Origin of the sequence: Burkholderia sp. 28_3 (assembly GCF_003253915.1) — a bacterium.
In the GTDB taxonomy this organism is placed as follows: domain Bacteria; phylum Pseudomonadota; class Gammaproteobacteria; order Burkholderiales; family Burkholderiaceae; genus Burkholderia; species Burkholderia cenocepacia.
The window spans coordinates 168,889-225,495 of the sequence record NZ_QKZF01000007.1 but is presented as its reverse complement, the minus strand read 5'-3'; the positions used below and the strand labels follow the sequence as shown (position 1 = coordinate 225,495).

The 56,607-nt window shown below is 67.5% G+C and carries 52 protein-coding genes (2 of these 52 cut by a window edge); 29 read left to right on the top strand and 23 right to left on the bottom strand.

From position 1 onward, the window contains the following. Nucleotides 1-174 carry the final stretch of a LysR family transcriptional regulator gene (locus DFS13_RS17850; RefSeq protein ID WP_058903558.1) on the top strand. Its footprint begins 699 nt before the window's first position, so only the last 174 of its 873 coding nucleotides appear in the window; its start codon lies off the left edge, out of view; the stop codon is at nucleotides 172-174. Nucleotides 175-199: 25 nt separating this feature from the next. Here DFS13_RS17850 and DFS13_RS17845 read toward each other — a convergent pair whose 3' ends face one another. Further along, nucleotides 200-2,965, bottom strand: a complete 2,766-nt coding sequence (locus DFS13_RS17845; protein ID WP_111441937.1) for a LuxR C-terminal-related transcriptional regulator — start codon at nucleotides 2,963-2,965, stop codon at nucleotides 200-202. Nucleotides 2,966-3,256: 291 nt separating this feature from the next. Further along, nucleotides 3,257-4,924, bottom strand: a complete 1,668-nt coding sequence (locus DFS13_RS17835; RefSeq protein ID WP_181461616.1) for a fatty acid--CoA ligase — start codon at nucleotides 4,922-4,924, stop codon at nucleotides 3,257-3,259. A 355-nt stretch (nucleotides 4,925-5,279) separates the two neighbouring features. Between DFS13_RS17835 and hchA the strand changes: the two genes are divergently transcribed. The 3 genes from hchA (at nucleotide 5,280) to DFS13_RS17820 (ending at nucleotide 8,103) form a co-directional block, all read left to right on the top strand. Beyond that, nucleotides 5,280-6,161, top strand: a complete 882-nt coding sequence (gene hchA, locus DFS13_RS17830) for a glyoxalase III HchA (RefSeq protein ID WP_006494548.1) — start codon at nucleotides 5,280-5,282, stop codon at nucleotides 6,159-6,161. Nucleotides 6,162-6,283: 122 nt separating this feature from the next. Further along, nucleotides 6,284-7,021 (top strand): response regulator, encoded by a 738-nt coding sequence (locus DFS13_RS17825; RefSeq protein ID WP_006482275.1) that lies wholly within the window; start codon nucleotides 6,284-6,286, stop codon nucleotides 7,019-7,021. After that, the gene (locus DFS13_RS17820; protein ID WP_111441936.1) at nucleotides 7,018-8,103 is read left to right on the top strand and encodes an ATP-binding protein; all 1,086 of its coding nucleotides are present in this window, start codon (nucleotides 7,018-7,020) and stop codon (nucleotides 8,101-8,103) included. Before DFS13_RS17825 ends, DFS13_RS17820 begins: the two co-directional genes overlap by 4 nt. 19 nt (nucleotides 8,104-8,122) lie before the next feature. On the opposite strand, the gene DFS13_RS17815 is transcribed toward DFS13_RS17820, so the two are convergent. Further along, nucleotides 8,123-8,806 (bottom strand): hypothetical protein, encoded by a 684-nt coding sequence (locus tag DFS13_RS17815; protein WP_111441935.1) that lies wholly within the window; start codon nucleotides 8,804-8,806, stop codon nucleotides 8,123-8,125. Nucleotides 8,807-8,987: 181 nt separating this feature from the next. Here DFS13_RS17815 and DFS13_RS17810 point away from each other — a divergent pair, with 181 nt between their 5' ends. Beyond that, a complete protein-coding gene (locus DFS13_RS17810) occupies nucleotides 8,988-10,259 on the top strand; it encodes an MFS transporter (RefSeq protein WP_077189820.1) in 1,272 nt (423 codons plus the stop codon). Between the two features lie 216 nt (nucleotides 10,260-10,475). Here DFS13_RS17810 and DFS13_RS17800 read toward each other — a convergent pair whose 3' ends face one another. Beyond that, nucleotides 10,476-11,423, bottom strand: coding sequence for a LysR family transcriptional regulator (locus DFS13_RS17800; protein ID WP_058902501.1), 948 nt, complete (start codon nucleotides 11,421-11,423; stop codon nucleotides 10,476-10,478). 115 nt (nucleotides 11,424-11,538) lie between these two features. Here DFS13_RS17800 and DFS13_RS17795 point away from each other — a divergent pair, with 115 nt between their 5' ends. The 15 genes from DFS13_RS17795 (at nucleotide 11,539) to DFS13_RS17725 (ending at nucleotide 27,443) form a co-directional block, all read left to right on the top strand. Beyond that, a complete protein-coding gene (locus DFS13_RS17795; protein ID WP_111441934.1) occupies nucleotides 11,539-12,594 on the top strand; it encodes a 4-hydroxythreonine-4-phosphate dehydrogenase PdxA in 1,056 nt (351 codons plus the stop codon). Nucleotides 12,595-12,643: 49 nt separating this feature from the next. Then, nucleotides 12,644-13,816, top strand: coding sequence for an L-rhamnonate dehydratase (locus DFS13_RS17790; protein ID WP_060264175.1), 1,173 nt, complete (start codon nucleotides 12,644-12,646; stop codon nucleotides 13,814-13,816). A gap of 8 nt (nucleotides 13,817-13,824) precedes the next feature. Further along, nucleotides 13,825-14,742: a dihydrodipicolinate synthase family protein gene (locus DFS13_RS17785; RefSeq protein ID WP_060264173.1), complete on the top strand. Its 918-nt coding sequence runs from the start codon at nucleotides 13,825-13,827 to the stop codon at nucleotides 14,740-14,742. 97 nt (nucleotides 14,743-14,839) lie between these two features. Continuing rightward, nucleotides 14,840-16,132: an MFS transporter gene (locus DFS13_RS17780; protein ID WP_111441933.1), complete on the top strand. Its 1,293-nt coding sequence runs from the start codon at nucleotides 14,840-14,842 to the stop codon at nucleotides 16,130-16,132. A 40-nt stretch (nucleotides 16,133-16,172) separates the two neighbouring features. Continuing rightward, the gene (locus DFS13_RS17775) at nucleotides 16,173-17,120 is read left to right on the top strand and encodes a YncE family protein (protein ID WP_111441932.1); all 948 of its coding nucleotides are present in this window, start codon (nucleotides 16,173-16,175) and stop codon (nucleotides 17,118-17,120) included. Between the two features lies 1 nt (nucleotide 17,121). Next, nucleotides 17,122-18,081, top strand: a complete 960-nt coding sequence (locus DFS13_RS17770; protein WP_111441931.1) for an amidohydrolase — start codon at nucleotides 17,122-17,124, stop codon at nucleotides 18,079-18,081. A 211-nt stretch (nucleotides 18,082-18,292) separates the two neighbouring features. Beyond that, nucleotides 18,293-19,558: a sugar ABC transporter substrate-binding protein gene (locus tag DFS13_RS17765; RefSeq protein WP_012493008.1), complete on the top strand. Its 1,266-nt coding sequence runs from the start codon at nucleotides 18,293-18,295 to the stop codon at nucleotides 19,556-19,558. Then, entirely contained in the window at nucleotides 19,542-20,501 is a 960-nt protein-coding gene (locus tag DFS13_RS17760) for a carbohydrate ABC transporter permease (RefSeq protein WP_006494551.1), read from the top strand. The genes DFS13_RS17765 and DFS13_RS17760 overlap by 17 nt, the downstream gene beginning before the upstream one ends. Further along, a complete protein-coding gene (locus DFS13_RS17755) occupies nucleotides 20,489-21,316 on the top strand; it encodes a carbohydrate ABC transporter permease (protein WP_006482351.1) in 828 nt (275 codons plus the stop codon). The genes DFS13_RS17760 and DFS13_RS17755 overlap by 13 nt, the downstream gene beginning before the upstream one ends. A gap of 10 nt (nucleotides 21,317-21,326) precedes the next feature. After that, complete coding sequence (locus DFS13_RS17750; protein WP_060212181.1) at nucleotides 21,327-22,361, top strand: NAD(P)-dependent alcohol dehydrogenase; 1,035 nt, start codon at nucleotides 21,327-21,329, stop codon at nucleotides 22,359-22,361. A 3-nt stretch (nucleotides 22,362-22,364) separates the two neighbouring features. Continuing rightward, on the top strand, nucleotides 22,365-23,558 hold the full coding sequence (locus tag DFS13_RS17745; protein ID WP_069352698.1) for an ABC transporter ATP-binding protein: 1,194 nt from the start codon (nucleotides 22,365-22,367) through the stop codon (nucleotides 23,556-23,558). Nucleotides 23,559-23,587: 29 nt separating this feature from the next. After that, nucleotides 23,588-24,523: an AraC family transcriptional regulator gene (locus tag DFS13_RS17740; RefSeq protein WP_006482319.1), complete on the top strand. Its 936-nt coding sequence runs from the start codon at nucleotides 23,588-23,590 to the stop codon at nucleotides 24,521-24,523. After that, entirely contained in the window at nucleotides 24,520-25,986 is a 1,467-nt protein-coding gene (xylB, locus tag DFS13_RS17735; RefSeq protein WP_111441930.1) for a xylulokinase, read from the top strand. Before DFS13_RS17740 ends, xylB begins: the two co-directional genes overlap by 4 nt. A gap of 82 nt (nucleotides 25,987-26,068) precedes the next feature. Continuing rightward, a complete protein-coding gene (locus tag DFS13_RS17730) occupies nucleotides 26,069-27,124 on the top strand; it encodes a MerR family transcriptional regulator (protein ID WP_111441929.1) in 1,056 nt (351 codons plus the stop codon). 31 nt (nucleotides 27,125-27,155) lie between these two features. Further along, on the top strand, nucleotides 27,156-27,443 hold the full coding sequence (locus DFS13_RS17725) for a barstar family protein (protein WP_027813915.1): 288 nt from the start codon (nucleotides 27,156-27,158) through the stop codon (nucleotides 27,441-27,443). Nucleotides 27,444-27,555: 112 nt separating this feature from the next. Here the strand turns inward: DFS13_RS17725 and DFS13_RS17720 are convergent, their stop codons facing one another. Both DFS13_RS17720 and DFS13_RS17715 read right to left on the bottom strand, forming a co-directional pair. Next, nucleotides 27,556-28,371 (bottom strand): carboxylesterase, encoded by an 816-nt coding sequence (locus DFS13_RS17720; protein WP_111441928.1) that lies wholly within the window; start codon nucleotides 28,369-28,371, stop codon nucleotides 27,556-27,558. Between the two features lie 13 nt (nucleotides 28,372-28,384). Beyond that, a complete protein-coding gene (locus DFS13_RS17715; protein WP_006482331.1) occupies nucleotides 28,385-29,677 on the bottom strand; it encodes an MASE1 domain-containing protein in 1,293 nt (430 codons plus the stop codon). A 306-nt stretch (nucleotides 29,678-29,983) separates the two neighbouring features. Between DFS13_RS17715 and DFS13_RS17710 the strand changes: the two genes are divergently transcribed. Both DFS13_RS17710 and DFS13_RS17705 read left to right on the top strand, forming a co-directional pair. Then, nucleotides 29,984-30,940 carry a hypothetical protein gene (locus DFS13_RS17710; protein ID WP_006494556.1) on the top strand — a complete coding sequence of 319 codons (957 nt, stop codon included), beginning with the start codon at nucleotides 29,984-29,986 and terminating at the stop codon, nucleotides 30,938-30,940. A gap of 42 nt (nucleotides 30,941-30,982) precedes the next feature. Further along, complete coding sequence (locus tag DFS13_RS17705; protein WP_060264152.1) at nucleotides 30,983-31,420, top strand: N-acetyltransferase; 438 nt, start codon at nucleotides 30,983-30,985, stop codon at nucleotides 31,418-31,420. A gap of 31 nt (nucleotides 31,421-31,451) precedes the next feature. Here the strand turns inward: DFS13_RS17705 and DFS13_RS17700 are convergent, their stop codons facing one another. The 5 genes from DFS13_RS17700 to DFS13_RS17685 form a co-directional block, all read right to left on the bottom strand. Further along, on the bottom strand, nucleotides 31,452-32,282 hold the full coding sequence (locus tag DFS13_RS17700) for a peptidyl-prolyl cis-trans isomerase (protein ID WP_080331038.1): 831 nt from the start codon (nucleotides 32,280-32,282) through the stop codon (nucleotides 31,452-31,454). Between the two features lie 286 nt (nucleotides 32,283-32,568). Continuing rightward, nucleotides 32,569-34,503 (bottom strand): SMP-30/gluconolactonase/LRE family protein, encoded by a 1,935-nt coding sequence (locus tag DFS13_RS17695; protein WP_077020593.1) that lies wholly within the window; start codon nucleotides 34,501-34,503, stop codon nucleotides 32,569-32,571. A gap of 257 nt (nucleotides 34,504-34,760) precedes the next feature. Further along, nucleotides 34,761-34,961, bottom strand: a complete 201-nt coding sequence (locus DFS13_RS39925; protein ID WP_006494560.1) for a hypothetical protein — start codon at nucleotides 34,959-34,961, stop codon at nucleotides 34,761-34,763. After that, a complete protein-coding gene (locus DFS13_RS17690; protein WP_006494561.1) occupies nucleotides 34,958-36,253 on the bottom strand; it encodes a dicarboxylate/amino acid:cation symporter in 1,296 nt (431 codons plus the stop codon). The genes DFS13_RS39925 and DFS13_RS17690 overlap by 4 nt, the downstream gene beginning before the upstream one ends. Nucleotides 36,254-36,599: 346 nt before the next feature. Beyond that, nucleotides 36,600-37,268: a TetR/AcrR family transcriptional regulator gene (locus DFS13_RS17685; RefSeq protein WP_227743172.1), complete on the bottom strand. Its 669-nt coding sequence runs from the start codon at nucleotides 37,266-37,268 to the stop codon at nucleotides 36,600-36,602. A 284-nt stretch (nucleotides 37,269-37,552) separates the two neighbouring features. Between DFS13_RS17685 and DFS13_RS17680 the strand changes: the two genes are divergently transcribed. Genes DFS13_RS17680 through DFS13_RS17670 form a run of 3 tightly spaced genes read left to right on the top strand, consistent with a single transcriptional unit; the run spans nucleotide 37,553 to nucleotide 40,022 of the window. Beyond that, the gene (locus tag DFS13_RS17680; RefSeq protein ID WP_080323122.1) at nucleotides 37,553-38,707 is read left to right on the top strand and encodes a glycosyltransferase; all 1,155 of its coding nucleotides are present in this window, start codon (nucleotides 37,553-37,555) and stop codon (nucleotides 38,705-38,707) included. Then, a complete protein-coding gene (locus DFS13_RS17675; protein WP_077189832.1) occupies nucleotides 38,704-39,264 on the top strand; it encodes a hypothetical protein in 561 nt (186 codons plus the stop codon). The genes DFS13_RS17680 and DFS13_RS17675 overlap by 4 nt, the downstream gene beginning before the upstream one ends. 23 nt (nucleotides 39,265-39,287) lie before the next feature. Further along, nucleotides 39,288-40,022 (top strand): polysaccharide deacetylase family protein, encoded by a 735-nt coding sequence (locus DFS13_RS17670; RefSeq protein ID WP_060212195.1) that lies wholly within the window; start codon nucleotides 39,288-39,290, stop codon nucleotides 40,020-40,022. A 275-nt stretch (nucleotides 40,023-40,297) separates the two neighbouring features. On the opposite strand, the gene DFS13_RS17665 is transcribed toward DFS13_RS17670, so the two are convergent. From DFS13_RS17665 to DFS13_RS17645, 5 genes are all read right to left on the bottom strand, one after another. Next, nucleotides 40,298-41,023, bottom strand: a complete 726-nt coding sequence (locus DFS13_RS17665) for an OmpW family protein (RefSeq protein WP_109342056.1) — start codon at nucleotides 41,021-41,023, stop codon at nucleotides 40,298-40,300. 213 nt (nucleotides 41,024-41,236) lie between these two features. Then, complete coding sequence (locus tag DFS13_RS17660) at nucleotides 41,237-43,198, bottom strand: acyl-CoA synthetase (RefSeq protein ID WP_111441927.1); 1,962 nt, start codon at nucleotides 43,196-43,198, stop codon at nucleotides 41,237-41,239. Continuing rightward, entirely contained in the window at nucleotides 43,195-44,151 is a 957-nt protein-coding gene (locus DFS13_RS17655; RefSeq protein ID WP_034203074.1) for a fumarylacetoacetate hydrolase family protein, read from the bottom strand. Before DFS13_RS17655 ends, DFS13_RS17660 begins: the two co-directional genes overlap by 4 nt. A gap of 36 nt (nucleotides 44,152-44,187) precedes the next feature. Next, entirely contained in the window at nucleotides 44,188-45,258 is a 1,071-nt protein-coding gene (locus tag DFS13_RS17650; protein WP_012493005.1) for a VOC family protein, read from the bottom strand. Nucleotides 45,259-45,265: 7 nt separating this feature from the next. Next, nucleotides 45,266-46,978: a bifunctional 3-(3-hydroxy-phenyl)propionate/3-hydroxycinnamic acid hydroxylase gene (locus DFS13_RS17645; RefSeq protein WP_111441926.1), complete on the bottom strand. Its 1,713-nt coding sequence runs from the start codon at nucleotides 46,976-46,978 to the stop codon at nucleotides 45,266-45,268. 100 nt (nucleotides 46,979-47,078) lie between these two features. On the opposite strand from DFS13_RS17645, the gene DFS13_RS17640 reads away from it, so the two are divergent. The 3 genes from DFS13_RS17640 to DFS13_RS17630 all read left to right on the top strand — a co-directional run bounded on the left by DFS13_RS17640 (nucleotide 47,079) and on the right by DFS13_RS17630 (nucleotide 49,015). Then, nucleotides 47,079-47,858, top strand: coding sequence for a TetR/AcrR family transcriptional regulator (locus tag DFS13_RS17640; protein ID WP_058902483.1), 780 nt, complete (start codon nucleotides 47,079-47,081; stop codon nucleotides 47,856-47,858). Nucleotides 47,859-48,040: 182 nt separating this feature from the next. Next, on the top strand, nucleotides 48,041-48,658 hold the full coding sequence (locus tag DFS13_RS17635) for a LysE family translocator (RefSeq protein ID WP_006482276.1): 618 nt from the start codon (nucleotides 48,041-48,043) through the stop codon (nucleotides 48,656-48,658). Between the two features lie 108 nt (nucleotides 48,659-48,766). Next, a complete protein-coding gene (locus DFS13_RS17630; protein ID WP_012492997.1) occupies nucleotides 48,767-49,015 on the top strand; it encodes a hypothetical protein in 249 nt (82 codons plus the stop codon). Between the two features lie 132 nt (nucleotides 49,016-49,147). Here the strand turns inward: DFS13_RS17630 and DFS13_RS17625 are convergent, their stop codons facing one another. The 7 genes from DFS13_RS17625 to pobA form a co-directional block, all read right to left on the bottom strand. Then, complete coding sequence (locus DFS13_RS17625; protein ID WP_006482278.1) at nucleotides 49,148-50,506, bottom strand: MFS transporter; 1,359 nt, start codon at nucleotides 50,504-50,506, stop codon at nucleotides 49,148-49,150. Nucleotides 50,507-50,700: 194 nt separating this feature from the next. Continuing rightward, nucleotides 50,701-51,087, bottom strand: coding sequence for a 4-carboxymuconolactone decarboxylase (gene pcaC, locus DFS13_RS17620; protein WP_006480129.1), 387 nt, complete (start codon nucleotides 51,085-51,087; stop codon nucleotides 50,701-50,703). A 10-nt stretch (nucleotides 51,088-51,097) separates the two neighbouring features. Then, the gene (pcaD, locus tag DFS13_RS17615) at nucleotides 51,098-51,883 is read right to left on the bottom strand and encodes a 3-oxoadipate enol-lactonase (protein ID WP_006482306.1); all 786 of its coding nucleotides are present in this window, start codon (nucleotides 51,881-51,883) and stop codon (nucleotides 51,098-51,100) included. A gap of 16 nt (nucleotides 51,884-51,899) precedes the next feature. Then, a complete protein-coding gene (locus tag DFS13_RS17610; protein ID WP_111441925.1) occupies nucleotides 51,900-53,258 on the bottom strand; it encodes a 3-carboxy-cis,cis-muconate cycloisomerase in 1,359 nt (452 codons plus the stop codon). Between the two features lie 88 nt (nucleotides 53,259-53,346). After that, nucleotides 53,347-54,003 (bottom strand): CoA transferase subunit B, encoded by a 657-nt coding sequence (locus DFS13_RS17605; protein WP_006482308.1) that lies wholly within the window; start codon nucleotides 54,001-54,003, stop codon nucleotides 53,347-53,349. Nucleotides 54,004-54,022: 19 nt separating this feature from the next. Then, nucleotides 54,023-54,739 carry a 3-oxoacid CoA-transferase subunit A gene (locus DFS13_RS17600; protein WP_006482282.1) on the bottom strand — a complete coding sequence of 239 codons (717 nt, stop codon included), beginning with the start codon at nucleotides 54,737-54,739 and terminating at the stop codon, nucleotides 54,023-54,025. 144 nt (nucleotides 54,740-54,883) lie between these two features. Next, on the bottom strand, nucleotides 54,884-56,116 hold the full coding sequence (pobA, locus tag DFS13_RS17590; protein WP_111441924.1) for a 4-hydroxybenzoate 3-monooxygenase: 1,233 nt from the start codon (nucleotides 56,114-56,116) through the stop codon (nucleotides 54,884-54,886). Between the two features lie 116 nt (nucleotides 56,117-56,232). Here pobA and DFS13_RS17585 point away from each other — a divergent pair, with 116 nt between their 5' ends. Next, nucleotides 56,233-56,607 carry the start of a LysR family transcriptional regulator gene (locus tag DFS13_RS17585; protein ID WP_006482291.1) on the top strand. 552 nt of this gene lie beyond the right edge of the window, so 375 of the gene's 927 nt are visible here — the first part of the coding sequence; it begins with the start codon at nucleotides 56,233-56,235; its stop codon lies off the right edge, out of view.

The following is a 56,607-nucleotide window of genomic DNA, read 5'->3' as shown; positions in this document are numbered from 1 at the left end:
GGCGAGATTCCCGTCCACATGGGCGAGCGCGACGGGCTCACGCGCATCTGGCCGGACCGCATGCGGCAGTCGCCGTACGAGGTCTGGCTCGTCACGCACCGCGACCTGCGCCACACCGCGCGCATTCGCGCGGCGATCGACGAGATCGTGGCCGCGTTCGCCGCGCACCGCTGACGCGCGCCGGCACCGTATCGGCCGGTCATTCGTCGTCGCGCCGCACCCGCGACGGATCGAGCGCCAGCCCGCTGCGCACCGCCTGGATGCGCGACGTCACGTTGAGCTTCTCGAAGACGTTCTTCAGGTGCCACTTGATCGTCTCCGGCGCGACCCGCAGCGCACGGGCGATTTCCTTGTTCGACAGGCCACGCGCGACGTAGTCGAGGATCTCGACTTCCCGTGCGCTGAGGTTGCCGGGCCCACCCTGCCGCGTGGCGGGCGTGGCGTTCGATTGCCGCTGCCCGTCGAACGCACGGGCCAGATCGCGCAGATACCATGCGCCGACCGCCGGAAAGCGGTCGGCACGCCTGTGTACGCGCGCCAGCAGGCGCTCGGCCGCGGCCCCTTCGTCGACGAAGGTTCGGACGAGTCCGTTGCCCTGGCCGTATTCGAGCGCGCGCGCCAACGCCGCGAGCGCCGCGCTTTCGTCGCCCGCCTGGTCGAGCGCGATCGCAAGCAGCACGGCCGCCTGCGCCGCGAACCAGTCGAACCCACGTGCGGCCAGCACCGCGTGCACGGTCGCCATGCGCTGGGCCGCCTCGCTCGCGCGCGCATCGGCGAGCAGCAGCCTGGCCTGCGCGGATTGCGCCATCTGCCACGTCTCGACGTGGCTCGACGCTTCGTCCGGCGGCACGGGCGACACCAGCGACGCCAGCGCCCGCCCCACGCGATGGGCTTGCGTCGGCTTGCCGGCGGCCAGATGCAGCCGGATACCGGTCGCCATGCACGCGACGCGCAGCCGCAGCCATTGCCGGCTGCACGCGACGCGATCGGCTTCGTCCAGCATGTCGTGCGCGCGCGCATCGTTTCCCGACTGGAATTGCAGCAGCGCGGCCGTCTGCATGAACCTCAGCAACGGCCCGAGCGAGCACGCCTGCATCGCGATGTCGAAGCGGTCGGCCTGCGCGTCGCGCACCTTCGCCCAGTCGTTCCATTCGTAATAGATCGCCGACAGATAGCCGGCCGACAGCGCCGTCGCGGCCGACAGGCGACCCGCCGATCGTTCGGCGGCATGCAGCGCCGTCTCGAACGTCTTCGACGCGTCGTGCAGCCGGCCCGCGACGAACTCGGCCAGGCCCGACATGTTCTGGCGGTACACGTTCGCGTAAAGCGGCTCGTGTCCGGACGCAGCGTGTTCCGCGCGCGCGCCGAGATCCCGCACGTCGCCGAGGCGGCCCGCGTAGCCGAGCCCGAAGATCAGCGTCGTCTGCCCGATCTGCTCGACCCACGAACCGGCCGGCGGCGCGGCCGCGAGTACGCGCTCGCCGAGCTGCAGCGATTCGATGCTGTGATCCGACAGCCCGGCGATCAGCGAGCGCACGGCCAACAGTTCGGTCGCCGTGACGGCATCGGTATCGAGTCGCCCGGTCGCGATGTCGGCTTCCAGCGCTTCCAGCGCGCGGCGCGCCTCGACCATCTGCATCGACAGCGCGAGCGCCCACGTATGCGCGATCCGCAACCGCAGGCGGCCCGCCAGCGCCTGCCCGGGCAGGCGCGACACCCAGTCGAGCACCGTGCGCACGTCGCTCGACGCGATGAGCTTCATCGCGCACGCCTCGACCCAGCCGGCGGCCGCATCGAAGTCGCCCGCCGCGAGCGCGTGCCTGACGGCGTCCGGCCATTGCCGCTCGTCCGCGTACCAGGCGCTCGCGCGACGATGCAGCGTGGCCACCGCGCCGGGCTCGCGCAGCGCCAGTTCCTCCCGCAGGTATTGCAGGAACAGCGCGTGATAGCGGTAGCGCCGCCGGTCACCGTCGATCGACCGGATGAACAGGTTGTGCGCATTCAGCCATTCGAGGCAATCGAGCGCATCGTCGCGGCCGGTCAGCGCATCGCACAGCGCCGGCGTCATCCGGTCGAGCACCGCCGTATGCAGCAGGAAGTGGCGGATCGCGTCCGGCACCTGCGTCATCACGTTGTCGTTCAGGTACGCGGCAATGCCGGCACGCGCGTGGCTGACCTGCTCGGCCACGCGCGCCGCGTCGCTGTCGTCGTGCAGCGCCAGGGCCGCCAGTTGCAGGCCCGACACCCAGCCTTCGGTCGCCGCGCGCAGACGCGCGACGTTGTCCGCATTGAGCGGCTTGCCGGCCACCCGCTCGAAGAACGCACGCGTCTCCGTGTCGTCGAAACGCAGGTCGTGCTCGTCCACCCGCACGAGTTCGTCGCGCGATTCGAAATAGCTGAGCGGCAGCGCGGGTACCGAGCGGCACGCCAGCACGACGTGCAGGTTCGACGGCGCGTAGCGCAGCAGGTCGAACATCGCGTCGTGAATGACCGGCGACGCGAGGCGATCGAAGTCGTCGAGCATCAGGAACAGGTCGACGCCCGCGCTGTCCAGTTCGTTGAGCAGTTCGTCGAAGACGGTCTTCAGCGGAATCAGCGCGCGATCGCGCAACAACTGCTGCGCGCGGGCGCCGACACCGCCGGTTGCGTCGACGATCGCGGCGACCACGTAGGACGCGAAGATCGACGCGTTGTCGTCGTCCTGGTCGAGACTCACCCACGCGACTTTGACGTCCGACGCCACCAGCGCGTGGCGCCATTCCGCCAGCAGCGTGGTCTTGCCATATCCGGCCGGCGCGCACACGAGCGTCAGCCGGCGGTCGAGGCCGCGCCTGAGCCGGCCGAGCCGCGCGATGCGCGCCACGATACCGCGGGCCGACGCCGGCGCCAGCTTGGTGCGCACCAGCACTTCGATCGCATCGGGGTCCGGCGGGCGGGCCGGTTGTCTGCTGTCCATCGGCGCCATGCTGTTCGTGTTCTCCTCGCGCTGATCGCGTGTCCGTCGGCCCGGCCGGCGAAGCCGCCGGCCGGGCCCGGTCTCGCCGTGCGCCGAAAACAGCATAACGATTCGACGCCGGCCGTCAAAAGTAGGTGATGTCCGTACCGGCGTGGGCGCGCGCAGCGCGTATCGGTCCGCGACACGGGACCCGCATTGTTCTCGAACCGGCGCGCGATGTTCAGCCCCCCATTCGGGGGGTTACCCCGGGCGGGGAGCCGCGGGGCCCTGGCCGCCGGCGTCTGGGCGGCCGGGCACCCGTCAGTCGGGCTGGTAGCGCTCGCGCAACGCGCGCTTGTTGATCTTCCCGACGCTCGTCTTCTCGATCGCGTCGACGATCAGCAGCCGTTCCGGCACCGCATAGCGCGAGATCAGCCCGCGGTCGGCCACCTGCTTCACGTGCGCTTTCAATTCCTCCGGCTCGACGCGGCCAGCCTGCTCGTCGGTCAGCACGACCAGCGCGAGCGGACGCTCGCCCCAGCGCGCATCCTTCACGCCGATCACCGCCGATTCGCGCACGGCCGGATGACGCGACAGGATGCTCTCGAGTTCGAGCGACGAGACCCATTCGCCGCCCGTCTTGATCACGTCCTTGATGCGGTCGGTGATCTGCAGCCGGCCGTCGGGATCGATCACGCCGATGTCGTTCGTATGCAGATAGCCGCCGGCCCACAGCGCGGCCGACGCCGGCGCATCGCCGAGATAGCCTTGCGTCGCCCACGGCATCCGCACGACGACCTCGCCCGCCGACCGGCCGTCGTGCGGCACGTCGCGAAACTGCGCATCGACGATGCGCAGGTCGACGAGCGGCAACGGCAGCCCCGCCTTGGTCCGGCGCGCGATGTCGTCGTCGGCCGACGCACCGCCGGCCGCGCGCGGCGGGTCAATCTGCGCGATCGTCATCAGCGGGCAGGTTTCCGACATCCCGTACCCCGTGTAGACCTCGATGCCGCGCGCGAGCGCCGCCCGCGCGAGCCCGTCGGACAACGGCGAGCCGCCGACGATCACCTTCCACGCCGACAGGTCGACCGCCGCGGACGCCGGGCTGTCGAGAATCATCGCGAGCAGCGTCGGCACGCAATGCGAGAACGTCACCGCTTCGCGCGCGATCAGCGCCACCAATCCGTCCGGCGAATAGCGGCCCGGATAGACCTGCTTGAGCCCGAGCGCGGTCGCGATATACGGCATCCCCCAGGCGTGCACATGAAACATCGGCGTGATCGGCATGTAGACGTCGTCGCGATGCACGCGGCCGCGATCGCGCGCGCTCGACAACGCCGCCATGCCCGCGAGCGTATGCAGCACGAGCTGCCGATGGGTGAATGCAACGGCCTTCGGCAGGCCGGTGGTGCCGGTCGTGTAGAACGTCGTCGCGCGGGTTTGCTCGTCGAAATCGGGGAACGCGAAATCGGGCGAACCGGCCGCGACGAGCGCCTCGTATTCGTCGGTGAAACCATCCGGCAAACCGGCTTCATCGCCGTCGGCGATCAGCACGACGTGCCGCACCGTATCGAGCCGGTCGCGCATCCCCGCCAGCAGCGGCAGGAAGTCGCGGTGAACCAGCACGATGCGCGCGCCCGAATGGTTGAGCGTATACAGCAACTGATCGGGCGACAGCCGGACATTGGCCGTCATCAGCACCGCGCCCATCATCGGAATCGCGTGGTAGCACTCCAGGTAGCGATGGCTGTCCCAGTCCAGCACGGCGACGACGTCGCCCGCGCCGACGCCGATCGACGCCAATCCGCTCGCGAGTTGCCCGATGCGATGCCGGAACGTCCAGTAATCGTGCCGGACCCGGTCGCCGTACACGATCTCCTGCTCGGGCCGCGTCGCCAGCGGCGCATGAAGCAGCTGCTTGATCAGCAGCGGATACGCATGGGCGGACGGTGCCGGCTCGTCTTGCGGATACGGGTATGACGAATTCATGAATGTCTCCATGGGCGACCGGTCGGGTCGTCGAGCGTGCGGCCACGATACCGGACCGGCCGGCTTTCGCGCCCCCCCCCTGTCCGGGGGGAGCGGGCCTCCTGGCCGGCACCGGCGGCGGACCGCTCGTACACGTATCACGGCGATCGGCGCGCGAGACCCACCCGTTCGGGGAGGCGCCCGCCGCGACATGCCGTTGTAGGATTCATCGCAGCGCGTATTCTTCCTGTGAGATCCCCGTCCGCCCGACCGGGCATGACCGGAAAGCCAGGCCGCCGCGCAATCGGCGCGCCGACTCACGCATGCATCTCACCGGCCCCGCCCGCCCCCCTTCCCCCCTGAGCAAGGAGCAGCCATGACTTCCGACACGACGCAGGTGGACCGCACGCCCGCCCCCGACCCGGCGGAGAACAATGCGTATTTCCCGTCGCCGTATTCGCTGTCGCAGTACACGTCGTCGAAGACCGACTTCGACGGCGCCGATTACCCGAATCCGTACACCGGCGGCAAGTGGAAGGTCCTGATGATCGCGACCGACGAGCGCTACATCCTGATGACGAACGGCAAGATGTTCTCGACCGGCAACCATCCGGTGGAGATGCTGCTGCCGATGCACCACATGGACAAGGCCGGCTTCGAGATCGACATCGCGACGCTGTCGGGTAACCCGGCCAAACTCGAACTCTGGGCGATGCCGCAGGATGACGAGGCCGTGCAGAGTACTTACCGGAAATACCTGCCGAAGCTGAAGACGCCGCTCAAGCTGTCCGACGTGCTCGACCAGCATTCCGGCGCCGATTCGCCGTATATCGCGGTGTTCATTCCCGGCGGCCACGGCGTGCTCGCCGGCATTCCGCACAGCAAGGACGTCAAGCGCACGCTGCGCTGGGCGCTCGACCACGACCGGCACATCATCACGCTGTGTCACGGGCCCGCATGCCTGCTGTCGGCCGCCGTCGACGAAGATCCTCAGGACTACCCGTTCAAGGACTACGAGATCTGCGTGTTTCCGGATGCGCTCGACACGGGGCCGAACCTCGACATCGGCTACATGCCGGGCCCGCTGCCGTGGCTCGTTGCGCAAAGCCTCGAAAAGCTCGGCGCGCGCGTGCTGAACAAGGACATGACCGGCCGCTGCCATCAGGACCGCAAACTGATCACGGGCGACAGCCCGCTCGCGTCGAACGGCGTCGGCAAGCTCGCGGCCGCAGCGCTGCTGAAGGCGGTCGGGCACTGACGGTACGCGCCGCCCTGGCGCGGCGTCTCGCCGGGGCATGGCCGCCCGTCTCCATTCGACCGCCAGAGCCGTACGGTAGTATGGCGATTCGATGGAACCCCGCTGAATCCGAACGAGTGGCCATGCCCGAATTTCCTTCATCTCCCGGCGCCGGCCAAGGCGCGCAGGCGCTCGTCCTCATCGCCGAGGACGAACCCGAGATCGCCGAGATCCTGATCGCGTATTTCGCGCGCAACGGCCTGCGCACCGTGCACGCCGCCGACGGCCGCCGCGCGCTCGAACTCCACCTGTCGCTGAAGCCCGACCTCGTGCTGCTCGACGTGCAGATGCCGCACGTCGACGGCTGGAAGGTGCTTGCCGAGATCCGCCATCGCGGCGACACGCCGGTCATCATGCTGACCGCGCTCGACCAGGACATCGACAAGCTGACCGGGCTGCGCATCGGCGCCGACGACTACGTGGTCAAGCCGTTCAACCCGGCCGAAGTCGTCGCGCGTGCTCAGGCCGTGCTGCGCCGTTCGATGGCCGGCGCGCGCCAGGAAGAGCAGCGCGTGCTGCGCGCCGCGCCGTTCGAGATCGATCTCGAGCACCACGAAGCGACGGTCGAAGTCGACGGCGTGCGCCACACGCTCGTGCTGACGCTCACCGAATTCAAGCTGCTCGCGCAGCTCGCGCGCGCACCGCGCCGCGTGTTCAGCCGCGCCGAGCTGATGGCCACCTGCCTGCCGGAAGGTGACGCGCTGGAGCGCACGGTCGACAGCCACGTCAGCAAGCTGCGCAAGAAACTCGACGATCTCGGCGTCGCGGGCGTGCCGGCCAGCGTGCGCGGCGTCGGCTACAAACTGTGGAGCGGCGAGTGAGACTCGACGGCCTGAGCCGCCAGATCGCGCTGACGATGGGCGCGATCGCCTTCGGCATCACGGTGCTGATCGTCGTGACGGCCTACGTGTTCTACTACCTGCTGTACCAGTACTCGCCCGAGTACTTCAAGCCGCAGAGCTGGGTCCCGAGCGGGCCCGAGTGGGTGTGGATCATTTCGACCACGCTGGTGGGCCTGCTGATCGCGGTCGTCGTCGCGGTCAACCTGTCGCGCCGCATCCTCGTGCCGTTGAATTCGGTGACGGACAGCATCCGCCGCGTCGCGCGCGGCGATCTCGGCGCACGCGCGGTCGCCGGCGACCGTTCGCTGAAGGAAGCGGCGCTGCTCGCCGACAACTTCAACGCGCTCGCGAGCGAACTGCAGCGTGTGACCGACGAGCAAACCTTCTGGAACGCGGCGATCGCGCACGAGCTGCGCACGCCCGTGACCGTGCTGCGCGGCCGGCTGCAGGGGCTCGCCGAAGGCGTGTTCACGCCGAGCGACGCGCTGTATCGCAGCCTGCTCGCGCAGGTCGAAGGGCTGACGCGGCTGATCGAGGATCTGCGCGTGATCAGCCTCGCCGATAGCGGCCACCTGAGCATCGAGATCCGCGACACCGACCTCGCCGCCGAGGTACGCGCCGTGGTCGACGCGTTCGCGCACGCGCTGCAGGCCGCCGGCCAGCATCCGGAATTCGATCTCGACCCGCGACGCATGCGCTGCGACCCGGTCCGGCTCCGCCAGGCGTTGCTCGCGCTGCTGGAAAATGCGCGCCGCCATGCGGTGCCCGGTGCGATCCGGATCCAGACGCGCATCGAGAACGGGATGTGCCGGCTGCGCGTCGAGGACGACGGCCCCGGTATCCCGGCCGAGTTCGCGCCGCACGTGTTCCAGGCGTTCCGGCGCGTCGACGAGACGCAACCCGGCGGCACCGGCCTCGGGCTCGCGGTCGTCGCGGCGATCGCGCATGCGCATCGCGGCGAAGCGCTGTGCGTGCCGACCGGCGCGGGCGGCACGCGGTTCGAGGTGCGGTGGCCCGACGATCTCACGCCGGCGCCCGACAGCGAGCGCTTCCCGGCGTAACGCGCCGCCGCTCCCCCCTTCACGCGCGCGGTTCGCGCCCGACCTGGTCCAGCGGCGGACTGAACCCGAGCACCGTGTATTCCATCACCGATACCGTCCCGGTTCCGGCCGCGCCCTGCACGATCACCGCGCGCACCGCGCCGGCGCGGTCGAATTTCAGCTGCGTGCCGACTGTCGCGTGACGCAGCGCCTCCAGCTCCTCGATCCGCGCGATCGCCAGCTTGCGTACCGCGCCGGACACGTACACGGGCAGGAACACCAGCGCGATGAAGATCGACACCGCGTCCTTCGACACGCTGTCCAGCACCGGCCGGCCCGACATCACGAGCGACAGCGAGGTCGCCGCGACGAAGATCGCGAGCACGGTCGCACCGACGCCGAGCGACGCAAGCCGCTCGGCCGCCTTCTTCATGCGGGCCTTCACGAGCGCGCGGGCGGGCGCGGCCGTCATCAGCCATTCGCGCTGCGCCCCGTGAAATCCGGCGATACCGAGGAACAGCGTCGCGACCGCGCTGACCGCGATGCTGGTGTACAGCGCGCCGGCCATCACGCAGACGAATTCGAGCACGAACACGATCGCAAGCGGGCACAGCAGCAGGCGGAACGAATAGCCGTCGCGGCCGTGCCCGCGGATCCACCATCTCACCGGCGCGAGCTGCCAGAAGCGGCTCTCCGGGCGGAGCGAAAGTTCGTCGTCGGTCAATGCTTCACCTGTGTGTCCGTTGCACCCATGCGCCCGGTGCGGCTGAAACCGGAATGAACACCTGGGGTTATCGATTGATCCCAAAGATTCATTGGACAGTGTCTCCGCCGCCGCGCGATGCTGGGCCGGCCCGTGAACGCAGCGTCATTGCAACGCCGCGCACGAACATGGAGTGAGACAGATGCCCAACGACCACCGTCAACGGCGCCACACACTGTGGCTGCTGTGCGCGCTTTCGTTCATCCTCTACGTCGATCGCGTCAATCTCGCGACCGCCGCCGGCGCGATCAAGGCCGAACTCGGGCTGTCGAATACCGAGCTTGGCGTCGCATTCTCCGCGTTCGCGTATTCGTATGCAATCTGCCAGATCGGCGGCGGCTGGATCGCCGACCGGTTCGGCGCGCGCATCACGCTGATCGGCTGCGGATTGATCTGGGTGGTCTCCACGTTCACGACCGGGCTCGTGCACAGCCTCACGCTGCTGTTCGCCGCGCGGCTGCTGCTCGGCATCGGCGAAGGCGCGACGCTGCCGGCCCAGGCCCGCGCGATCACGCACTGGTTTCCGCGCGAGCGGCGCGGCGTCGTGCAGGGCTTCACGCATTCGTTCTCGCGGCTCGGCAACGCGGTCACGCCGCCGATCGTCGCCGCGTTGATGACGTGGCTGTCGTGGCGCGCGGCGTTCTTCGTGATCGGCGCGGTCACGCTCGTCTGGCTCGCGTGGTGGATCGTCGGCTTCCGCGAGCATCCGGCGGGCGACGACGACGGCCGCCCGCGCGCCGCGCGCCCGGTCACACCGTCCGGCCCGACGCCGTGGGGGCCGCTGTTCCGGCGCATGGCGCCGACCATCTTCGTCTACTTCTGCTACGGCTGGACCGCGTGGCTGTTCTTCACGTGGCTGCCGACCTTCTTCCTGAACGGCCAGGGCCTGAACCTGAAATCGACCGCGTTGTTCGCGTCCGGCGTGTTCTTCGCGGGCGTGGTCGGCGACACGCTCGGCGGCTGGCTCTGCGACCGCATCTACCGGAAGACCGGCAACCTCGCGCTGTCGCGGCAGAGCGTGATCGTGACGAGCTTCGTCGGCGCGCTCGCCTGCCTGCTGCCGCTCGCGTTCGTGCACTCGACGGCCGGCGTCGCGCTGTGCCTGTCCGGGTCGTTCCTGTGCCTCGAACTGACGATCGGGCCGATCTGGGCCGTGCCGAGCGACATCGCGCCGACCCACGCCGGCATCGCGAGCGGGATGATGAACGCCGGTTCCGCGATCTCGGGAATCCTGTCGCCGATCCTGTTCGGCTATCTCGTCGATCGCACCGGCAGCTGGACGGTGCCGTTCATCGGCTCGGTGGCGATGCTGCTGATCGGCATCGTCGCCGCGCTGCGGATTCGCCCGGACCGCGCGCTGTCCGAATCGATGCCGGCGCTCGCCGACGCGCCTGCCGCGCCGTCGGCGCACTGAAGCGGTTCGCTCGGGTTCGCCCTCGGCCGCCTCGCCGGCGTCGCCATCACGCTTCACCGCGCTCCGCGGCGGCGGTGACTCGGCTTGTTCGGCTTGTTCGGCTTGATCGGCTTGATCGGCTTGATCGGCTTGATCGGCTTGATCGGCTTGATCGGTCTCATCGGTCTGATCGGCTGGCGCGGCTGGCTCGGCCGCCTCGGCTGGCAAACCGCGCCATTACGCATCGCCGTCATCCCCCGCGCCGTCCCGGTGAAACAGCGCGAGAAACTGCTGCGCGGGAATGCTCAAAGGCCGGTCGCGCCGCACGAGGCTGCCGTACGACGGCAGCTTCTGTTCGAGCGTGTAATCGATGATCGCGACGAGCCCGTGCGCCGCGTTGCGCTGCGCGACCGTCAGCGGAATCACGCCGAGCATCGACGAACGGTCGACGAGGTTCATCGTGGTCAGGATCGAGCCCGTTTCGACGAGCCCGCGCGGCATCGGCTGGTGACGCGAGCGGAATTCGCGCTCGACGACCTCGCGCGCCGGGCTGCCGGTCGGCTGCACGATCCACGCATAGTCGAGCAGCGCGTCGAATTCGACCGGCCCCGCGTCCGCGAGCGGATGGTCGCGGCCCGCGATGATCGCGAGCGCCTCGTCGTCGACCACGCGGAAGTCGCAGTCGGTCCCGACGTGGCGCCCGATCACCACTTCGAGCACGCCTTCGCGAAGCTGCGGCATCAGCCGGTCGCTCGTGTCGACCGCGATGTCGATCGCGAGCAGCGGATAACGCGCCTTCAACTGCACCAGCGCCTCGGTCAGCCGCCCCGGCGACGCCGCCATGATGCTGCCGATCGCGAGCCGCCCCGCGCTGCCGAGCTGCAGTTCGCCGAGCTCGCGGTTCAGCGCCTCCATGCTGCCGCGGATGCCGCGGAAATAGCCGAGCACGCGCTCGCCGGCCGGGTTCAGCACGAGCCCGCGCCCGATGCGGTCGAACAGCCGCTGGCCGAGCGCACTCTCCAGTTCGGCCAGCATCTTCGTCGCGGCCGGTTGCGTGAGGCCCATCTGCTCGGCCGCCGCGCGCAGCGTCGAGCATTCGTCCACGGCCAGCAGCAGCGCGATCTGGCGCATGCGCAGCCGGTTCAGCAGTTGCGGGGTCGAGTCTCGTCGGTCGATCGAGCCCATTTTTGATTACTCCAGGTTATCGATTCATCAAGAGTTTTCAATTTACCGACTCATTCCGTCTACCTAGCATCAACCCCATAGACCAACGGCCACGCGCCGCCACCGGAGACACCGCATGCACACCCCCTCGACCGCCGCCACGCAGCCCGTCGTCGCGCTGACGCTCGGCGACCCCGCCGGCATCGGCGCCGAACTGATCGCGAAACTGCTCGCCCGCCCCGACGCGACCGCCCGCGCGAACCTCGTGCTGATCGGCGATCGCTGGCTGTGGGAGGCTGGCCAGCGCGTCGCCGGCGTCACGATCGACGTCGAACCCGTCGCGTCGCTGGCCGCCGTGCGCGGCCGGCCGTCGACCGCGCGCGCCGCGTTCGTCGCGGTCGATACGATCGACGCCGCGCAGGTCACGGTCGGCCAGGCGGATGCTGCCGGCGGCCGCTCGACGCTGGCCGTGCTCGACCAGTGCCTCGACGCCGCGCTCGCCGGCGACATCGACGCGATCTGCTTCGCGCCGCTGAACAAGTACGCGATGAAGCTCGGCGGGCTGCGCCACGACGACGAGCTGCACCACTTCGCCGAGGCGCTCGGCGTGACCGGCTACTTCTGCGAATTCAACACGCTCGGCGAACTGTGGACCGCGCGGATCTCGTCGCATATCCCGCTGAAGGACGCGGCCGGCTGCCTGAGCATCGAGCGGATCGAACAGGCGTCCGAGCTGATCTACCGGTCGCTGCTCGCGAACGGCGTCGCCGCGCCGAAGGTCGCGATCGCCGCGTTCAACCCGCACGGCGGCGACGGCGGCAGTTGCGGCCGCGAGGAAGTCGACATCATCGAGCCGGCCGTGCGCCGCTTGCAGGCGCGCGACTGGCCGACCGACACGCCGTTCCACGGCCCGTTCCCGGCCGACACGATCTTCCTGAAGGCGCAGGCCGGCGATTACCAGGCGATCGTCACGATGTACCACGACCAGGGGCAGATCGCGATCAAGCTGCTCGGCTTCTCGCGCGGCGTGACCGTGCAGGGCGGGCTGCCCGTGCCGATCACGACGCCCGCGCACGGCACCGCGTACGACATCGCGGGCCGCGGCACGGCCGACGTCGGCGCGACCTGGCAGGCGCTGCAGATCGCGTGCCGGATGGGCGCCGCGCGCCGCACCGCCGCCGTTTCGGCGTGACGCTCGCACGCCTTCTACACACGACAACCCCGATTCTGGAGACACCATCATGAAGATCCGCTCCGTACGCGCTCGCGTATTCCAGTGGAAAGGCAAGACCGTCCCGCCGCAGGGCAACTTCTGTTCGAACGCGATGGACCTGCTGTATGCGCCGCAGGAGACGATGAGCACGTTCCGCTTCCATGCGTGGACGGTCGTCGAAGTCGAAACCGACGACGGCATCGTCGGCCTCGGCAACGTCGCGCTCGCGCCGCAGGTCGCGAAGGTCATCATCGACCAGTACCTCGCGCCGCTCGTGATCGGCCAGGACCCGTGGGACTACGAGTACCTGAACCAGCGGATGTACCGCGCGACCCATGCCTGGGGCCGCAAGGGCATCGGCATGGCGGCGATCTCGGCGGTCGACATCGCGATCTGGGACATCCTCGGCAAGAGCGTCGGCAAGCCGGTCTTCAAGCTGCTCGGCGGCCGCACCAAGGAAAAGATTCCCTGCTACTACTCGAAGCTCTATCGCACCGACCTGAAGGCGATGCAAGAGGAAGCGCAGCAGTACCTGAAGGAAGGCTTCCGCGCGTTCAAGATGCGCTTCGGCTACGGGCCCGCGCACGGGCAGCAGGGCGTGGTCGAGAACCTGAAATCGGTCGCGGCGATCCGCGAGGTGATCGGCTACGACAACGACCTGATGCTCGAGTGCTACATGGGCTGGAACCTCGAGTATGCAAAGCGCATCCTGCCGAAGCTCGAGAAATACCAGCCGCGCTGGCTGGAAGAACCGGTGATCGCGGACGACCTCGACGGCTACGCGGAGCTGAACCGGCTGACGCGCATCCCGATCTCCGGCGGCGAGCACGAATTCTCGCTGTACGGCTTCAAGCAGCTCCTCGACCGCAAGGCCGTATCGGTCGTGCAGTACGACACGAACCGCGTCGGCGGGATCACGATGGCGCACAAGATCAACGCGCTGTGCGAGGCGTACAGCGTGCCGGTGATTCCGCACGCGGGCCAGATGCACAACTACCACCTGACGATGAGCACGCTCGCGTCGCCGATGAGCGAGTACTTCCCGATGTTCGACGTCGAGGTCGGCAACGAGCTGTTCTATTACATCTTCGACGGCGAACCGGTGGCCGAGAACGGCTTCCTGCAACTGCGCGACGACGTGCCGGGCCTCGGCCTCACGCTGAAGACCGAATTCCTCGACCAGTTCGACATCGTCGAGTGAGGGCCGACATGAACGCACGCTACCAGGGCGTCTTTCCCGTCGTGCCGACGATCTTCGACGCGCACGGCGCGCTCGATCTCGACGGCCAGCGCCGCTGCGTCGATTTCATGATCGATGCCGGTTCGCACGGCCTCTGCATCCACGCGAACTACTCCGAGCAGTTCGCGCTCGGCGACGACGAACGCGATCTCATCACGCGCACCACGCTCGAGCACGTCGCGGGCCGCGTGCCGGTGATCGTCACGACGTCGCACTTCAGCGCGCGGATCTGTGCGCAGCGCAATCGCGAGGCCCAGGCGCTCGGTGCCGCGATGGTGATGGTCATGCCCCCGTACCACGGCGCGACGTTCCGCGTGCCCGAGGCCCAGGTGCGCGCGTACTTCCGCGACGTCGCCGACGGCCTCGACATTCCGCTGATGATCCAGGACGCGCCGGCGAGCGGCGTCGCGTTGTCCGCCTCGCTGCTCGCGACGCTCGCGCGCGAAATCGACGCCGTGTCGTATTTCAAGATCGAGACGGCCGGCGCCGCGTCGAAGCTGCGCGAGCTGATCGCGCTCGGCGGCGATGCGATCGAGGGGCCGTGGGACGGCGAGGAAGGCATCACGCTGCTCGCCGATCTCGACGCCGGCGCGACCGGCGCGATGACGGGCGGCGGCTATCCGGACGGGATTCGCCGGATCACCGACGCGTATTTCGCCGGCCGCCGCGACGATGCCTACGACGCGTACGCGCGCTGGCTGCCGCTGATCAACTACGAGAACCGGCAGTCGGGCTTCCTCACCGCGAAGGCGCTGATGAAGGAAGGCGGCGTGATCGCGTGCGACCGGCCGCGTTCGCCGTGGCCCGAGCTGCCTCCGCAGGTACGCGCGGGGTTGCTCGACACGGCGCGGCGGCTCGATCCGCTCGTGCTGCGCTGGGGGCGCTAGCGACCGTTTTTGCACCCGCAACGCGCGTGCGTTGCGCCTCGGCGTGACGGCGGCCCGACAGAAGGCCGCCGCCGCTCATCGGATGGATGGAGACACCATGAACCTGCTGAACCCCGCCACCCCGGCCTACGACGCCGGCGAAGCCATTCCGCGCCGCCGCTGGCTGCGCGTGATTCCGCCGCTGCTGCTCGCGTGCATCATTTCCTACATGGACCGCGTGAACATCGCGTTCGCGATGCCCGGCGGGATGAACGCCGATCTCGGCATGGATGCGACGATGGCCGGCCTCGCCGGCGGCATCTTCTTCTTCGGCTACCTGTTCCTGCAGATTCCCGGCGGCCGGCGCGCGGCGCTCGGCAGCGGCAAGGCCTTCATCGCGTGGTCGCTCGTGAGCTGGGCCGTGCTGTCGGTGCTGACCGGGCTCGTCACGCACACGTGGCAGTTGCTCGCGCTGCGCTTCCTGCTCGGCGTGGCCGAGGGCGGGATGCTGCCGGTCGTGCTGACGATGGTCAGCCATTGGTTTCCCGACCGCGAACGCGGCCGCGCGAATGCGATGGTCATCCTGTTCGTGCCGCTCGCCGGCATGATCACCGCGCCGCTGTCCGGCTTCATCCTCGCCGCATACGACTGGCATCGCCTGTTCTTCTGCGCGGGCGCGCTGTCGCTGCTGTGCCTCGTCGTCTGGATGCTGTTCGCCGACGACGGCCCGGAGACCGCGCGCTGGGTGTCGCCGCGCGAGAAGGCGTACATCCTCGACGCGCTGCGCGACGAGCAGGAACGCAAGCGCGCGGCCGGCACGCCGGCGGCCACGTCGTTCGGCGCGCTGCTGCGCCACCCGACGATCTGGCTGCTCATCGCGATCAACTTCTGCTATCAGGCCGGCATCTACGGCTATACGATGTGGTTGCCGACCCTGCTGAAAAATCTCACGCACAGCGGGATGGGCCGGGTCGGCCTGCTCGCGATGCTGCCGTACGTCGCGATGGTGATCGGGATGCTCGTCACGTCGTATTGGTCCGACCGGACCGGCAAGCGACGCCTGTTCGTGCTGCTGCCGCTCGTCGGATTCGCCGCGTGCCTCGCGCTGTCGGTGCTCACGCATGCATCGATGGCCGTGTCGTTCGCGTTCCTGATCGGCTGCGGCTTCTTCCTGCAGGCGGCGGCCGGCGTGTTCTGGGCGATTCCGCCGAAGCTCTGCAGCGTCGAGGCGGCCGGCAGCGCCCGCGGCCTGATCAACGCGCTCGGCAATCTCGGCGGCTTCTGCGGCCCGTATGCGGTCGGCGTGCTGACGCAGCACGTGAGCGCGGCGGCCGGCGTCTACAGCCTCGCGGCCACGCTCGCGGTAGCCGGGCTGCTCGCGCTGACGCTGCCGAAGCGCTGCGAGGGCTGACGAACCCGCGCGACAGCGAACGACACACCGGAGACCCATCATGAACGACATCCTGCTGCTGGTGCAGAAATGCGCCCACACTTTCAGCTTCTACGACCTCGACACGAAAGCGCCGCTCAAGCACATCGTGCTGCCGAACTTCCCGCACGAATTCGCCGTCGACGTGAACGGCCGCTACGCGTACGTCGGCATCTTCGGAATCGAGACCGCGTGGTCGCGCGGCCATGAAGGCGATCACCGGATCGCCGAGATCGATCTCGTCGAGCGCACGCACACGCGCATGCTCGACCTGTGGCCGTACTACCGGCCGCACGGGATGGCGAGCGACCGCGACGGCCGGCTGTATGCGATGAGCGAAGCGCACGACATGCTGCTCGTATTCGACGAGCCGACCCGCCAGCCCGTGCCGAACATGGCCGTGCCGTCCGGCGGCGTGAAAACGCACCTCGTGACGCTCACGCGCGACGCGAGCCGTGCGTACGGCGTGCACCTGCTGTCGAACACGGTCACGCAGTTTCATCCACGCGACGCGACGGTCGCGCCACGCGCGGTGATGCCCGGCCCACGCCCCGAAGGCAACGCGCTGTCGAGCGACGAGCGCACGCTGTTCGTCGCGAATCGCGGCGACGACACGCTGGTCGAGATCGACACGGAGACGATGACCTGCGGCCGCCGCGTAAAAACGCGCAGCGACCCGAACCGCATCTACCGGACGAGCGCGCCCGACGGCCGCGACCTGCTGCTGTTGACCAACTCCGGCGAGCGGTCGATCTCGGTGTTCGACGCGCGGCAGCTCGAGGAGATCGAGCGCATCGCGCTGCCAGCCAATCCGACCGCGCTGTCGTTCCATCCGTCGCGGCGCGTCGCGTACGTGTCGTTCCAGGACGACCATGTGCGCGAACTCGACCTCGACGCGTGGCGCTTCGTCGGTGCGCTCGCGACGCTGCGCGAGCCCGATGCGTCGTACGTGCTCGCCGGCGCGCGCTGACATGCGCGACGAAGCGCCGCCCGACGGCATGCCCGATGCGCTCGTCGATGCGCATCACCACCTGTGGCAGCTCGATGCGGGCGCGCACTACCCGTGGCTGCAGGCGCACTATGACCCCGCACGCTTCATGTTCGGCGACTACGCGGCGCTGTGCCGCAACTTCGACGTCGACGATTTCCGGCACGCGGCGCAATGCGCGCCGCTCGTCGCCAGCGTGCACGTCGAAGCCGAACGCGCGCGCGACGAGGCGCTCGCGGAAACGCGCTGGCTGCATGAAGTCGCGGCCGCGCACGCGCTGCCGTCGGCGATCGTCGCGTGGGTCGACCTGCTGGCCGGCGATGCGGACGAACGGCTCGCCGAACAGGCCGCGTGGCCGCACGTGCGCGGCGTGCGGTTCAAGCCGCGCACCGCGGCTGCGCCGGACGCATCGATCGACGAGCCGGGCGCGCTGCGTGATCCGCGCTGGCCGGCCGCGCTCGAACGCCTCGCCGCGCACGGCCTGAGCTGGGATCTGCGCGTGCCGTTCTGGCATCTCGGCGACGCGGCCGCGATGCTGGTCGATGCACCCGACGTCGATGTCGTGCTCGAACACGCGGGGCTGCCGTGGGACCGTTCCGAAGCCGGACTCGCGCGTTGGCGCGGCGGCATGGCGGCGCTCGCCGCGTTGCCGCGCGTGACCGTGAAAATCTCCGAGCTCGGCCTGCGCGATGCGGCGTGGAACGACGCGGACAACGCGCGGATCATCCGCGACACGATCGCGATCTTCGGCTGGCGGCGCTGCCTGTTCGCCAGCAATTTCCCGGTCGCCGGACTGCGCGTGTCCTATCCCGCACTGCTGCGCACGTTCGCCGGCGCGATCGCGCACCTCGACGGCCCCGCGCGCCGCGCGATCTGGCACGACAACGCGCTGCGCGTCTACCGGATCGCGCTCGACGCGCCGCATCGACCGGCGCGCGGGTAACGCCGCGCGTCCGCCGTTCGTCCGCGCCGGGCCGGCCTCGCGCCGCCCCCCGACCACCACATTTTGTGCATCGCACGACCGAACCTGAGCAAAAAGTATCGGTTCGCGAATTCTTTTGATGTGGTGATCGCATCGCCCCCGTCACACCATTGTCCCTGCCGTCATCGGCGGCATTCGAACAAGCAGAATCAAGGAGACACGGGTGAACAAGATGCGAATCGTCGCAGCCGGCCTGCTGCTCGGCGCCTGTCTGCCGGGCGTCGCGGCCGCGCAAACCTGCAAGGTGCCGACCCTTCGGGTGCTCGCGCAGAAGAGCCTCGGCCTGTCGGTGATGGAGAAATCGCTGGCCGACTACGAGAAGAAGAACGGCACCAAGGTCGAGATCAGCTATTTCGGCGAAAACGACCGCCGCGCGAAATCGCGGCTCGACGCGTCGACCGGCGCGGGTTCGTACCAGATCTACTACGTCGACGAGGCGAACGTCGCCGAATTCGCGTCGGCCAACTGGATCGTGCCGCTCCTGAAGTACTACCCGAAGGACTACGACTACGACGACTTCCTGCCCGGCCGCCGCGCGGTCGCGAGCTACAACGGCGTCGCGTACTTCGCGCCGCTGATCGGCGGCGGCGACTTCCTGTTCTACCGCCGCGACCTGCTCGACGCCGCGCACATCCCGGTGCCGAAGACGCTCGACCAGCTCGTCGCCGCGATCAGGAAGCTCAACGCGCCGCCGAAGCTGTACGGCTGGGTCGCGCGCGGCCAGCGCGGCTCGGGGATGAACGTGTGGCGCTGGTCGCCGTTCATGCTCGGGATGGGCGGCGCGTGGACCGACAAGGGCGGCCAGCCCGCGTTCAATTCGCCGGCCGCGGTGAAGGCCACGCAGCTCTACAGCGACCTGTTCAAGTACGCGCCCCCCGGCTCGGCGACCTACGACTGGAGCAACGCGCTCGAAGCGTTCCGCTCGGGCAAGGTCGCGTTCATGATCGAATCGACGCCGTTCGCGGACTGGATGGAAGATGCGAGCAAGTCGAGCGTGGCCGGCAAGGTCGGCTATACGCGGCCGCCCGCGCCGCTGCCGTCGGCCGCGTACGGGCACGGCTTCGCGATCTCGGCGGTCGGCGCAAAGGACGACTGCACGCGGATGGCCGCCGGCCGCTTCATCGCGTGGGCGACCAGCAAGGACCAGGAGCAGGCGCGGCTGCGCAACGGCGTGTTCAGCGACTACAACCGCTCCAGCACGATCGCCAGCCCGTACTTCAAGCAGCACGTCGCGCCGCAGATCCAGGCCGGGCTGAACGACACCAACCCCGTCACGCAGGTGACGATCTGGCGGACGCCGCAGTGGCCGGATATCGGCGACAACCTCGGCATCGCGCTCGAACAGGTGTTCACCGGCACGCAGACGGACATCCGCGGCACGCTCGACGACGCGGACCAGTATGCGAAGGACGCGCTCGAACATGGCGCTCGCAAATGACGGCACGGGCGGACGCACGCTCGGCGTCCGCCCGGCCCCTTCCGCAACGTCGGTCCGGCGCGGCCGCGCGCGCCGCGACCGCACGAGCCTGCCGTGGGTGTTCCTCGCGCCGACGCTCGCGCTGCTCGCGGTCCTGAGCCTCGTCCCGACGATCGCCGCGATCAATCTCGCGCTGCGCAACCGCGTGCTGCGCTACCCGGACAGCGAATACGTCGGCCTGCGCAACTTCGTCCGGCTCGCGTCGGACCGGCGCTTCCTGAACGCGATCGAGGTGTCGGTGCTGTGGGAAGTCGTCACGGTCGCCGGCGCGGTGCTGGTCGGGATCGCGCTCGCGGTGTTCCTGTTCGAGCGCGTGCACGGCCGCTGGCGCCGCTTCGCGTCGCTGGTGCTGATCATGCCGGTGCTGCTGCCGCGCGTGTCGGCCGCGTTCATCTGGAAGTTCATGTACGCGCCGCTCACCGGCATCCTGAGCTGGCTGCTCGGCACGCTCGGCGTCGAGCACACCGCGTTTCTCGCCGATCCGCATCTCGCGCTGTACGCGGTCGCGCTCGTCGACGTGTGGCAGTGGGGGCTGTTCTTCGCGGTCGTGATCCTGAAGCTGCTGGAAACGCTGCCGCCGGAGCCGCTCGAGGCCGCGCGGCTCGACTACGCGACGACCTGGCAGGTGCATGCGTACATCGCGCTGCCGATGCTGAAGGCGCCGCTCGTCAGTCTCGTGTTCATCAAGATGGTCGAATCGCTGCGCTCGTTCGACCTGATCTACGTGATGACCAAGGGCGGCCCCGGCATCGCGACCGAAACGCTCGATCTCTACGCGTACCAGCAGGGCATCGGCCTCGCCGGCAAGGTGTCGTATGCGTCGGGCATGGCCGTGCTGATGATGGTCGCGACCACGCTGGTCTTCACGCTCATCTGGAAGAGGGTCAACAAATGGGACGACTGATGGCCCGCCGCGGCCCCGCCGCCGTTTCCACCGTCGCGATCGCCGGCGCGATCCTGCTCGTCGCCGCGTTCCCGCTGTTCTGGGCCGTGCTCAATTCGCTCAAGCACCTGCTCGACATCGTCACGCCGACGCCGCGCTTCTTCTTCACGCCGACGCTCGCGAACTACGAACAGGTGCTGTCGAGCCCCGAAGTGCTGATCGGGCTCGGCAACAGCATCGCGATCGTCGGCGCGGCCGTGCTGATCGGCGCCGTGCTCGGCGTGCCGGCCGCGTATGCGATCGCGCGCTACCCGGTGCGCGGCAAGCGCGACATCCAGTTCTTCCTGCTGTCGCTGCGGTTCCTGCCACCCGTCGCGGTCGCATTGCCGTTGATCGCGATCTGGGTCGATCTCGGGCTGTACGACACCAAGCTGTCGATGATCGTCACGTACCTGCTCGTCACGCTGTCGACCATCACGTGGCTGTCGATCCCGGTGTTCCGCCGGCTGCCGCGCGAGATCGAGGAAGCCGCCGCGCTCGACGGCTACGGCCCGTACGCGGTGTTCTGGCACATCGCGCTGCCGGTGTGCGCGAGCACGCTGCTCGGCGGCATCGTGTTCAGCTTCGTGCTGGTGTGGAACGAACTGATGATCGCGCTCGCCCTCACGTCGTCGCGCAGCGCGACGCTGCCGGTGGTCGCGTCCGCGTTCACGTCGCTCGGCCAGGAAGTGCCGTGGGGCGTGATCAACGCGTCGACGGTGCTGCTCGCGCTGCCGCCGCTCGTCTTCGTCGGCATGCTGAGCCGCCTGCTCAATTCGATGGTCAAGGGAAAATAAGGAGAACACGTTGAAAGCGCTCGTACTCGAACGCACGCGCGAGCTCGCGCTGCGCGACATCGACCTGCCGCAAGCGGTCGGCCCCGGCGACGTCCGGATCAAGGTCCATACGGTCGGCGTCTGCGGCAGCGACGTGCATTACTACGTTCACGGCGGGATCGGCCCGTTCCGCGTCGATGCGCCGATGGTGCTCGGCCATGAAGCGTCCGGCACGATCGTCGAGACCGGCGCCGACGTCACGCACCTGCGCGTCGGCGACCGCGTGTGCATGGAGCCCGGCGTGCCGCGCCTCGATTCGCCCGCGACGCTGCGCGGGCTCTACAACCTCGATCCCGACGTGCGCTTCTGGGCGACGCCGCCGATCCACGGCTGCCTGACGCCGTTCGTCGTGCATCCGGCCGCGTTCACGTACCGGCTGCCCGACAACGTGTCGTTCGCCGAAGGCGCGATCGTCGAGCCGCTGTCGATCGGCCTGCAGGCCGCGAAGAAGGCGGCGATGAAGCCCGGCGACCTCGCGGTCGTGATCGGCGCCGGCACGATCGGCGCGATGACGGCGCTCGCCGCGCTCGCCGGCGGCGCCGCGCGCGTGATTCTCGCCGACGTCGTGCCGGACAAGCTCGCGCTGTTCGCCGGCAACCCGGCCGTCACGACCGTCGACGTGCGTACGCGGCCGCTGGCCGACGCGGTGGCCGAAGCGTCCGGCGGCTGGGGCGCGGACGTCGTGTTCGAGGCGAGCGGCAGCGCGAATGCGTATGCGGGCCTCGTCGACCTGATGTGCCCGGGCGGCTGCGCGGTGCTGATCGGGATGCCGGTCGCGCCGGTGCCGCTCGACGTGGTCGCGCTGCAGGCGAAGGAGGGCCGCATCGAATCGGTGTTCCGCTACGCGAACATCTTCCCGCGCGCGCTCGCGCTGATCGCGTCCGGCGCGATCGACGTGAAGCCGTTCATCTCGCGCACGTTCCCGTTTTCCGAAGGCGTGCGCGCGTTCGAGGAAGCGGCGAGCGGACACCCGCGCGACGTCAAGATTCAGATCGAAATGGATTGAGCCATGGCCCAGATCACCTGCAAGGCTTTGTCGAAGCACTACGACGGCGGCCCCGCCGTGCTGCATCCGCTCGACCTCGAGATCGCCGACGGCGAATTCATCGTGCTGCTCGGCCCGTCCGGCTGCGGCAAGTCGACGATGCTGCGGATGATCGCGGGCCTCGAGGCGATCACCGGCGGCGAGCTCGTGATCGGCGATGCGGTCGTCAACGACCTGCCGTCGCGCGAGCGCAATGTGGCGATGGTGTTCCAGAACTATGCGCTGTATCCGCACATGACGGTGTACGACAACATCGCGTTCGGCCTGCGGCGGCTGAAGGTGCCGGCCGACGAGATCGACCGCCGCGTGCGCGACGTCGCGCGCATCCTGAGCCTCGACGCGCTGCTCGACCGCCGTCCGCGCGCGATGTCGGGCGGCCAGCAGCAGCGCGCGGCGATCGCGCGCGCGATGATCAAGACGCCCGCCGTGTTCCTGTTCGACGAGCCGCTGTCGAACCTCGACGCGAAGCTGCGCACGCAGTTGCGCGGCGACATCAAGCGGCTGCACCGGCAACTGAAGACGACCACGCTGTACGTCACGCACGATCAGCTCGAGGCGATGACGCTCGCCGACCGCGTCGTGCTGATGCGCGGCGGCCACATCGAGCAGATCGGCACGCCGGCCGAGCTGTACGGCCAGCCGCACACGGTATTCGCGGCCGGGTTCGTCGGCACGCCGGCAATGAACTTCGCGGACGGCACGATCGCGCGCATCGGCACGAACGTGCTGCTCGACTGCAACGGCGCGCGCTGGCCGCTCGCGTCCTCGCGCTTCGCACGGCTGCAGGACGGCCAGCGGGTGAAGGCCGCGATCCGCCCGAACCACCTGCAACTCGTCGCCGAAGGCGATCCGACCCCGGGCACGCTCACGCTGACCGGCACGGTCGAACTCGTCGAGCTGCTCGGCGCCGAGGCGCTCGTCACGCTGGACTGGCGCGGCCAGCCGTGCGCGGCCCTCGTGCCGGCCCCGATGGCCCCGGCGCCGGGCGCCGTGGTAGCGTTCCGCTTCGACGAAGAAGCCCTGCATCTGTTCGACGCCGGCACCGAGCGCAACGTCACGCTGCCGGACGCGAACCCGATCGCGCACGCGGCGCCGCCGGCGGCCGCGACGCGCACCACGCCGCCTGCCGCGACGGGCTGGTCGATGTCCCGTTCGTAGCACGCCGGCACGCCCCGACGGAGTACACGATGAACCCGGATCTCGAGATCGTTCCCACCCACCGCGACGAATCGTTTCGCGCGTGGGTTCACGACTATCCGCATTCGGTCGCGAAGTGGCACTTCCATCCCGAGTACGAGATTCATCTGATCCAGGCGTCGCACGGCAAGGTGTTCGTCGGCGACCACATCGGCGATTTCGGCCCCGGCAACCTGATCGTCACCGGGCCGAACCTGCCGCACAACTGGGTCAGCGAGCTGGCCGACGGCGAACGCGTGCCGTCGCGCGACGTCGTGCTGCAGTTCTCGCGCGATGCGATCGAGAAGATGGTCGGCGCGTTCAGCGAGCTGCAGCCGGTGATCGACCTGATCGACGATGCGGCGCGCGGCGTGCAGTTTCCCGACCGCGTGGGCATCGAGGTCGCGCCGCTGATGCTCGAACTCGCGAATGCGCACGGCTGCCGCCGCGTCGAGATCCTGATGTCGCTGTTCGACCGGCTGTCGTCGTGCCGCGAGCGGCGCGTGCTCGCCGGCCCCGGCTACCGCAGCGACGCGCAGCACTACATGTCGTCGACCATCAACCAGGTGCTGTCGTACCTGCAGCAGAACCTGCCCGGCATGCTGCGCGAAGCCGACGTCGCCGCGTTCGCCGGCATGAGCGTCAGCACCTTCACGCGGTTTTTCCGGCGTCATACCGGCTCGTCGTTCGTGCGCTACCTGAACCGGCTGCGCATCAACGAAGCGTGCGAGCTGCTGATGTTTTCCGACCTGACGGTGACCGACATCTGCTACCGGGTTGGCTTCAACAACCTGTCGAACTTCAACCGTCAGTTTCTCGCGATGAAGCAGGTGCCGCCGTCGAAGTTCCGCGCGCTGCACCGGCTCAACGAACCGCACGGTCGCGACGACGCGCCGCCCCCGCGACGCGCGCCGCCCCGCGCCCCAGACAGGACGCTTCATACGTGACATATCTCGGCATCGACCTCGGCACGTCCGAGGTCAAGGTTCTGCTCACCGATTCCCGATCGGTGCCCCTCGCGACCGGCTCGGCCGCGCTGTCGATCAGCCGGCCGCATCCGCACTGGTCCGAACAAAGCCCGCAGGCGTGGTGGCACGCGATGCTCGACGCGATCGCGTCGGTGCGCGCCGCGCATCCGGCCGGCTTCGCCGCGCTGCGCGGCATCGCGCTGTCCGGCCAGATGCACGGCGCGACGCTGATCGACCGCGCGGACCAGGTGCTGCGCCCCGCGATCCTGTGGAACGACACGCGCGCCGGCACCGAATGCGTCGAGCTGGAAGCGCTGGTGCCGGAATCGCGCGCGATCACCGGCAACATGGCGATGCCCGGCTTCACCGCGCCGAAGCTGCTGTGGCTCGCGAAATACGAGCCCGCCGTGTTTCGCGCGGTCCACAAGGTGCTGCTGCCGAAGGACTACCTGATCTGGCGCCTGTCCGGCGAATTCGTGTCCGACATGTCCGACGCGGCGGGCACGCTGTGGCTCGACTGCGCGCGCCGCGACTGGTCGGACCGGATGCTCGCCGCAACCGAGCTGTCGCGCGCGCAGATGCCGCGCCTCGTCGAAGGCAACGCGCCCGCCGCGCAGTTGCGCGATGCGTTGCGGCGCGAATGGGGCATCGACGGGCCCGTGACGATCGCCGGCGGCGCCGGCGACAACGCGGCGTCCGCGATCGGCATGGGGGTCACGGGCGCCGGCAGCGGCTTCCTGTCGCTCGGCACGTCGGGCGTGCTGTTCGCCGGCAACGACCGCTTCGCGCCGAACCCGGACGCCGCCGTGCACGCGTTCTGCCACTGCGTCGAAGGACGCTGGCACCAGATGAGCGTGATCCTGTCGGCGGCCGCGAGCCTCGACTGGCTCGCGCGTGCGCACGGCACGACCGCCGGCGCGCTCGCTGCGCGCGCCGAACGCGCCGATCCGGCCCGCGCGCCGCTGTTCCTGCCGTATCTCGGCGGCGAGCGCACGCCGCACAACGACGCGCATGCGCGCGGCGTGTTCTTCGGGCTGTCGAACGAACACGATGCGGACGATCTCGCGTATGCGGTGATGGAAGGCGTCGCGTTCGCGATGGCCGACGGCTACGACGCGCTGCGCGCGGCCGGCACGACGCTCGACGCGGTGTCCTTCATCGGCGGCGGCTCGAAGAGCGCGTTCTGGGCGCGGCTGTGCGCGAATGCGACCGGGCTCGCGATGCAGCGCCATGCGGACGGCGCGGTCGGCGCGGCACTCGGCGCCGCGCGGCTCGCGCGGCTGGCGGCGACGAACGACACGCTGGAGGAGGTCTGCGTCGCGCCGCCCGTCACGGAGACGGTCGCGCCCGATGCCGGGTCGGTCGATCTGCTGGCGGGGCGGCTCGCGCGCTACCGGCGGTTGTATCGCGCGCTGCGGGACGAGTTCGCGGCGGCCGACTGAACGCCCGCGCGATCGCGCTTGACCCGGCCCTTGGGATCGCCTTTATGCTGGGCGCAACGAATCGACAGCAAAGAGGTGACGGATGGGTACCGCCACACCCGGCTTGAACGCGTCGGCCGCCGCCGCGCGGCTCGGCGTCTCGATCAAGGCGCTGCGGTTGTACGAGCGGCACGGCCTCGTCACGCCGGCGCGCACGCCGGCCGGATACCGCACGTACGGCCCGGACGATCTCGCCCGCGCCGCCGACATCGCGGCACTGCGCAAGCTCGGCCTCACGCTCGCGCAGGTCGCGAGCGTGCTCGACGGCGACGCGCGCGGTCTCGACGCAGCGCTGGCCGCCCACGAAGCGGCGCTCGATCACGGGATTCACGATTTCGTCAGCAAGCTCGACCGCGTGCGCGCGATGCGCGCCGGCCTGGCACGCGGGCGGATGCCGGCGGACGGCGAACTCACGCGGCTGCTCGACCCCGGCAGCGCCGGCGTCGCGTTCAGCCTGCCGTGGCCGTGGGGCGGCGAGTGGTTCGAGTGTCGCGATATCCGGCCGCTGAACTACATCATCGGTTCGCTGGGGAGCGGCAAGACGCGGCTCGCGCTTCGGCTGGCGGAGGCGCTGCCTGGCGCCGTGTTCGTCGGCCTCGATCGGCTGGACGACGATTGTGCGACGGCATCCGACGCATTGCGCGCCGATCCGCAACTGAAGTCACGTGTGGACCGCACGTCGGCGTTGCTCGTCGGCACGGGCGCGACGCCTTCGGCGGCGCTGACCGCGCTGCTCGTCAGCCTCGAAGCGGAAAGTCCGCGCGTGCGGATCGTCGACCTGATCGAGCAGGGCCTCGATCGGGCCACGCAACTGGCGCTGATCGCGCATCTGCGCGACAGCGCGGCCGCCGGCATGCGGCCGCTGTTCCTGCTGACGCGCTCGACGGCGATCCTCGATCTCGCGGCGGTCGGTCCCGACGAAACCATCCTGTTGTGCCCGGCCAATCACAGCCCGCCCGCACGCGTCGCGCCTTACCCGGGCGCACCCGGGTATGAAGCCGTGGCCACGTGCCTGGCGGCGCCGGAAGTCCGCGAGCGGATCGCGCGGCGGCCGGAAGCGCGCGCTATGATGCTCGGTACGGAACGCGAAATGAATTGAATGTTTCGCGACCTGTCCGTCGGAGAACATGATGGCACGCGACACGCGGGTAGAAATCGAACTCGACGATATCGAATCGACCGAACAGTTGCACGTACGACTGATGAAGAAGTTGAGTTTCCCGGATTGGTATGGAAGAAACTGGGATGCGTTCTGGGACGCCATTACCGCGCTGGTCGATATGCCGCTCATTCTCCGGCTGAAAGGCTGGTCGGAATTCGAACGCCGCTTTCCCCGCGACGCGAAGCTGATGCGCGACTGCCTGCAGGACATGGCCCGGCAATATCCGGCCTTCGCACCCCGTGTCGAATACGATTGATCGAACTCGCCGCGAGCCGCAAGATCGCGCGTCCGTTCCTTCCAGACTAGATCGCGACAACCTCAAATGGATTTGCCCCCGGATTGACGCCATTGTGACGGTTGCGCCACCGTCACGATCCCAGCCGCCCCATCCTCCGCGCCATCGCCGGGCTTACCGCATGCACGGGATCGAAGCCGAAGAATTCGAGCACGTGCCGCGCGACGTCGTCGCGATCGTTGTCCGCGCAGATCATGTGATAGCTGTTCTCCAGCACGATCCCGCGCGCGTCGGGCAGCTTCTCCAGCAGGAAGTCGGCCGAGCGCAGGCTCGTCAGCTCGTCCTCGCGCGCATGCAGCACGAGCGTCGGGCACGGCGTGCCGGCCGCGGCGTCGAGCGCCCAGTCGCGCATCCGGTCCACCTGCCGCACGCACGCGAGCGGCACCCACGCATAGTGGAAACTGTCCTGCCGCTCGAACTTCTTCTTCACGCTCGCGCGGATCGTCGCGTTCTTGATGCCGAACGGATCGCCTTCCTCCACGCGCATTCGCTCGGCGACACCCGGCACGCGGTACAGCACGTGCCGCAGCGACCGGTACCACGGCGTCGACCAGCCGTCGATGAACATCGGCGTCGCCAGCAGCGCGAGCCGGCCGCGCGCATGCTGCACGCGATGACACAGCAGCAGCGCGACGAGCGCGCCCATGCACATCCCCGCGACGTGCAGCGTGTCGTACTCGCGCGCCAGCGCGCGGTATTGCTCGGTCACCGCATCGAGCCACGCCTCCGCCCGCACGCCGACCAGATCCTCCGGGCGCGTGCCGTGCCCCGGCAGCGTGATCATGTGCGTGTCGCCGCCCGCGCGCCGCATCGCCTTGTGCAGCGAACCGAGATCGTATTGCGTGCCGCCGAGCCCGTGGATCAGCAGCACGCCCGTGCGGCCCGTCATGACGCGTACCCGCTCATTCGTCCGCCGGCCACACGCGCTCGAGCTGCCACACGCCCGCCACCACCGTCACGTCGACGTTCGAATCCAGCAGCGGCGCACCGTGGTCGGTGATCGTCCGCGTGCCGCCGTCGCGCAGCACGATACGCAGCGACAGCGACGCGCGGTCCTCGCCCGCGATCTCCGCATTCCAGTAGTCGCGCAGCGCGTCGCGATCGCCCGGCTGCACGCGTTCGAGCACGAGCGGCACGGTCGCGATCTGCGCGGCGTCGACGCCGACGCCGAACACTCGCTCGACGTCGCCACTCCATTCGATCCGGCCCGACTCGGGATCGAGCACGTACGCGATCTGGCCGGCGCTCGCGAGCGCGAGCTCCATGTTGTTCTGCAGGACGGCCGCATGCTCGTGGACGCGCTCGCGCGTCGTCTTCAGCGTGCTCACCGTCAGCACCAGCAGCGACGCGACCGCCAGATAGAGCTGCGCTTCGAGCAGCGCACTGCCGTAATGCGCGTGAAGCGACGCGAACGGGCCGTCGCCTTGTGCGGTCTGCTCGATCACGATCAGCGCGAGCACCAGCACCGACGACGAACCCGCCCGGCCGCCGAGCAGCAGCGTCACCGCGACCGTCAGGAACAACGGGACATACGTGAGCGCGAAGCCGGCGCCCGTGCCGAATTTCCGCGACGTATCGCCGTCGAAGATCACGAGCGCGACGGCCGCGAGCAGCACGAACGCGACGATGCCGAGCACCAGGTCGAAGCGCTCGTGGTCGCCCGAGCGGTGCGCGCGAAAGCGCGACCACGACGCGAGCACCGGCGTGACCAGCAGCACGCCGACGAAATCGGATGCGGCCCACACCGACCACACGTCGAAGAACGGCGCGCCCTTGAGCGTCGTGTACCACGCCGCGCCGCCGATCGCGCCGACGACGCCCGCGATCATCCCGGCGAGGATCACCGAGCGCAGGAAATACAGCCCTTCGAGCGAAAAGCGCACGCGCTGCACGAGCCAGACCGCGAGCGCGGCCGCGCCGACCTCGTCGACCGTGAACAGCACCGCGTTGACGAGGCTGCCGTGCTCGATGGCGGTCAGCGCGAGCTGCCCGACCAGGAACGCGCCGGCCAGCGTCAGCCAGTCGCGCATCGGCCGCAGCATGAATGCGCCGACCGTCACGCCGGCCGGCAGCCAGATGTAGCCCGTCAGCCGGACGGGGCCGTTGAATTCGTGCGAGATGTAGCCGGTCGCGAGATACAGCGCCGCCCAGAGCAGCGCGGCGACGAGCCCCGGCCGCGATCGTTTGGTGTCCATCGAGAATCCCTGTGTATTGCGCCGTGCGTGCGAGCGATGTGCGAATGATAGGCGGGCGGGTTGAACGGCGGAATACCGGACGGCGGCAGCACGTTCGGGGCACCGGCGCGCGCCCGCAAGCTGGCGAGTGTGACCGGCAAGGTATCGGAAAAGTTCGCCGCTTGCCGGGCGCTATCGGGACACGTCTGCAAGTCGTCTTGTCCTGATGGCCAAAATCGGCCGCGGCCGGTCATTCGGCCCTACGATGAAAGGCATCCGAAAGCGTTCGTTTCGGCGTATCGTCCAGCTCTCTTGCCAGCACTCGACATGACCGCACACGATGAAAACAGTACCGGCCCGGCCGATATCGGCCCCTTCGACACCATGAGCCGATTTCGCATCACGTACGACGGGCCCACGCTCGATTCGTCCGAGATGGACGTACGCGAACTCGCGCCCGCGCTGCTGGCATTCGGCGATTTGCTCGACGCGTCGACGCGCGCACTGTGCGGCGGTCAGGTCCGGCCGCAGGTGAACGTGCGCGGCAGCTTCAAGACCGGCAGCTTCGGCATCGATTTCACGCTCGCGACCTCGCTGCTCGGCCGCATGCGCGACATGCTGAGCGGCAGCGAAGGCACGGCGCTCGCCAATGCGGTCACGATCCTGACCGCGCTCGGCATCGCCGCGCCCAGGGCGAGGAAGGGGCTTTTCGCCGTCCTCAAATGGCTGCGTGGGCGCGAGATCACGCACGTGCGGATGCAGAACAACACCGCGGTGCTGGACGTCGACGGCGACGAACTGGAAATCGACCTACCCGTCCTCACGCTGCTGAGTGACGTCCGCGTTCGCCAAGCCATCGCGCAAGTGCTTGCGCCGCTCGCTCGCGAAGGCATCGAGATTTTCGCTGCCGGCACCGATACCGAGGTATACGAGACGGTCGCCCACAACGAGATCGCATGGTTTCACGCGCCGGAGCCAACCGATTCGCTCCTGCTCGACGAGCATCGCAAGATGGCATTCTCGATCGTGTCGCTCGCGTTCAAGGACGACAACAAGTGGCGCCTGTACGACGGCACGTCGACGATTCACGCGACGATCACCGATGCCGGCTTCCTGTCGCGCGTGAACAACAGCCAGATCAGTTTCAGCAAGGGAGACGTGCTCTTGTGCAATGTCCGTATGCAGCAGTGGCAAACTTCGGACGGGGCAAAAACCGAATACGAGGTCACGGATGTCCTCGAACATCGCCCGGCCGGCCTGCAAATTCGGTTGCCGGGCATGTGATCCGCACCAAAGCCTCGCGCCCGACGCAACCTCTCATCACTGATGAAACCCGCGATCCATCTGCGTGCTGCCTCCCAGGAAGATCTCCCGTTCCTGCTGACGCTCCGTCGACTCACGATGACCGAGCATCTGCAGCGCGTCGGCGCGCCGACCGACGATGAAGCGCACGACCGCCGCATCCGCGCGAACTTCGACGACGCGATGATCGTCTGTGAAGGCGCCGATGCCATTGGCCTGCTGAAGGTGACACGCGCCGCCAGCGAATGGCACGTCCATCAGATCCAGATTCTCCCCGCGCGCCAGGGCCAGGGAATCGGCGAAGCCGTGCTGCACACATTGCTGACCGACGCGGCGCACGCGCGCGTGCCGGTATCGCTCAGCGTGCTGCACGGCAACCCGGCGCGGCGGCTCTACGAACGGCTCGGCTTTCGCGTCGCGTCGGCAACCGACACGAGCGCGAGCATGGTCTGGCACGCGTGACGCGCGTCATGTCGACGCCATCGCATGGCCATTACTGCGTGATCTTCGCGTCCTTCAGCAGATTGCCGATCATCTGCGCACTCGCCTTCTCGGCCGCGATCGCCTGCAGTTGCTGCTGAAGCGTCGGCTTCGCGGTCTCGAAGCCCGGCACCTGCGTCGGCCGCTTCGCATCCAGCTTCACGATCGCCCGCACGCCATCGACCGGAATAGAATCCTTCGTCACCGCGCCGACCGACAGCTTCTCGAGCGCCTGCGCGACGGGCAGCGGCAATCCGGCCGTCCTGCCTTCCACCGCCGGCGTGTTGAAGCTCACCCACGGCAGCTCGCCGCCGGTATCGCGGCTCGGCGCCACGCTGTACTGGCGCGCGAGCCCGTCGAACGACTTGCCCGCTTTCAGCTCGCTCAGCACGGTCGCCGCCGCGACCGGATCCTTGACGACGATCAAACGCGGCTTGAATTCGTTCTTGCCGAGCGCGGCGACGAGTTCGTCATAGCGCGCCTTGACCTGCTCGTCGGTCACCGGCTCCGGCTTCACGTGGTCGCGCAGGTACAGCTGCACCTCGGCCGTCACCTTCGCCTGCTGCATCGCCGCCTTGACCTCGGGCTTGTCCGCGTAGTTCGCCTTTTCGGCCGCCTGCTGAACCAGCACGCGCGTGATCAGCTGATTCTTGATCGCCTGGCGGATCTGCGGCGAATCGGGCTGACCGGACGCGCGCAGCAGCGTATCGACGTCGGTCTGCGTGATCGGCGTGCCGTTGACGGTCGCGACGGTCGCCGCCGTCTGGGCGTGGACAGGGCCGCTCAGTGCGCCGGCCAGCGCAACGATCGTCAACAGGCGGTTCGGTGTCGTTTTCATTTTCATCGGGGTTGTCACTTCGAGCATAAGAAACGCGGCAGCGGCAGCCGCGCCCGTTCATCGGGCACGCCCGCGCAGCGTCCGCGGGTGCCGCTGTCATTGTGCACGGAACCGCGTTTGCGTGTCGGGAGGTTGGGGCGGCTGGCCACCGCGGTGCGGCACGCAGTGTGCCCACCGTTCATTGCATGCGCGTTGCGCAACCATCCCGAGAAAATGCGTCGATGGTCTTCACGACTTTCCGTCCGCGTCCGCGGCCGCGGCCCGAAGCGACCGCACCAGCACGTTCAGCCCGTCAGGGCGTCCACCGGTACACGGTGATGCTGTTCCCCTTCACGTTGTTCTTCATCACCACGTACTCGCCGTTCGACCGGCGGTACGCGCGGATGCTGTACATCGCGTCGATCGCGCTGCTGGTGTCGACCGTCGCGGGGCTCGTGTTGACGAGCGTCGTGTCGAGCTTGCCGGTGGTGAGGTTGAACGCGTCGACGTTCGGCCACAGCGGCCCGCTGCTGCTGAACCAGTAGCCGACGAACAGGTGGTTGCCCGCCGCGTCGATCGATTTCGCGCCGCTGTGCGGCAGCGTGATCACCGGGTCCGGCTTCGTCGTATTGCCTGCGCGCCAGCCGTGATACACCTCGATGCGCGTGCCGATCGACGTCCAGTCGTTGCTGCCGAGCGCGCCCTGCGCGAGCACCATCGTGTCGCTGTCCGCGAGATACACGATGCGCGTGAGCGGCTGGATGCTGGCCGGAATGCGGGTCGCGACGCCCGGCCCCCACGACGGCTTGCCATCCGCGTCGAAGCCGGTCAGCGGGTAATGCGTGATCGCGCCGGTCTTGTCGAGGCCGGCCCACACGCCGCCCTGGCTGTCGAGGCTGAAGCCGCCCGTCACGCGTTGCGTCGTGTTGAACGCGGGGCCCGGAATCGAGCCGTCCGGAATCGCGATGTAGCCGTTCGCCGCGTTGAAGTGATAGAAGTAGAAAATCGGCGGATTCTGGCCGGCCGCGACGAGGATCCGGTTCGCGCCGACCGACGTGATCAGCCCGAAGTGCTCGTCGCGCTGCGTGTCGCTCATGTTGATGCGCGGATCCGACGGGTACGTGAACGGATCGACGGTATTCGCGACGAACTTGCCGCCCGCGCTGCCGCTGTAGATATGCGTGCCGCCGTAGAACAGCGCACCGTCCGTGACCGGGTCCGGCGCGGCGATGCCTTCGAAGTTCAGCGACTGCAGCGTCCAGCGCAGGTTGCCGTTGCTGCCGTACGCATGAATGTCGGTCGCGCCGTTGCGCCCGAGATCCCAGCTGCCGCCCCACGGATTGTTGAGCACATAGAGGTTGCCGCCGGTGTCCTTGCCGATCCCAACGATGCGCGTGAAGCGTTGCGGGCCGACCTGCCCCTTGATGCCCGTCGTCGTGTCGAGATAGCCGCCGCGCACGCCGAACGTGCCGGCCAGCGCAGGCTGGCCCGATATCGAATAACGCTTGATGTTCTGGTCGGGGCCTTCGTCGCCCACCAGCAGTTGCCCGGCCGCCGCATCGACATGCAGCGCCGACGGATGCGAGCCGGCCGGCATCCGGATCGTATTCAGCAGCGCGCCGGTCGGACTGAAGCCGACGATCGAGCCGGCGCTTTTCTGCGCAACCCACACGTTGCCCGCGCCGTCCACCGCGAGCGCGCCCGGCGCCGACACGCCGATGTCCCGCTGCCACACGCCGTCGGTCGTGAACACGCGCACGCGATTGCCGTAGAAGTCGCTCGCATAGAGCAGCGAGCCGGCCGTCGCGAGCCCGGTGACGACATCGATGCGCGGCTGGTTGGTCGCCGCGCTGATCTGGATGACACGATCGCGAACCTTCGTCGCGCGGCTGTAGCGCCCCACCGCGCCGCTGCCGTACGTCTTGCCGGGCTGCAGCGCGACGAACAGCGACGTTGCATTGCCGGTGATCGCGCTGCCCTGGAATTCCGAATGCGCGCCGATCGAGCCGATGCTCTTGCCGTTCTGGTAGATCGCGACGCCGCCCTCATCCTCGTCCCACATCGACGCCGTGTAGATCACGCCTTCGGGCGCGACCCACATCGCGCGCGCGACGTTGCCGACGTGCGCGGCGAGCGTGCCGTACGTATTCGCGAGCCAATCGGTGGTGTTGGCTGCATGAGCAGCGGGGGCACATGCGGCGATCGCCGCGGCAACGAGCGCGGCCTGGATGCGTTTTCTGGCGACCATGACGGATGCTCTCCTGAACAGGGTAGTCATTCACATGAGGGATCGGCCGGCCAGATGGCTTGAAGCCCGCGAGATGTAAATTCTTCCCCGAATCATCCGGCGCAGTCGGTATGACATACGGCATGCATTCGATCATGCGCAGCGCGAGAATAACGTCATATAAATCGAAAAAAATTGCGAATCGCCCCATGCTTGCGGCGAGCGCCGCCGCCCGTCAGTGAATGGTCACTTACGCGCCGGATCGGGAATGGGGAAAATCAGGCGAGCGCCTGTCGGAATATCGCCGCCGATTCGACGTCGATCGATTGAAACGGCGAATGCCATTTCGGCAACATCGGGAAAAGCCGCCGCCCCAAAACACATCGCCGGCCCGAATCCGTATCGAATCCGGGCCGGCGAATGTCATTTGCCGCGGGTTGGGCAACGCGGCGTTGCGCCGCCGCGTTGCCACGCGTCATGCCGACGTTTCCCGCACCTTCACCGCTACGCGCGCACCGTCCGAATCGTCATCGTCGCGCGGCGCGTCGAGCTGCCCTTCCCACTTCGCGACCACGGCCGCCGCGATCGAGTTGCCGACGGCGTTGGTGGCCGAACGCCCCATGTCGAGGAACATGTCGACGCCCATGATCAGCAGCAAACCGGCTTCGGGCATGTTGAACTGGTTGAGCGTCGCCGCGATCACGACCAGCGACGCGCGCGGCACGCCCGCCATCCCCTTCGACGTCACCATCAGCATCAGCAACATCGTGATCTGCGTGCCGAGCGGCAGATGGATGCCGTACACCTGCGCGATGAACAGCACCGCGAACGTGCAGTACATCATCGAGCCGTCGAGGTTGAACGAATAGCCGATCGGCAGCACGAAGCTCGAGATCTTGCGGTTCACGCCGAAGCGGTCGAGCGCGTCCAGCAGCTTCGGATACGCGGCCTCGGAGCTGGCCGTCGCGAACGACAGCAGGAACGGCTCGCGAATCAGCCGGATCAGCGTGAACGCGCGCTTGCCGAGGAACGTCACGCCGGCCAGCGTCAGCACGGCCCACAGCAGCGCGAGCGCCAGGTAGAAGCTGGCCATGAACTTCGCGAACGTGAGCAGGATGCCGAGCCCTTCGGTCGTGATCGTCGACGCGAGCGCCGCGAACACCGCGACCGGCGCGAACCACATCACCGCCCCCGTCACCTTCAGCATCACCTGCGCGAGATCCTCGATCACCCCGGTCAGGCGCTTGCCTGCGTCGCCGAGCGCGGACAGCGCGGTGCCGAAGAAGATCGAGAACACGACGATCTGCAGGATTTCGTTGTTCGCCATCGCCTCGGCGATCGACTTCGGCACCAGGTGCACCACGAAATCCTTCAGCGTGAACGCGCCCGTCTTCAGGTTGAGCGCCGCATCGGACGGCGGCAGCGGCAGGCTCAGGTGGCTGCCCGGCTGCAGGAGCGTCGCGGTCAGCAGACCGAGCAGCAGCGACGTGAACGACGCGATGAAGAACCAGCCGAACGCCTTGACGCCCACGCGGCCCACCGCGCTGCCGTCGCCCATCTGCGCGATGCCGACGGTCAGCGTCGCGAACACCAGCGGCGCGATGATCATCTTGATCAGGCGCAGGAACACATCGGACAGCAACGACACGTACCCGGCGACCTCCTTCGCCATCTTCGGGTCGGGAAACGCGCTATGGCAGGCGTAACCCACGGCGATGCCAAGAATCATCGCGACAACGATGTACCTGGTAATGTTGTGCTTCTTTTTCATTAGTGATCCAAATTACAAAGCGTATGTTGCTAACGGCTGGCCCATCATTCGCGTCCGGCTGCGAATCGAAACCTGTGTCTCCAAGCGGGCGACCCTGTCCGCTTCGGGCGGTCGCCCGGGCGGACAAGGGGGGGCATTCTAACGCAAACGGCGAGCCGGCTTTCAAATCTGAAAGCGCCGCGGGTTGATTTGCGTCCTGATGTCGTCGGGAAAGGGCAGGTGTCGCGGTCCGGCTCGCTTCCGGCACGGCCGGATGCCGGGGAATTTCAGCGGATCGGATAGCGCGCGGCTTGCCGGAAGGCCGCGGCGAACGTGTCGACGTGATGCGCGCCGGTGGCGTCGGGCGTCAGGCAACCAGCACGTAGGTGCGGAAGAAATCGCCGAGCGCGGCGGCCGTCTGTTTCATGTCGACGGACGTGCCGAGGCTGCGGTCGAGCCACAGGCCGTTGAACAGCGCGAAGACGATGTTCGTCGCACCGGCAGGATCCAGCGATGGCCGGACCCAGCCTTCGGCCTGGCCGCGCGCCAGCAGCGCCGCAAGATCCGCGCGCATCTTCCGGTCGAGCCCGACGATATCGGGGCGGCGTTCGGCATCGCGCGCCAGTTCGAGCCAGCTGTCGACACCGAGGCCGTCATCGCCTTGCGCCATCATCCCGGCCAGCTCGTCGGCCGTGATGCCGGCCAGCCCAAGCAGGCCGTCCCTGCTGAGGATGCGGTTGAAGTCCTGCGTATAACGCTCGACCTCGACCGCGATGATCGCGTCGATCATCTCGCGCTTGTCGGCGAAATACCGGAACACCGCGCCCGCGCTCATGTCGGCCGCCGCACAGATATCTTCCGTGCGCGCGCCGTGGAACCCCTTGGCCTTGAAGACCCGGGCGGCCGCGGTCAGGATCTGCTCGCGGCGCTGCTGATGAAGGTTTTCGTTCCGTGTACGCGCCATGCTTCCCGAAATAACCGGACTAAACCGTCGCATTATAGGGAAGGCATCGACCCGAATCAAATCCGGCGCCATCGTTGCAATCGAAATCGCGATCGCGGGAGATCGTCACGCACCGGGCGACACGATCCAGCGATCACGACAGATTCTCACAAAGATGCGCAGACCTCGACACTACGGCACGTAAACGATCTGTAATATTTGGAAATGATTCGCATTGACGCCGTACGCCGACGTCGATGCGCAATCCTGGGCCGGAAACGCGGCACCGCGTTCGCGTCAAGGCTTCCATCAGGTCGAGCCCGGCATTTCATCAGTATTCCTCTGAAATGACGGATCGGTAAAAAAGCGGCATCGTGATGAACATTCTGTACACCAACTTCCACGGCGATTACGGCGGCGGCCAGGACACCTACGTCCGCGATCTCGCCGTCGCGATGAGCCGCCATCACCGCGTGACCGTCGCGTCGCCGGCAGGCAGCCGCCTGTCGCGACTGTTGAAGGACAGTCCCGACGTGGCGATCTTCGACATGGAATTCAAGCCGCGCTGGAACCGGCTGTGCCGGGAGATTCTCCGGCTGCGCCAGCGGATCGCCGCCGAGCGCTTCGACGTGATCCATGTGAACGGGGCCGCCGATCACCGGCAGGTGATGCTGGCACTGCTCGGCTGCCGGTATCGGCCCGCGATCGTGCTGACCAAGCACAACACCTATCGCGCCGACAGCCTCGGCAACGTGCTGCGTGCGCGGCTGGCCACCGACCATACGATCGCGGTCAGCGACTACGTCGCCAGCATGCTCGCGCTGCGCTCGCCGTACGGCAACGTCACGGTGGTCAAGCACGGCGTGCGCCGGCCGGCCGCCGAACGACTGGCCGGCGACGAGATCCGCCGCCGCAAGATCGCGCTGTTCGGCGCGTCCGGCGCGGAGGCGATCGTGCTCGGCAGCAGCGCCGGCACCACGCCCGAAAAAGGCTGGATGGACCTGATCGCGGCGCTGGGCCGCCTGCCGGAAGCCGAGCGCGAGCGGTTTCGCGTGCTGCTGATCGGCGCGGAGCCGTCCGGCGAGCAGCGCGAACAGCTCGCGCGGCACGGCATGGCGTCGCGCACCGCGTTCACCGGACGGCTCGACGACGTGTGGGCGCCGTTCTCGATCATCGACGTGTCGTTCGTGCTGTCGTACCACGAGAGCCTGTCGTATGCGTGCCGCGAAGCGATGTCGCTCGGCTGCCCGGCGATCGTGACGCGCGTGGGCGGGCTGCCCGAGAACGTCGAGCCGGGCGTGGACGGCTGGGTCGTCCCGCCGCGCGAGCCCGCGGCGATCGAAGCGATCCTGCGCGCGATCGTGCAGGAACCCGGCTGCGTCCGCGCGATGGGGCGCAGCGCGCGGCTGAAAGGCAAGCGCGAATTTTCGTTCGACGCGTTCGTCGACGCGACCTTGTCCGTCTATCAGAAGTCGATTCGACACAACCCGTATCGCTGGGTGACTTCCTTGAGATCCACGAAATGGCATTGAATATCTGGAAGAAGTACTGGGACCTGCGCACGCAGGAATGTCCGTGTGACGTGCACTTCGTCGAATGGCTGGAATCCGTGCACCTCAAGGGCATCCGCATCTATCACTTCGGCACCGGCGGCCACCACCATGTCGGCATCGAATGCGCGCGGCCGCACCTGAACAACACCGTCTTCGGCGTGACGGCATCGCCGAAGGAATACAAGTCGTATGTCGATCTCGTCACGCGGCAACCGGAGGTGAGCAAGACCTACCTCGCGTATTTCGGCGACATCTATACGAGCCATTCGCGCCTGCTGCCGACGTTCGACGTCGTCACGCTGTTCCATCTGTGCGAATTCCGCGACGAAGCGAACAGCCGCTACGGCGCGAAGACCGACGAAGCGGTGCTCGACCTGTTCGCGCGCCATACCGCGCCCAACGGCCATCTGTTGTTCTACACGGGATCGTCGGCGTATCGAAAGGCTGAACCGATCATCGCGCGGTGGGCCGCCAATGCCGATTTCGTCGAGGTCGGCGACTTCAAGACCCTGCGGATTTTCCGCAAGGCCGCGTAATCCCGCTTTCCTGCGACCCGCCGATGCTTGCGCGCACCCCACGCTATCCGATCCTGATGTATCACCAGATCCGCCCGCTGCCGCCGCCGACCGACCGGCTGCGCAGCCTGAGCGTCGCGCCGGACGCGTTCCGCCGCCAGATGACGCTGTTCCGGCGGCTCGGCTACCGCGGCCTGAGCGTGCGCGAACTGCAGCCGTACCTGCGCGGGGAGCGGCAGGGCAAGGTCTTCGGCATTTCGTTCGACGACGGCTTTCTCAACGTGCTGACGCATGCGATGCCCGTGCTGGATGCGCTCGGATTCACCGCGACCTGCTACTTCGTCGCCGGCCGGTTCGGCGGCGCGAACGACTGGGACGCGGGCGCGCCGACCGCGCGCTCGCCGCTGATGACGTGCGAGGACATGCTCGCGTGGCGCGATCACGGCCATGAAATCGGCTCGCATACGCTCGATCACGTCGCGCTGTCGTATGTGCCGGCGCCTGTTTCGGACTTTCAGCTTACCGAATCGAAGCGGCAACTCGAAATGCTGAGCGGACAATGCGTCGAATCGTTCTGTTATCCGTACGGCGATCTCGACGCACGCGTGCGCGACCAGGTCATCGCGGCCGGTTACGGCAACGCGACGACAACCCGACGCGGATGCGCCGGCGCGGCCGACGATCCGTTTCTGTTGCCGCGGATTCCGGTCGCGGGCGGAGTCGGGGCTGCGAGGCTGTGGTTCAAGTGCTGGAAGGGGCGGATAGCGGGGCGCCGATAAGTATCCAGGCAGTTCGTCCGGATGAACCGGTACCACGCCGAGCCAATACCCGTCTCCTTCGATGTCACTGTCATCATCCGCACCTTGTGTGGGCCATATTCATCGTTCTGGTCAGCAATCCTTCATGCTCCGACCGTACTCGAAGCATGTCGCGAGCAAGGGACCAGGAAGCGTCCGAGGTCGGCCCATGCGCCGCCGAATCTCGGCGGCAATCATCACGTCGCACGCAGCGCGGCGACTGCAACGTGCGTGCGCCGTGTCCCGGGCAATGCGATTCAGAAGCGGTATCCGACCGACAGGAACGTCACGATCGGATTGACCCGGAATTTGCTGGTGCTCGTGACCGTGCCGACGGATGACCGGGTAGTGAGCGTGGCGCGCGTCGATACCCACGAATACGCGACCGACGCGTTGATCGACCAGTGCGAATCGATGTTGTACGTCAGGCCGCCGTTGACGACGGGCGCGAAGGAATGACTGAGCGACACGGATGTCGGTCCCTCGAGCGCGGTCCCGACGGTCGGCGAGAAATAGATCTGGCCGGTGGAAACGGGATTGCTGAGCTTGATGTTGCTGAACCACGTGTAGGTGACGCCGGCGCCCAGATACGGCCTGAACCGTGCATTCGGCTGGCCGAAGTAGTAGTTGAAGATGATCGCCGGACTCCAGGCCCGCGCGGTCCCCAGCTCGCCGAAACCGCTGAGCGTGCCTGCGCCGTTCAAGTGCCAGGTCGGCGGAAAGCCCATGACCGTCGTCGCCGCGATATGGTCGGTCAGGAAGTACGTTGCGGTCAGTCCGAACGTATCGCCGCTTGCGATGTCCCCGCCGCTGCCGGTCATCACTTGCGACTGGCCGAGTGCATTGAGGGTCAGCGGATCCGCCGATCCCTGCGGGGCAAAGTGGGACCAACCGGCACTGACCACCCACTGACCGGCTGATTGCGCATGCGCGCCAGAAATGGCCGCGACCAATACGATGGCTCCTGCACTGATTCGTTTCATGATTGTCTCCAGATTTTGGTGTTGGTGTTCAAGAATCGTGAAACCTGCCTTCATCGCCGTGCGCCACGCATGACTTGCGGGCTGTTCCCGCGCGTGTGACGCGCGACGCCAAAAACGTCGGGTGCTGCTTCGTCAAGCGAAATTCCCGCTCCATAAATTCGGATTCCGAATCTATTTGCTCAATTCAATGCCGAACGTTCCGGGAATCGACAATCAGTGATGTTCGGGTTCCACGGAAGTCGAAAAGGCGAACGGGAAGCGGCCCACCACCGTATTGGCCTTCGCTGTCTGCGCGTGATCGCTCAGCGCCACATGCAGGGTGAGCCCGCGCGACGGGTCGTCCACCATGCTCACCCGCGCACCCTCGACGCCGGCATCCTTCAGCGCGGAGACCAGCGCGTCGAACGTCTCCCATCGTTTGAGTTCGGGCTTGAAGATCTTGCCGACCGCCGTAAGCGGCATCGCATCGACGATATGAATCCGCTTCGGTATCGCGGCGCGCTCGCCGATCATGCCGCGTATGAACGTGTCGAGCTCCGTCTCGGTTGCCGTTGCGCCGGCTTTCAACTGCACGTACGCGACCGGCAGCTCGCCAGCATGCACGTCGGGACGTCCGATTGCCGCAGCGATCTGCACGGCCGGGTGGCGGTGCAGCGGTTCTTCGATCGTCGCCGGATCGATGTTGTGCCCGCCCCGGATGATGAGCTCCTTGCGGCGGCCCGTGAGCCAGAAGTAGCCCTGGGCATCGCGTCGCGCGAGGTCCCCGGTGTTGAGCCACTGCCGGCCGTCACCGAGATCGAGCCACAGGCTCTTGTTCTGATCTTCCTGAAGATAGCCCGCGAACACGTTCGGCCCGGAAATCGTCAGCACACCGACTTCGTTCTCGACGCAATCGCGCACGTAGCGGCCGGCGTCGTCGAGTATCACCGCCTTCATCATCTGGCCGGGGACGCGCAAGCCGATCGAACCGAGACGCCGTTCGCCGCCTGGCGGATTGACGCTGCTGACGCAGGCGCCCTCGGTGAGCCCGTAGCCTTCGAGGATCCGGACCCCGGTGCGATCCTGGAACGTGCGGAATACTTCCACGGGCATCGGCGCGGCACCGCACAGTCCATATTCCAGCGAGTCGATGTTCCGGCCGTCGACGGGCACGTCGAGCAACGCCGAATACAAGGTCGGCACCGCGCTGAAGAAATTGATCCTGTGGTGCTCGACGATTTCCCAGAATCGTTTGACGACGCCGTCGCCGCGATAGCCCTGTGGCGTACCCAGCACCACATGTGCGCCGCGCGAGAACGGCACCAGGCCGGTTGCCAGCACGGCATTGACATGGAACAGCGGCAGTCCGCAGAACACGGTCTTCCCCGGGCCCATCCCGGCGCCGACGACCTGCCCGACGCTCCAGGCATTGGCCACCTCGTTGCCGTGCCGGCGAATCGCGATTTTCGGCAATCCCGTCGTGCCGCCCGTACAGAAGTAGGACGATATGTCGTCGGCTTCGAAACGCCGTGGGATCAGCAGCGAATCGCCGGATTCACGCGACATCGCACTGTCGAAATCGTGGATCGCGACGTGGCGCGGAACGGCGCCGCGCACGCCGGCGCGCCCGTGCAACCGTTTGCATTCGCGACGCTGCATCGCGCGTGCGGCAATGCGGCGCCACCCCTGCACGCGCTCGGCCAGATCGATCAGGACCAGGCTTTGCAGCGACGGCACCTCGCTCAGGACGGGCTGGATCTTCGACCAGATATCCGTTCCCGGAAAGGGCGCCAGCGTCACCAGCACCTTTGCGTTTGCGGCCTTGAGCAGCGACGCGATCGCCGGCCCCTCCAGCAACGGATTGATCGCGCACACGATCCCGGCCGCTTCGCCTCCCCAGATGACGAAATGCGTTTCCGGCAAATTCGGCAGCACGTAGGCGACCACCGCGTGGCGATCGATACCGAGGCGCGAAAACATGTTCGCGGCGCGGGTGATATCCCGCAGAAGCGCCGCATAGGTCCAGCGCAATGGCTTGCGATGATCGTCGGCGCGCAGGAAAAACGACAAGGCCGGCGCGCTCGGGTCGATTGCCGCACCACGGCCGATCATCTCGTAAGTGCTGGCCGGGAGGTCGGCGGGCGGCCCCTGGTTTTCGATCCGAAGCACGTCCGCTTCGGTTGCGATGGCGTTCATGCGAGCTCGTCCACGATTCGGTTGCGTTGCACACCGAGGTCGATCGCCCCGTCCCTGCTCCGGATCCGCGACTCGACCAGATCCCCGGCCTTCAGGTACTGCGGGCGCGCGGCCTGAACCTTCGTGAAAATCCGCCACTTCATGTGCTCCGGCAGCAACGCGGCAATTCGTTGCTTCGCCGGCGACGGAATGCTGAGCGCGCACCCGGACGGCGTGCCGGTTGCAAGCAAGTCACCGGCGTTCAGATCCTGAACACCCGAAAGTTCCGTGAGCGTTTCGGCCGGACCGTACACGAGGTTCCCCGTCGAATCGCTCTGCCGCACGTCCCCGTTCACGGTCAGTGTCAGCGTCAGCGCGTGCAGCCGTGCGATATCGCTGGCCTCCAGCAGGCACAGATACGGCCCGACCGGCCCGAACGTCCGATAGCTTTTTCCCTTGTAAAACTGCATTTGGGGAATCTGGATATCGCGTGCGGAATAGTCGTTGACGATCACGAGGCCCGCGACGTACTCGTGCAGGTTCTTGTCCGTGATGGCTTGCCGGGACGTGATATCGCGGCGAAGCACGAGCCCCAGTTCGATCTCGTAGTCCAGAAACCGCACATGTTGCGGCCGGATGACGTCGGAATCGGCGGCGACGATGCAGCTCGTCGCCTTCGTGAAGATCATGTTGAATGACTTCGCATCCGGATTCATGCCGGACTCGATCATGTGCTGGCGATAGTTGGCGCCCTGGCAAACGAACCGTTGATTGCGCGTGACCGGCGACAGCCACTCGACGTCCGATTCGGGAATCGTTTCTCCGTCGAGCGCGGCGAGGTCATCGATCCGATGTGCGCGCACGAATTCGCCGGTCGTCGGGTAGTCGCCCGGTATCGGCGTGATCCGGTGATGCCTCACCACGCCCCATTGGGCGCGCCCCTGATGCCGGTAGTGCAAGACGTGCAATGCCATGAAGATGCCTCGAACAGGTCTGAGTGAAGATGAAGGTCACGCAAACAGCTTCGCGAGCGTGCGCAGCTTCGCGAACGTGACGTCCGGACTGGCCCGGAGGTTTCGGATGAGCGATGCGATGCTGGCGGCGGTGATCTTCGGTTTGGTGAAACTGCGCGGCATCCGCGGGCCCCACTGCGACATCGCTTCACGGCTGACTTCGTGGATGCCCGTCGCCACGTCCGCCGTGAACATGTCCCCATCGCAATAGTGTTCGTGCTTGTCGCCCCAGGGGTCCTGCCAATAGTCGAAGACCTGGCTGCCGAGAATGTGGCGACCCATCCCCCATGCGTGCGTCCATCCTTTTTCGCTCAGCACACGCTGCCCGATCCCCACGGCGTCCGCGTCCACCAGCTCGAATGCCGAGTGGCTGTAAAGCGCTGCGAACCCCTGTGCCAATGCCAGCGTATGGTGATCCGTGGGGGTCGCCCCGCGATCGAGCCGCAAGAACGCGACGGCGGGCGATCCATCCGGCAACACCTGAACGTCGCTCGGGATGAAACCGAAGTGAGACGTGTACCACGCACAAGTCGCCTGGAAATCGGCGAGTTCGAGCACGACATGACCGAGGCGAATCACTTCCGGCGCCGCCAGCGGCGCACGCTGGGTATCGTTCACGCGAACGACGGAATCGGGCGAGTTGAACGGTAACGCCGACCGGTGCGGCAGGGCGCCGGCCCGCGCTTGTCCCGCGACCGCGTCGACACGAAAACCCGACGGATCGACGAGCGTGACGCGATGGCCGCCACCGGGCCACGGCGACGGCGCCACGTCCGACGCGCCCGGCACGCCGGCAAGCTTTCGCAGTGCGTCGATGCCGTCCACTTCAAGCCCGAAGCCGACGAACCGGTTTTTTTCAGCCCGCCGGACGACGTAGCAGAACGGTGTGGCGGCCGTGCCTCGAAGGAACAAATGTTCGCCGTCACGGGATACCGTCCGCAGGCCGAAGTCGTTGAGAAATCGTTCGGCCCGTTCGAGATCGGGACGCTCGAACATCAGATAGGAAAGCGCCCGAGCCTTCGTCGTCGGCTGGGGACTCCGTGCGGGTTGTGCAGTCGTGAGCTTCATGGGGGCCTCAGGAAATCGGCTGGGCAATGTGATCGGACAGCGACGACAACGCGGTGCGCGCACCAAGCAATCGCAGGGATTCGAGAACCAGACGGGTCGAGTCGGCCACCGGGCCTTCGTGCAGGACCGTTTTGTCCGGCCGAATCACGGCCGCCCAGCCAAACCGCACGACACCCGGCATGAACGTACCGTCCAGGTCCTCCCATCCGTCGTTGTCGATGCGATGAAGGCGCTGCCCGCGGTGCACAACCCGCACCACGACGCCACCCGCCGCAATAAACGCGGCTCGCGCGCCGGCGTCGAGTTCGACGCCTGGATCCCGTCCGAATCCGATCAGCGCGAGACCAGTACCGAACACGTCGTCGCTCAGGCGGATCGTCCCATCGTGCCTGCGCAGCCATCCCTGCGGCAGGGCTGCGCCGCGCACGAGCCGCGTGGATGAATGGCCGGGGACGAACAGACCGCTCCGGAACGCATTCTTCGGCTTGATCCCGAGTTCGTCGAAATGATTCCGTAGCGGCGGAACGAGCCGCGTCAATCGCATCAGACCATGCGTGAACAACGCAATCCCGGCGTTTCGCGGCATCACGAGCTTGCCCATGAATTTCGCGACGCCGATCATCGCCTTGGCGTGCGGTCGGCGTTCCCGATCGTAGGAATCCAGAATTTGCGGGGTTGCGTGGCCTTTGACGACCCACGCCAGTTTCCAGCCGAGATTCGCGGCATCGCGCAGGCCGGCGACGAGCCCCTGGCCGACGAACGGCGGCGTGATATGGGCGGCATCGCCCGCGAGAAAAACGCGCCCTTTGCTGAACGTCGTGACGGTTCGGGCATGAAAACGGTACACGGCCTTGCGTTCGATCACCATGTCCTCGATGCCGCCCCACGGCGCGAGCAGTTCGCGGATGCGTTCGTCGGATTCCATCTCTTCGCGCGTCTCGTCGGGATGGAGCATGAACTCCCAACGCTCGCGCCCCCCGGGTGCGGTCATATGAGGCGTCGGTCGCCGGTGGTCACAGATGAATTCGACGTGGTCGATGGGTCGGCGCACGTTTCGCGCGTCGACGATCAACCAGTCCTCCGCGAACGTCTTGCCTTTGAAATCCTGTCCGATCAGCTGGCGCACGATCGAGCTGGCGCCGTCGGCACCGACGACGTAGCGGGCGCGCACGACGTGCCGTGCGCCCGGCCCGCTGTCGAGCGTGGCGGCGACGTGGTCCGCGTGCTCGTCGAGCGAGACGAGCGTCACACCGAGCGCCATTCGGGCCGTGCGGTGCGCGGCCAGTCGGGCACGCAAGCATCGCTCCAGGTCCGGTTGATAGAACGTCACGAGCTTCGGATGGCCATCGATGCTCCCCAGCGTATTGATGCGCCCGAACTCGCCGAACCAGGGCGAGCGCATCCGGACGTACGGAATCGCCACCGTATCGAGGTCGGCTTCGTTCACCCCGACGTACTGCAGGATGCGAAGCGCGTCGTTGTCGAGCGCGATCGCACGCGGCGCCATGAAGATCTCCGCCGCCCTGTCGACGACAAGCACGCGCACGCCGTCCCGGCCGAGAAGCGCACCGATCGCCGCGCCGACGGGACCGCAGCCCACCACGAGCACGTCTACCTCCGACGGCAAGTCGCGGCCGCCGGCACAGTTCGCGTTGTCGTTGCCTTCATGGACGCCCGGCTCGCACGTCAGTTTTGTCTCCACCACCGTTCCGTCTCCCATTCTCGGGACTGGCCACTGCCGGCCGCCTTGATGACATTAAAGTCATAACTGATAATTTTGTCAATTTTGATGTTCGAACGTATACTCGAACACCGAAACCATGCGCACGCCGATGCCCAACACTTCTTCCCGTCGCACCAGAACACCGTCGCCGGCCGTCTCGAACGGGCAAGCGCCGTCGAGCCCCGAAGTTCGCGAGCCGCGGGGCGCGCGCCGCAAGCGCGAGACGCGCGCGCGCCTGCTGGATGCCGCCTTTGTACTCATGGCGCAAAAGGGGATGGAAGGCGTCGCGATCAATGAAATTACGGAAGCCGCGGACGTGGGTTTCGGGTCGTTCTACAACCACTTCGAATCGAAAGAGGCGATTCATGCCGCGGTGTTGGAAATCGTGTTCGAGGAGTTCGCGGATACCCTGGACCGCATCGCAGGCGGCCTCACCGACCCGGCCGAGATCATTTCCGTGTCGCTGCGCCATACATTGCTGCGAGCCAGAAGCGAGCCGGTCTGGGGACAATTTCTCCTGCGCGAGGGGTTGTCCATGCGAGCGCTCAGCCGCGGCCTCGGACCGCGGTTGTTGAGGGATATTCAGAAAGGCATCCTCGCGGGGAGATTCTCGGCAAGCGACCCGCTGATGAGCGTGATTACGGTCGGGGGCGCGGTACTGACCGCCATTGCGATCGAGCTCCGATTCGATGCGGACGAGAAGCCGGTTACCGACATGTTGAACATGATCGGGTACAGTCAGAACGGCTTTGCCGAGCGGGCAGCTTCATCCCTGTTGCAGACCTTGGGTGTGCCGCGAACTGAAGCGATAGAGATCGCGAATCGCCAGTTGCCGCCCGCCGTGACGTCTGCGCCCAACGAATCGCAAGAACGTTAGCGGTCCATCGTTCGGCTGTGATGGGCAGAACCTTGGCGGATACTCGCGTAGCGCTGACGACCGCCGTCACGCCCTCCCACGCCCCCGTACCGGCAATCGTCAATTTAACTGTACCGGTACTGTACAGAAAACCGTCGCTACACTGACTCCATCCCAGCCTCGAACCGAATGGAGAATCCGCGATGGAATTCCTCACCCTCAGCGCGCTGCCCGCCGGCATGCTGTTCGCGCTCGTCACGACGATCACGCCCGGCCCGAACAACACGATGCTGCTCGCGTCCGGCGTCAACTTCGGTTTTCGCCGTACGATGCCGCACCTGTTCGGCATCAGCATCGGCGTCGCGATCCTGATGCTCTGCGTCGGCTTCGGCCTCGGCGAAGCATTCAAGCGCCTGCCGCTGCTGTACACGCTCCTCGAAGTGGCGAGCGTCGCCTATCTGCTGTACCTCGCGTGGCGCATCGGCACGTCGGGCGAAGTGAAGGCGCACGGCGCCAAATCGCGGCCGATGACGTTCATCGAAGCCGCCGCGTTCCAGTGGGTCAACCCGAAGGCGTGGATGATGGTGCTGACCGCCGCGACGACGATCCGCCTGTCCGCCGACTATGGAATGAATGCCGCATGGATGGCCATCCTGTTCATCCTGATCGGCTTCCCGTGCATCAGCCTGTGGGCCGCGTTCGGCCTCGGCCTGCGCCGCTTCCTGTCGAATCCCCGCGCGCTGCGCATCTTCAACGTGACGATGGCCGTGCTGCTGATCCTGTCGCTGTACCCGCTCGTCGCCCATCTGCTGCCGCAGTAAGCGCTCACGAGCGCCCGTTGAGCTTCAGGTGATGCAGGCGTACCCTTTCGGTACGGGCGCGTGCAACCGCTTCGGCGGTTGCACCGCTGCTCTGCATGGAGATTGCCGATGAAGCCAATGCTCAGAGCGGGCGAGCACATCGAGGGTATGCACTGGATCGCCGAGTATCACCCGCTCACGCACGATATCCGCGTGCTGCGCGAGAACATCGAAGTCGGCACTTACTGCGCGCCGCCGACGCTGTTCGGCGACGAGGCGGGAATGGGCGCCGCGAACCATGACGATCATCGCGGCCGGGAAGCCGCGCTGCGCGCGTATCTGCGCAACTTCGTCAAGGAGCACGACGCGGAGGAGTAACGGTGCGACGGCCGCAATGTCGACGGGCCGCGAAGGCGGCCCGGTCTGTCGTCGTGCGCCGGTCGATCTGCTCTCGCCCGGCCCGAATCCATCACGCGCCGGGCCGATGCAACGCACCGGCCAGCACGCCGCTCAATGCCCGAGCGACTCGATCTTGCCCGCCGGCTGCGCCACGCCATGCGGGCGCGCCATCTGCTTGATCAGCAGCGCGACACACGCGAGCACGCCCGCGACGGCGATCGTCGCGAACACCCCCGCGAACGAGAAGTGCCGGCGCGTCAGCTCGGCGACGAGGAACGACCCCGCGATCCCGCCGAAACGGCCGACGCCGAGCATCCACGCGACACCCGTGCCGCGCCCTTCGGTCGGATAGAACGCGGCGGCCAGCGCCGGCATCGACGACTGCGCGGTGTTCATCAGCACGCCGGCCACGAACACGACCAGCACGAGCAGCCCGACGTTGCCGGCCGCCTGCCCGATCGCATACACGCTCACCGCCGTCAGCGCGTAGCACACGGCGATCACGCGGTTCGCGTTGAAGCGGTCCATCAGCACGCCGCACAGCACGGCGCCCACGCCGCCGAGCGGGAACAGCGCCGAGATCAGCGTCGCGCTCTTCGGCGTCAGGCCCGCATCCTTCAGCAGGATCGGCATCCAGTTGATTGACGCGTAGAAGATCACGAGACCCATGAAGTACGCGAGCCACAGCATCACCGAGCCGACGATGTACGAGCGCGACAGCACGACGCCGAGGCCCTTGCCGCCCGTCTGCGGTGCGGCTTCGGTCAATGCGAACGAGCCGGCGTTCAACGCGTCGCGCGAGATGCGTGCGAGCGTGGCGCGGATCTTGTCGACGGACTGACCGGTCGCGACCATGAAACGCACCGATTCCGGCATCTTCAGCAGCAACAGCACGCCGAGCAGCAGCGGCGTCACGCCGCCGAGCACCAGCACGCTGCGCCAGCCGAAATGCGGAATCATCCACGCGGCCAGGAAGCCGCCGAACGCGGCGCCGAGCGGAAAGCCGCAGAACATCAGGTTGATCACGGTCGCGCGGCGCTTGTCCGGGCAGAATTCGCCCATCATCGTGACCGCGTTCGGCATCGCGGCGCCGAGCCCGACGCCGGTGATGAAGCGCAGGATGGTCAGGTGTCCGATCGTGTTCGAGAACGCGGACATCAGGCACGCGACGCCGAACAGGAACACCGAGCCGAGCAGCAGCGAGCGGCGGCCGAGCCGGTCGGACAGCGGGCCCGATACGAGCGCGCCGCACGCGAGGCCGAACAGCGCGGCGCTCAACACGGGCGCGAGATCGGGCTTGGTGAGGTTCCATTCGCCGAGCAGCGACGGCGCGATGAAGCCGATCGCGGCCGTATCGAAGCCGTCGAGCAGCACGATCACGAAACACATGAGGAACACGAGCCATTGAAAGCCGCCGAACGGCTGCTCGTTGATGAAGGTCTGGACATCGACCACGGGTGCGCGATTCATCGCTAGTCTCCTTGTCGGCCGGCGTGGGCGCGTCTGCGCTTGCGCCGGTCCCATGCAACATTGATATATGCAAGAAGCGCGGCCTCGTGGCCGCGCCTTTCCTTCGTTCACGCACCGATTCGCTGCCGGTGCGCTCTTCATCGACGACTGCCCGCCAGCCTCGGCGGGCCGCCCGATCGGATCATCGCCGGCGCTTAACCGGCCGCATCCTGTTCCTTGAAGATCTTGTCCGCGAGATGGAACGCGGAATTCGCGGCCGGCACGCCGCAATAGATCGCGGTCTGCAGCAGCACTTCCTTGATCTCGTCGCGCGTCACGCCGTTGTTGCGCGCGGCGCGCAGGTGCAGCGCCAGTTCCTCGCCGCGGTTCAGCGCGACCATCATCGCGATGGTCAGCAGGCTGCGCGTATGGCGCGGCAGCCCGTCGCGGGTCCAAATCTCGCCCCATGCATAGCGCGTGATCAGGTTCTGGAATTCGTCGGTCACCTCGGTGCGGTTCTCGATCGAACGGTCGACGTGCGCGTCGCCGAGCACCGCGCGACGCACCTTCATCCCTGCTTCATAACGTTCCTGGTCATCCATCGCCGGTGCCTCACGCAGTCAGGAAATCGAGCAGCGCGCGGTTGAACCCGCCGGTGCACTCGATGTTCGAAATGTGCGCGGCGTCGAATTCGACGTGCAGCGCACCGGGAATCGCGGCGGCCAGCGCGCGGCCCTGGTCGGGCGGCGTCGACATGTCCTTCGCGCCGGTCACGACGAGCACCGGCAACGCGATGCCCTTCACTTCCTCGCGCAGGTCGGCCGCGTTCAGCGCGTCGCAGTTCGCCGCATAGCCGTCCTTGTCGGTATGCACGAAGGTGTCGCGGATCGCATCGAACAGACGCGGCTCGCGTTCGACGAATGCGTCGGTGAACCAGCGCGGCAGCACGGCGTCGGCGAGCGCGGCCATGCCTTCGGCGCGCGCCTTCTGCGCACGCGGCCCCCACACTTCCGGCGAGCCGATCTTCGCGGCGGTATTCGACAGCACCGCGCGCACGATGCGCGACGGGTAGCGCGCGGCGAGCGCGGCGCCCGTCAGCCCGCCCATCGAGATGCCGCAGAAATGCGCGCAGTCGATGCCGACGTGGTCGAGCAGGCCGATCACGTCGCCCGCCAGTTGCTCGATCGTGTACGAACCGGCCGGCGCGTCGGAATGGCCGTGGCCGCGCGTGTCGTAGCGCAGGATGTTGAAGTGCTGCGTGAGCGGGCGGATCTGCGGGGCCCACATCTGCAGGTCGGCGCCGAGTGAATTCGAGAAGACGAGCCACGGCGCGTCGTCGCGCGCGGCACGGTCGATCCGGTAATGCAGTTTCACGCCGTTGACAGTGGCGAAAGGCATCTCAAGGTTCTCCTGGTTAGTGCGCGCCCGCATGCAGCGCGAGCACGGCGTCGACATAGGCATGCGCCTCGCCGACGTAATGTGCGGGATCGAGCAGCCGCGCGAGCGCGTCGCGCGACAGGTGGGCCGACACGGTCGCATCGGCGGCGAGCACGTCGAACAGCGTCGCGCCGGTGCGCACGGCTTCCTTCGACGCGTGCTCGACGACGTGATGCGCATCGAGCCGGCCGATGCGGTCGCCGAGCGCGAGCATCACGGCTTCGCCGAGGATCAGCCCGTGCGTGAGGTCGAGGTTCGCGGCGAGGCGCTCGGTGTTGACGTCGAGGCCCGCGACGATCTGCGCGATCTGTGCGAGCGCGCCGCCCGTCAGGCGGGCGAGGTCGGGCAGCGCATCCCATTCGGCCTGCCAGCCGCCGAGGGCGCGCTCGTGCTCCTGCACCATCCCCGCGAACACGGTCGCGACGAGGTTCGGCGCGCGCACGGCAGCCGTCAGCACGGCTGCGCAGCCGACCGGGTTGCGTTTGTGCGGCATCGTCGACGAGCCGCCCTTGCCGGCGGCGGCCGGTTCACCGAGCTCGCCGATTTCGGTCTGCATCTGCAGCGACACGTCGCGCGCGATCTTGCCGAGCGTGCCGGTCAGCATCCCGAAGCACGCCGCCGCTTCCGCGATGCGATCGCGCTGCGTATGCCACGGCACGGCGGGCACCGCGAGCTTGAGATCGGCCGCGAGCGCGGCGCTCACGCCGGCTGCGTGTTCGCGCAGGCTCGCGAGCGTGCCGGCCGCGCCGCCGAACTGCAGCACGAGCGCGCGTTCGCGCAACTCGGCGAAACGCGCGCGATGGCGCAGCAGCGCATCGAGCCATTGGGCGAATTTGAGGCCGAGCGTGATCGGCAGCGCCTGCTGCAGCCACGTACGGCCGATCATCGGCGTCGCGCGATGGGTGCGCGCGAGCGCCGCGAGCGACGCGCAGGCTTCGTCGAGCAGCGGATCGAGCACGTCGAGCGTGTCGCGCAACTGCAGCACGGTCGCGGTATCGATGATGTCCTGGCTCGTCGCGCCCCAGTGCACGAACTTCGCGGCCTCGGGGTCGTCGGCCTTCACTTGCGCGGTGAGCTGCTTGACGAGCGGAATCGCAAGATTGCCGCCGAGCGCCGCACCGTGCGCGAGCGCGTCGGCGTCGAGCCGGCCGGCGTCGCACGCACGTTCGATCGGCGCGACCGCGGCGGCGGGAATCACCTGCTGCGCAGCCAGCGCGCGCGCGAGCGCGGCCTCGACGTCGAGCATGCGCTGGATCGTCGCGCGGGGCGACCAGATCCGGTTGAGCGGCTCGGTGCCGCAGATCAGGGAGGTCAGGCGGGCGCTGTCTTCGAGCATGGCATCAGAATGGGGAAACGGCGTGCGCCTATTGTCTACCCAAGCGTGCCGGCGTGCGCTCGAATGCGCGCCCCGGCACGCTTGCCGTTCAGGCGGCGGCCTTTTGCGTCGCGTCGATCAGCGGCACGCCGGTCAGCTTCTGCAGCTCGTCGAACGACAGGTCGGTGAAGATCTCGCTCACCGCGAGGCCGTCGGCCGTCACGTCGAGCACGGCGAGATCCGTATAGATGCGGCTCACGCATTGCACGCCGGTGACCGGATACGAGCACTGCGCGACGATCTTGCTCTCGCCCTGCTTCGTCAGGTGCTCCATCATCACGAACACCTGCTTCGCGCCGATCGCGAGGTCCATCGCGCCGCCGACGGCCGGAATTGCATCGGGCGCGCCGGTATGCCAGTTCGCGAGATCGCCGTTCGCCGACACCTGGAACGCGCCGAGCACGCAGTAGTCGAGGTGGCCGCCGCGCATCATCGCGAACGAATCCGAGTGGTGGAAATACGCGCCGCCGGTGAGCAGCGTCACGTGCTGCTTGCCGGCGTTGATCAGCTCGTCGTCTTCCTCGCCGGGCGCGGGCGCCGGGCCCATGCCGAGCAGGCCGTTCTCGCTGTGCAGGAAGATCTCCTTGCTCGGGTCGAGGTGGTTGGCCACCAGCGTCGGCACGCCGATGCCGAGGTTCACGTACGCGCCTTCGGGGATGTCCTGGGCGACGCGCTTGGCCATTTCATCGCGGGTCAGTCGTTTCATGTCGGTTTCTCCAGGCGGGTCAGGCGGCTTGCGACGCAGCGTGTTCGGCGGCCAGCTCGGCCGCGTGCGCGGCCTGCGGCACCTCGACGATCCGCTGGACGAAAATGCCCGGCGTCACGATGTGTTCCGGGTTCAGCGCGCCGAGCGGCACGACTTCCGACACCTGGACGATCGCGACCTTCGCGGCGCTGGCCATGATCGGCCCGAAATTGCGCGCGGTCTTGCGGTACACGAGGTTGCCCCAGCGGTCGCCCTTGTATGCCTTCACCAGCGCGAAATCGGCGTGGATCGGCGTCTCGAACACGTACGGCTTGCCGTCGATCACGCGCGTTTCCTTGCCTTCCGCGAGCTTGGTGCCGTAGCCCGTCGGCGTGAAGAACCCGCCGATGCCGGCGCCCGCCGCGCGGATGCGCTCCGCGAGGTTGCCCTGCGGCACGAGCTCCAGTTCGATCTCGCCCGCGCGGTACAGCGCGTCGAACACCTGCGAGTCGCTCTGGCGCGGGAACGAACAGATGATCTTGCGCACCTTCTTCGCCTTCAGCAGCGCCGCGAGGCCCGTCTCGCCATTGCCCGCGTTGTTGTTGACGATCGTCAGGTCGCGCGCGCCCTGTTCGATCAGCGCGTCGATCAGCTCGGACGGCATGCCGGCCGTGCCGAAGCCGCCGATCATGATTGTCGCGCCATCGTGGACGTCGGCAACCGCCGACTGAAGCGATTCGAAAATCTTGTTGACCATGTCTCTTCCTGATGCGAACCCGCGGCTCGTGCGCGGCCTGTCGAGGGGACACGCGCGTGCCGCGTGCCGCGCCGGAGGCCTTCGTCGACCCTCGGCTTTTGTTCGCTATTCGAACCTAGATTCGATTAGCGAACGATGGGCCGATCATAGAGTCGCGCACAGCGCGTTGTCAAGGCGGGTTGCCTCGGAGGCCGTCGCATCGTCGAACGGCAAGCCGACGTAGTTTTCAGCGAGCGACTGCGCGGCGGCCCGCGAGCGCGTCACGTATTTCAACTCGGCAAACTTCAGGCGATTGACGAACGGCGAATCGTCCGGCGACGCATGCAGCATGTTCGTCATGAAGTACGAGAAGTGCTCGGCGCGCCACACGCGTTCGAGGCAAGTCGCCGAATAGCGCTCGAGCGGCGTCGCGTCGCCCGTCCGGTAGCGTGCGCCGAGCGCGCGGGACAGCGCGCGGACGTCGGCCACCGCGAGGTTCATGCCCTTCGCGCCGGTCGGCGGCACGATGTGCGCGGCGTCGCCGGCGAGGAACAGGCGGCCGTGCTGCATCGTCTCCGACACGAAGCTGCGCATCGGCGTCACGCTCTTCTGCGTGATCCGGCCCTCGGTCGGCGTCCAGCCGGTGTCGTTCGAGAAGCGCGTGTGCAGTTCGTCCCAGATCCGCGCGTCGGACCATTCGGCGAGGTCTTCATCCGGCTTGCATTGCAGGTACAGCCGCGTGACCGTCGGCGAGCGCATCGAGAACAGCGCGAAGCCGTTGTCGTGGTGTGCGTACACGAGCTCGTCGAGCGACGGCGCCGCGTCGGCGAGGATGCCGAGCCACGCGAACGGGTAGACGCGCTCGAACGTGTTCAGCCGGTCGGCCGGAATCGTCTGCCGCGCGATGCCGTGGAAGCCGTCGCAGCCCGCGATGTAGTCGCAGTCGATGCGGTCGGCGCGACCGTCCGCATGCTTGAACGTGACGAACGGCCGCTCGCTTTCGACATCGTGCAGCGCGACGTCGCTGACTTCGAAGTGCATCTGATGACCGTGCTCGACGCCGGCCGCGATCAGGTCGCGTACGACTTCGTGCTGGCTGTAGACGGTGATCGCGCGCCCGCCGGTCAGCTCGGACAGGTCGATGCGGTGACGCTGGCCGTCGAACAGCAGCTCGATGCCGTGATGTTCGAGCCCTTCGCGACGCATCCGGTCGCCGAGGCCGGCTTCGTTCAGCGTGTCGACCGTGCCCTGCTCGAGCACGCCGGCGCGGATGCGGTTCTCGCAGTAGTCGCGCGAACGCGCTTCGACGAGGATGGAATCGACGCCTTGCAGGCGCAGCAGGTGGGAAAGCAGAAGGCCGGACGGACCGGCGCCGATGATCGCGACTTGGGTGCGCATTGTTCGTCTCCAGAGCATTAATTCGAATCGTGGAACACATTTGAGCGCTTTCCCGACTATGCGGCAACGCGATTCAGGAGATATGTTGTATACGTTTTGAAGATACCGGCCCGGCCATGGATGCGCTCGATCTGAACCTGATTCCCTACCTCGTCGCGCTCGACGACGCGCGCAACGTGAGCCGCGCGGGCGACCTGCTCGGCGTGAGTCAGCCGCGCGTGAGCACCGCCCTCGGCCGGCTGCGCGAGTATTTCGGCGATCCGCTGTTCGTGCGCACGTCGCGCGGGATGGAGCCGACGCCGCGCGCGCTCGCGCTGCTGCCGGCCGCCCGCGACGCGCTCGCGCAGATCGAGCGCGGCCTCGTCGCGCCGCACGACTTCGACCCGGCCGCGAGCACGCATACGTTCTCGATCGCGCTGTCGGACGTCGGCGAGATCGTGTTCCTGCCGAAGCTGCTGCAGGCGTTCGCGACGCACGCGCCGCACGCGAAC

What these genes read in the sequence shown, in the direction of transcription:
- DFS13_RS17630 (WP_012492997.1), top strand. Translation starts at nt 48,767, where the DNA reads ATGAAGCCAATGCTCAGAGCGGGCGAGCACATCGAGGGTATGCACTGG.
- DFS13_RS17660 (WP_111441927.1), bottom strand. Translation starts at nt 43,198, where the DNA reads ATGAACGCCATCGCAACCGAAGCGGACGTGCTTCGGATCGAAAACCAG.
- DFS13_RS17825 (WP_006482275.1), top strand. Translation starts at nt 6,284, where the DNA reads ATGCCCGAATTTCCTTCATCTCCCGGCGCCGGCCAAGGCGCGCAGGCG.
- DFS13_RS17795 (WP_111441934.1), top strand. Translation starts at nt 11,539, where the DNA reads ATGCACACCCCCTCGACCGCCGCCACGCAGCCCGTCGTCGCGCTGACG.
- DFS13_RS17760 (WP_006494551.1), top strand. Translation starts at nt 19,542, where the DNA reads ATGGCGCTCGCAAATGACGGCACGGGCGGACGCACGCTCGGCGTCCGC.
- DFS13_RS17635 (WP_006482276.1), top strand. Translation starts at nt 48,041, where the DNA reads ATGGAATTCCTCACCCTCAGCGCGCTGCCCGCCGGCATGCTGTTCGCG.
- DFS13_RS17680 (WP_080323122.1), top strand. Translation starts at nt 37,553, where the DNA reads ATGAACATTCTGTACACCAACTTCCACGGCGATTACGGCGGCGGCCAG.
- pobA (WP_111441924.1), bottom strand. Translation starts at nt 56,116, where the DNA reads ATGCGCACCCAAGTCGCGATCATCGGCGCCGGTCCGTCCGGCCTTCTG.
- DFS13_RS17600 (WP_006482282.1), bottom strand. Translation starts at nt 54,739, where the DNA reads ATGGTCAACAAGATTTTCGAATCGCTTCAGTCGGCGGTTGCCGACGTC.
- DFS13_RS17835 (WP_181461616.1), bottom strand. Translation starts at nt 4,924, where the DNA reads ATGAATTCGTCATACCCGTATCCGCAAGACGAGCCGGCACCGTCCGCC.
- DFS13_RS17610 (WP_111441925.1), bottom strand. Translation starts at nt 53,258, where the DNA reads ATGCTCGAAGACAGCGCCCGCCTGACCTCCCTGATCTGCGGCACCGAG.
- DFS13_RS17625 (WP_006482278.1), bottom strand. Translation starts at nt 50,506, where the DNA reads ATGAATCGCGCACCCGTGGTCGATGTCCAGACCTTCATCAACGAGCAG.
- DFS13_RS17755 (WP_006482351.1), top strand. Translation starts at nt 20,489, where the DNA reads ATGGGACGACTGATGGCCCGCCGCGGCCCCGCCGCCGTTTCCACCGTC.
- DFS13_RS17605 (WP_006482308.1), bottom strand. Translation starts at nt 54,003, where the DNA reads ATGAAACGACTGACCCGCGATGAAATGGCCAAGCGCGTCGCCCAGGAC.
- DFS13_RS17670 (WP_060212195.1), top strand. Translation starts at nt 39,288, where the DNA reads ATGCTTGCGCGCACCCCACGCTATCCGATCCTGATGTATCACCAGATC.
- DFS13_RS17700 (WP_080331038.1), bottom strand. Translation starts at nt 32,282, where the DNA reads ATGAAAATGAAAACGACACCGAACCGCCTGTTGACGATCGTTGCGCTG.
- DFS13_RS17725 (WP_027813915.1), top strand. Translation starts at nt 27,156, where the DNA reads ATGGCACGCGACACGCGGGTAGAAATCGAACTCGACGATATCGAATCG.
- hchA (WP_006494548.1), top strand. Translation starts at nt 5,280, where the DNA reads ATGACTTCCGACACGACGCAGGTGGACCGCACGCCCGCCCCCGACCCG.
- DFS13_RS17745 (WP_069352698.1), top strand. Translation starts at nt 22,365, where the DNA reads ATGGCCCAGATCACCTGCAAGGCTTTGTCGAAGCACTACGACGGCGGC.
- DFS13_RS17770 (WP_111441931.1), top strand. Translation starts at nt 17,122, where the DNA reads ATGCGCGACGAAGCGCCGCCCGACGGCATGCCCGATGCGCTCGTCGAT.
- DFS13_RS17665 (WP_109342056.1), bottom strand. Translation starts at nt 41,023, where the DNA reads ATGAAACGAATCAGTGCAGGAGCCATCGTATTGGTCGCGGCCATTTCT.
- DFS13_RS17845 (WP_111441937.1), bottom strand. Translation starts at nt 2,965, where the DNA reads ATGGCGCCGATGGACAGCAGACAACCGGCCCGCCCGCCGGACCCCGAT.
- pcaD (WP_006482306.1), bottom strand. Translation starts at nt 51,883, where the DNA reads ATGCCTTTCGCCACTGTCAACGGCGTGAAACTGCATTACCGGATCGAC.
- DFS13_RS39925 (WP_006494560.1), bottom strand. Translation starts at nt 34,961, where the DNA reads ATGACGCGTGGCAACGCGGCGGCGCAACGCCGCGTTGCCCAACCCGCG.
- DFS13_RS17650 (WP_012493005.1), bottom strand. Translation starts at nt 45,258, where the DNA reads ATGAAGCTCACGACTGCACAACCCGCACGGAGTCCCCAGCCGACGACG.
- DFS13_RS17775 (WP_111441932.1), top strand. Translation starts at nt 16,173, where the DNA reads ATGAACGACATCCTGCTGCTGGTGCAGAAATGCGCCCACACTTTCAGC.
- DFS13_RS17710 (WP_006494556.1), top strand. Translation starts at nt 29,984, where the DNA reads ATGACCGCACACGATGAAAACAGTACCGGCCCGGCCGATATCGGCCCC.
- DFS13_RS17640 (WP_058902483.1), top strand. Translation starts at nt 47,079, where the DNA reads ATGCGCACGCCGATGCCCAACACTTCTTCCCGTCGCACCAGAACACCG.
- DFS13_RS17715 (WP_006482331.1), bottom strand. Translation starts at nt 29,677, where the DNA reads ATGGACACCAAACGATCGCGGCCGGGGCTCGTCGCCGCGCTGCTCTGG.
- DFS13_RS17695 (WP_077020593.1), bottom strand. Translation starts at nt 34,503, where the DNA reads ATGGTCGCCAGAAAACGCATCCAGGCCGCGCTCGTTGCCGCGGCGATC.
- DFS13_RS17810 (WP_077189820.1), top strand. Translation starts at nt 8,988, where the DNA reads ATGCCCAACGACCACCGTCAACGGCGCCACACACTGTGGCTGCTGTGC.
- DFS13_RS17785 (WP_060264173.1), top strand. Translation starts at nt 13,825, where the DNA reads ATGAACGCACGCTACCAGGGCGTCTTTCCCGTCGTGCCGACGATCTTC.
- DFS13_RS17780 (WP_111441933.1), top strand. Translation starts at nt 14,840, where the DNA reads ATGAACCTGCTGAACCCCGCCACCCCGGCCTACGACGCCGGCGAAGCC.
- DFS13_RS17685 (WP_227743172.1), bottom strand. Translation starts at nt 37,268, where the DNA reads ATGGCGCCGGATTTGATTCGGGTCGATGCCTTCCCTATAATGCGACGG.
- DFS13_RS17720 (WP_111441928.1), bottom strand. Translation starts at nt 28,371, where the DNA reads ATGACGGGCCGCACGGGCGTGCTGCTGATCCACGGGCTCGGCGGCACG.
- DFS13_RS17690 (WP_006494561.1), bottom strand. Translation starts at nt 36,253, where the DNA reads ATGAAAAAGAAGCACAACATTACCAGGTACATCGTTGTCGCGATGATT.
- DFS13_RS17740 (WP_006482319.1), top strand. Translation starts at nt 23,588, where the DNA reads ATGAACCCGGATCTCGAGATCGTTCCCACCCACCGCGACGAATCGTTT.
- DFS13_RS17800 (WP_058902501.1), bottom strand. Translation starts at nt 11,423, where the DNA reads ATGGGCTCGATCGACCGACGAGACTCGACCCCGCAACTGCTGAACCGG.
- pcaC (WP_006480129.1), bottom strand. Translation starts at nt 51,087, where the DNA reads ATGGATGACCAGGAACGTTATGAAGCAGGGATGAAGGTGCGTCGCGCG.
- DFS13_RS17765 (WP_012493008.1), top strand. Translation starts at nt 18,293, where the DNA reads ATGCGAATCGTCGCAGCCGGCCTGCTGCTCGGCGCCTGTCTGCCGGGC.
- DFS13_RS17645 (WP_111441926.1), bottom strand. Translation starts at nt 46,978, where the DNA reads ATGGGAGACGGAACGGTGGTGGAGACAAAACTGACGTGCGAGCCGGGC.
- DFS13_RS17705 (WP_060264152.1), top strand. Translation starts at nt 30,983, where the DNA reads ATGAAACCCGCGATCCATCTGCGTGCTGCCTCCCAGGAAGATCTCCCG.
- DFS13_RS17655 (WP_034203074.1), bottom strand. Translation starts at nt 44,151, where the DNA reads ATGGCATTGCACGTCTTGCACTACCGGCATCAGGGGCGCGCCCAATGG.
- DFS13_RS17730 (WP_111441929.1), top strand. Translation starts at nt 26,069, where the DNA reads ATGGGTACCGCCACACCCGGCTTGAACGCGTCGGCCGCCGCCGCGCGG.
- DFS13_RS17790 (WP_060264175.1), top strand. Translation starts at nt 12,644, where the DNA reads ATGAAGATCCGCTCCGTACGCGCTCGCGTATTCCAGTGGAAAGGCAAG.